Origin of the sequence: Algoriphagus sp. UBA3586 (assembly GCF_002376385.1) — a bacterium.
Lineage (GTDB): Bacteria > Bacteroidota > Bacteroidia > Cytophagales > Cyclobacteriaceae > Algoriphagus > Algoriphagus ornithinivorans.
In genome coordinates this window covers 108,906-166,576 of sequence record NZ_DFMT01000031.1, presented here as the reverse complement: position 1 = coordinate 166,576, position 57,671 = coordinate 108,906, and the positions used below count along the sequence as shown (strand labels likewise).

Below are 57,671 nucleotides of genomic sequence, written 5' to 3'. Positions count from 1 at the left end.
TCTGTCAAGAGCTCTTGCTCAGTACCAGATTTTTGTTGCTCGAAGACCAAAACCGTCTTATCAAAAGATGGGTTTATGGCAGCTAGTTTTTGATGAAGTATATCCACTTGGGCGTTTTGGCAACCCAAACTCAATACCGTAGCACCTGCCACATTGGGATTATTAATATATCCAGCCAACAATGCACAGAGAGATTCAGAATCCTGACGGGTTCCCCCACATCCACCCTGATGAGTCAAAAATTTAATTCCATCTATGTTTTCAAACAGTTTGGGCGCCTGTTTTTCAGAATCGGAACCCGCTTGTAATCTATCCAATTCCGCTAGATTCCCTTTTTTGAAAGAATCAGCCATCGCCCTAACCAATTGCTTGTAAGGATTACTTTTGGCAAAACCCAATTCTTCAGCAAAGGCTTCTCGGATGGTTTCTACATTTCTATTTTCACAAAATACCAGAGGGATTACAAGCCAGTAATTTCTAGTCCCAACCTGACCGTCTGGACGTTGATAGCCCATGAACTGCCTCTTTTCAAAACGGCTGACATCGGGTTTTTCCCATTGATATGTTGATGAGTTGATTTTAAAATCAGCGGCTTGATGTTTGATATTTTCGGTGCTCAAAAGACCTCCTGCCGGAATAGCCTGTGTAGCTTTTCCTACCAATAGCCCATACATGATTACTTCCTGATTTTTTTCAAAAGATTGAATTGCCAATTTATGTTTGGCTGGAATATCCTCTTTGACAGTCAATTCAAAATCTCCCATAAAAACTGATTCCCCAGCTGAAAGATCTTGCAAGGCTACTAAAACATTGTCATTGGGATGGATTTGAAGGGTTTTTGGATTCATGTAGGCCTAATTCTTCTGATAGAAAACCTAATTTAAGCAATGTCAGGTTAGGAGTTTTGGATTTTACCAAAATCGATTCCGTAATTCTTTGAGTATTTGACCTTGGAAAAACTTATACTTGTTAGATAAGAAGCTGATGCTATGCTATACCCAAAAAAACCGAGCTACTTTTTCTTACTTATTTGTTTCTGTCTTTTTACTCTTTCCTGCCAAGGGCCCCAGAGTAAAAAAATCATTAAGATGGGGCATGCTTTGGTGCCATCCCATCCTGTGCATGAAGCGATGCTTTTTTTAGCTCAGCGGCTGGAGGAAAAATCCAATGGTCAAATTATCGTCAAAGTATACCCTAATCAGCAATTGGGTACCGAACGGGAATTGGTCGAGCTTTTGCAAATAGGAAGTCTTGGGATGACCAAAGTTTCTTCAGCTGCTTTAGAAGGATTTGCTCCTACCATGAAAGTTTTGGGGATGCCTTACCTTTTTAGAGATGATGAGCATCTGAATAAAGTGTTGAAAGGAGAAATCGGAAAGCAATTACTACAAGATCCGGAGGAGTTTTGGCTTCGGGGACTTTGCTATTATGATGCAGGGAAAAGAAGTTTTTATACCAAAGAAAAGCCAGTAGAAAGTCCTGAAGACCTGAGCGGGCTAAAGGTTCGAGTAATGGAAAGCGCAGTTGCTTCTAATATGGTGAGAAGTATGGGAGGCTCACCTACTCCTGTAGCTTATGGCGAATTATACACGGCTTTGCAGCAGGGCATCGTGGATGGGGCTGAAAATAATCCGCCTAGTTTGTACACATCCAAGCATTACGAGGTCTGTAAGTACTACAGCATAGATGAGCATACTGCCTTGCCAGATGTAGTCATTGTCAGTACCAAGGTTTGGAATAGTTTGAGTGAGCAAGAGCAGCAATGGCTTCAAGAAGCTGCGGATGAGTCGGCAGAACTCCAATATAAAATATGGGCAGAAGCCACCGAGGAGTCTTTGAATGAATTGAAAAAAGCGGGTGTTCAGATTTCCTATCCGGATAAAGGGCCCTTTAGGGAGGCTGTTTCCTCTATGTACGAAGACTTGAAAGTTCAGTCTCCGGAGATTTACCAGTTGGTTCAGGCAATTCGAGCAATTCAATAAACCCAAAATTGATGTTCATAACTTCTGTAAAAAATAATATAGACCGATTTGTAGCCATTATCTTGGTTATTCTGATGGCCTTGATGGTTATTAATGTTTCATGGCAGGTAGCATCTCGCTATATTTTTCAAAATCCAAGTGCCTTTACGGATGAACTAGCCAGATATATGTTGATTTGGGTGGGGATGCTTGGGGCAGCTTATGTGGCTGGAAAAGATGAGCATTTGGCGATTGATTTGATTCAGGCAAAACTGAGTTTCAAGAATCAACTTAAAGTAAAAATAATCATCCATGTATGCGTCATGATTTTTGCAATAGTAGCAATGGTGATCGGAGGGACCAATTTGGTTTACATTACCTTTATTTTGGATCAGACCTCTGCTGCCTTGGAAATACCCTTGGCCTACGTTTACATCATTATTCCAATTAGCGGTCTTTTGGTAATTTTTTATCAAGCGGAAAGCATCATGAAGTTGTCATCAAATCTTAAAACCGACTAATATGGAAACTTTAAGCATTTTAGTATTGGTGATTTCTTTTCTGGTCTTTTTAGGTTTAGGTGTACCTGTTGCTTGGAGCTTGGGATTATCCAGTTTGCTGACTTTGATGGTGACCGTGGCAACGGTTCCTGCCTGGACTACCATTGCCCAGAGGATGGGTACTGGACTAGATAGTTTTTCCCTTTTAGCTATTCCCTTTTTCATTTTGGCAGGGGAGTTAATGAATCGAGGAGGTATTGCCAATCGACTGATTGAGTTTGCCAAAGCACTGACTGGGCGACTACCGGGAGGATTACTTCATGTGAATGTCATAGCAGCTATGCTGATGGGCGCAATCGCGGGTTCAGCAGTAGCTGCAGCATCTTCTATGGGTGGAATTTTAGGAAAAAGAATGGAAAAGGAGGGATATCCTAAAGAGCTTGGGGCAGCTGTAAACATCACCTCTTCCACAACAGGCTTGATTATACCCCCATCCAATGTTTTGATTGTTTATTCTTTGGCTTCAGGAGGAGTTTCTGTGGCTGCGCTTTTTGTGGCCGGATACTTACCAGGTTTACTGGTAGGACTTTTATTGATGATCACCGCAGCAGTCATGGTGAAAATCAAAAAACTTCCCTCTGGGGAAAGATCCAGTATGGGCTTATTATTCAAGACATTCTGGAGAGCTATTCCAAGTCTATTCTTATTAATTGTAGTAATAGGCGGAATCATAGCTGGAGTATTTACTGCCACCGAAGCATCTGCCATTGCAGTTTTATACGCTCTGGGACTTTCCTTGATATACAGGGAGTTGAAGGTAAATGAGTTGCCTTCTGTTTTGCTAAAGTCAGCCGAAACTACTGCCGTTGTAATGCTATTGATCGCAACTTCTATGGCCATGTCTTGGGTAATGTCTGCGGAAGAAATCCCTCAAAGTATCTCGAATTCGCTCCTTTCTTTAAGCGATAATATCTTCGTGATTTTGATTATGATTAATCTGATCTTACTGTTTGTGGGTGTTTTTATGGACATGACTCCGGCTGTATTGATCTTTACTCCGATATTCTTGCCGGTTGTCACTGCATTGGGAGTAGATCCTGTTCATTTTGGGATTATGATGGTTTTGAATCTTTGCATAGGATTATGCACTCCTCCCGTAGGTTCCATATTATTCATAGGAGTAGGGGTTGCCCAAACGAGCATACAAAAAGTGCTAAAGCCCTTACTGCCTTTCTTTTTTGCAATGATTTTGGCCTTGATTCTGATTATGCTGTTTCCTGAGATTTCCTTGTGGTTACCAAGATTTTTCGGAGTATAAACAAATTATTTTTCGAGTTGCTTCTTGATAAATGCTACAGATTGAGGAATTTGTTCTACCGATCTGCTACTTTCATCTTCAATGACCAAATACTTTGTGCCTTGCTTTTTTGCTTCTTTGATGATGCCTGCAATGTCAATATCTCCAGTGCCTAAAACAACATTGGTTTCCACGTCACCATGTCCGTCCATAGATCCCGGTGTGCCTATTTTTCTATCTTTCAGGTGAAGCATAGGGAATTTCCCTTTATATTTTTTCATGATTTTCACCGGATCTCCACCACCCATTTTTACCCAAAAGACATCCATGTTAAAAGCGAAGTTTTCGGCATTTTTCCACATATAATCCATGACCACTCCATTCCCAGCTTTGGCGAATTCATAGCCATGTGGATGGTATAAAAAAGTAAGTCCATGCTCTTTGAGCTCAGCTCCTACCTGATTAAATAAAGCTGTAGCCAGTTTGATTTCATCCAAAGAAATAGGACCTTCTTCATGAGGAATCCAGTAGCAGGTGACATATTTAGCCCCATAAAGTTTGGCTTGTGCAATGATGGGGTTTAGATCTCTGGCCAGTTGATTGAAATCAGCTCCAACTCCCACTATTTCCAGCTCATTTTCTTCTAAAAGTTTCAAGTATTCAAATTCTGACATCTCATGCCTACCCAAGCCCTCTAAAGCATAGACTCCCCAATCAGCCACCATTTGATGGTATTTTTCAGGGTCTTGTGGAATTTGATTTCTGAGGGAATAGAGCTGTAATGCGATTTCCTGTGCGTTCATTTGAAATGAAAAAAAAGCGAGAATAAAACTTAAAATGAGCCTTTTCATGGTTTGATCATGTTTGGGATATCTAAATTTATTTAATTTTTCGGCGCCAAACTATTGAAAATCTGATTCTCTGAATGTTGATTTTTCATCTTCCCTGCATTTTCCTAACTTGAAGTAAATCAGCACCTATGAATTCCAGAAGAAGATTTATCCAAAATTCCTCCTTGATCACTTTAGCTATGAGCCTTAAACCTGACTTTTCTTTATTTGCAGCACAAGATCAAATTTTAGGTCATGGAAATTTCACCTACAAAGTAGATATGAAATGGGGTAATTTAGACCCCACTAAAGTTCCCGTGGTCAACTGTCATGAAATGGTCATGGACAGAAAAGGCAGGATGATTCTTTTGACTGATGAGCCTAAAAATAATGTGATCATTTATGATCAAACTGGAAAACTGCTGGATACTTGGACTTTGGGTTTGAATGCAGCCCATGGATTGACTTTGGTAGATGAGGGGGATGCCGAATATTTATGGATAGTTGATAATGGAGGCAGAGTTGTAAAAACTACTCTGAGTGGTGTGGTGGTTTCAGAAATCCCTATGCCCGCTAAAGAGGGTATTTATGATGAAAAAATGCGGTGGACTCCAACTGAGACTGCGGTCGCTCCCAATGGAGATTTATACATTGCTGATGGCTATGGTTCCCAATATTTATTACAATATGATAAGTCAGGAAATTTTATTCGAAAATTTGGAGGAGATGGACACGGTGATGCTCAGTTTAAAACTGCTCATGGGATAGCGGTAGATCAGCGTGGAGGCAAGGAACCTTCTCTGATCTGTACCTCAAGAGGGCATAATTCCTTTAAGAAATTCACGATGGACGGGGAGTATTTGGAAACCATCTTTTTACCAGGCGCATATGTATGTCGGCCTGTAATTCATGGCGAAAATCTGTATGCGGGTGTCTGTTGGTCAAGACTTAAATATTTGGAGCAAATGGACAATTCAGGGTTTGTGACTATTCTGGATAAGGAAAACCAAGTTGTTTCTAATCCTGGAGGAACAGCTCCCGAATACCGGGACGGCAAGCTTCAGTTGATGGTTCAATCAGATCCTGTATTTAAGCATTGTCACGATGTGTGTATTGACCAGGATGAAAATATCTATGTATGTCAATGGAATGCAGGAAAGACCTATCCCATTAAGCTTACTAGAGTATAAAAAGCCTATCATCAATTTATACATAAAACCCTAAAGCTATGAAATCTGTCACTGTAGGATGGTTTGAGATTCCAGTAAAAGATATGGATCGCGCCATCAAATTTTATGAGTCTGTATTTGACTGCAAGCTAAACAAGCAAGTCATGGGCGATTTTCAAATGGCCTGGTTTCCTTGGGACGAAACGGGAAAAGGAGCAGGAGGAAGCTTAGTATACCATGAGCAATTTTATGAGACAAGTGGCCATGCAGGGGCTTTGATCTATTTTTCTTCAGCGGATTGCCAAGTTGAACTGGGTAAAGTGGAGGCAGCAGGAGGGAAAGTACAAATCGATAAACGAATGATTTCGGAGGATGTTGGCTATATGGGAGTATTTTTAGATACAGAAGGAAATAGGGTTGCGATTCATTCAAGAGCGTAATTAAACTTTTTCCTTCATTATCAATTTTTAGTATTTTAAATACAGGATATTGTACGGTATTGTGAATTGTTTTTTTATTTTTAGTTTTATTTGCTTTTTAATGCTGTCGACGAGATTTTGATATGAGTGTGTTAGAGTACTTGGATAAATCTGGAAATCTAGAAGAACTCCAAAATAAAATAGCTTTAGTTTTTGCTGCTTTTGCCGGCACACTAATGATTTTTTTGGGCATTTCTGATTATTTTATTGGACTGAGTGCCTTTATAATTGGTCTCAAATTAACCTTAGCGATCCCCTTCTTTATTGGCTATTGGTATATGAAGAAGTTTGGGAAGTACCAGCTAATCCTAAACATGATGATTGGGGCAGGAGTAATGGTGATCATATTCAATTATTTTGAAAATGACGGATTCGACGGCCCTACGCTTTATACCTTTTTTATTTTTATTGTTGCCATAGCAATATTGATAAAAGGAGCTTGGAAGGCCATTTGGTTATTTTTAGTCACGCTCACATTTAGTCTGTTGTTTTATTTGGAGGTTTATGGATTCTATTCTGTTCCTCGGATATATACAAGTTTGGAAAACAGATTTTGGGATCATTGGATCACTTTAATTTGGTGTGGGCTATTCGTATATGCTGGTGTAATGGTATTTATCAAGAATTATCAGAGACAGAATTTTTTCTTAAATCAACTGAGGAAAGAGAATGAAATAAATCTTGAAAAGCTATCGGATGTCAACCAGAAAAAAAATCAATTGATCGCTCTTTTGTCTCATGATTTGAAAAATCCCATTGCAACCCTGAGTTCGACCATGGAAATGGTTGACCGGGGAGAGTTTGATGATGACGATATGAAGCAAATTTTTTCAGAGCTAAAAAATCAAAGCTTTCATCTAAACAAGGTTCTAAATAATACCTTATCATGGGTTATGACTGAATTAGATGATCGTACTTTTGAACTTAAAAAATTGGATCCCAAGGATTTGATGAAAGAAATCAGAGATACTATGCTGATCCAAGCAGAAAGAAAGAATCAGCGTATATCTCTTAAGATAGATGGCGAAACTGAGGAAATTGATTTAGAAGAAAACGAGATTAAAATCATTCTAAAAAATCTTTTAGACAATGCACTGAAATTTTCCCAATCCGATTCTACCATAGAACTTTCCTTGAAAGTGGCTCCAAACATGTTGAGATGGGAGGTTCAAAATGAAGGCCCGGTTATTCCAGAAAACCTTCGTGATGAACTTTTCGAATTCAAGGTAAAAACCTCGTATGGAACCAATCGCGAAAAAGGAACTGGTTTAGGTCTTCCATTGTGTAAAAAAATTGCTGACAAGCTGGAAATGAAGCTAGGATTTGAAGCAGATGGAGCTTCCAGAAATATCTTTTTTCTGGAAAGGAATTTGGTCTAAACTAATACAACCCTCAGGCTTTTCGCACCGTGAGCTCCTATTACGAGTGATTGTTCTATATCCGCTGTTTTCGAAGGTCCTGCTATAAATAAACCAAAGCTATAGCTTTGACTTGAGGTTTTAATGTAGGCCTGATGCATGGTAGATACAATTTCATTTTTGGGAAGCACTATTACCAAATGCTCTGTAATAAATGGAATGGCTCGAAATGGAACTTGTTCATTGGTGATCCAGATTGCGCCATTTTCTCCTACGCCAAATTGACCGTCTATTATTGCAACTTGAAGTTGGTCTAGCTCGTGAGCATCTTCAATCTTAGCATAAGAAGTATTTAGGTTAATGAGTTGAGAGAAATTTAGGATTTTCTGAAAACCGGTTTCAGAAATCCACGACATGAGTTTTTCCTCAGGAATAATCTCCCCTTTATTTGCCTCAATTGATGCTTTAAATTCCTCTTCAGTGTTTAAGGGATTTTTAAATTCAGGAATTGTGGGAAGTTCGGTTTGGTCCAGCCTGAGTTTCTTAATTTTTTCGAGAATTTCTTGTCTACTGCTCATTCTTCCTGTGATTTAAATACCAATTTCTGAAAGACTCCTGAGGAGTTTCTGGTAGCTTTCTTCCTTTTCCCCAAACATTCCAAGGATTGTATATCAAAGAGTCGGGCAAATTTTTAATGAGTTTACGCATCAAAATTCCTGAGATCCTGTAGGCTAGCGGGCTTTTAAAAATCCCACTGGCTAATTTCATGCTTAAGCTTTCCGCATGATTTGGATTGGCCTTGGTGATTTCTTGCCTCCATTCATAAAGTTGTTCGTGGATATTGATTTTTACTGGGCAAACATCCGTACAGCTACCACAAAGAGTTGAGGCAAAAGGAAGAGAGCTGTATTTTTTCAAATCCAATCCTGGAGAAAGTATGGAACCTATTGGACCTGGAACAGTACTTTGATAGCTAAAACCCCCGCTTCTTCTGTAAATGGGGCAGGTGTTCATACAAGCACCGCAACGAATGCATTTGAGGGAGTTTCTGAATTTCTCTCTCCCCAATTGTTCTGTTCTTCCATTGTCCACCAAGATTAAATGAATTTGCTTCCCCTTTTCTGGGCCTCTGAAGTGAGATGTATAATTGGTGATAGCTTGTCCTGTGGCAGAACGAGCCAGTAACCTCAAAAAAACTCCCAAATCATTTCTCCTGGGAATTAATTTTTCAATACCCATGCAGGCAATGTGAACGTCTGCCAAATGGACGCCCATATCTGCATTTCCTTCGTTGGTGCATACGACAAATTCACCTGTTTCTGCTATCCCAAAATTGACTCCGGTGATAGCAACTTTGGCCTTTAGAAATTTCTCTCTTAAATGAGTTCTTGCCGCTTGAGTTAAGTAATAAGGGTCTTCGTTTCCCTTTTCAGTTTGGAGTTTTTGGTGGAAGAGTTCGGAAATATCTCTTTTCTTTAAATGGATGGCCGGCAATACAATATGACTGGGTGGCTGATGGAGAAACTGCACAATCCTTTCCCCTAGATCGGTGTCAATTACCTCAATCCCATTTTTCTCCAGAAAAGGGTTGAGATGGCACTCCTCAGTGAGAATAGATTTGCTCTTTACCACCTGAGCGCAAGACTGCTTTTTTAAAATATCTAAGACGATTTGATTATGCTCTTGGGCATCTTTTGCCCAATGAACTTGAATTCCATTTTTCGTGGCATTGGCTTCAAATTCCAGAAGAAGATGGTCCAAATTCGAAAGCACATGTTCTTTGATAGAAGAAGCTATTGTTCTGAGGTTTTCCCATTCCGGAACTTTTTGACTGGCTAGATCTCTTTTTTCTCGAATCATCCAGAGAGTTTCATCATGCCATTTGGCATGTTCCGCGTTTCTGAGGAAATCGGTTGATGCTTTTGAATGGCTCATGAGATGATTTGATTGATGATTTCAGCTAAATGCATAATAGGAAGGGTGCTTTGTTTTTTATCAGCCAACCCTTTTAAATGCATCAAGCAGGACATGTCAGTTGCCGTGAGAATTTCAGTGCCTGCTTCATAATGGTCAGTCAAGCGGTCTGTACCCATGGAAAGGGAAATTGCTTCTTCTTTTACAGAAAAGGTTCCCCCAAAGCCACAGCATTCATCATTTCTTTGAAGTTGGGACCACTCTAGCCCTTCCACTTTTCCAAAGAGGCTTTTCACTTTATCGAAGGGTGCTGTATTGACCTCACTGGATTTCGAGAGCCTCAAACCTCTTAAAGCATGACAGGATGCATGGTAGCCAACTTTATGTCTGAAGGTACCTTGGAGCTCTACTTTGAGAATATCAAGAAGAAACTCTGTCAGTTCAAAAATTTTTGAATTGAGTGAAGGTTGAAGTTCTGGAGCATTCAATATTTTGGAGTATCTCTCCTTGATATGGTGAACACAGCTTCCGGTGGGAGCAACTACATAGTCGAACTGAAGAAATGAGTTAAGAAATTGCTGACAAGATTCTTTGGTTTCTCTTTCATAGCCCGAATTCGCTAACGGCTGTCCACAACAAGTTTGATCTAAAGGGTAGGAAACGTTACAGTTTAGCTTTTCTAATATTTCCAGCGTTGCTATTCCTACCTGAGGATAAAATTGGTCAACATAGCAAGGAATAAAAAGTCCTACATGTGGTCGAGATTGCTCCATAATGAAAGTTAAACTTCCCAATTTAAAATCACTAATAAGAGAGGATTTTGTTCTATTGTCGGTCCAAATTGACTGTGAGTTGTTCAGTTTTTTTAAGCGAAGTAGGATGGAAATAATTTTGGTTTCAAGCAGTTTTCCTGATGAGTAGAATAAGATTTTGTGTTAGAGATCCCGGAATAGGATAAAATCCGCATAGATGTGTATAAGTGTCAATTTTATGTTGATAAACTACTGATTCCCCTTAATAAATATGGGGATAAATTGTGGGAAAATAATCGAATAAAAAGTAGGAATTCCCCTGATTTTCAGCCAATTTTATTAAACCAAGTAAGAGATAAATAATCGGGGATACGACCCCGGATTCTAGTTTGAAATTTTGAGATCGGGCGCGAAGGGGCAATCACCAACGGGTGAAAGTCTGAGACGGAAAAACCGCAGAAGTGCCAAAAACGATATGTTGAAGTCTACGAAGTCTCTGAACTTTAAGACTAACCATTGCATGAAGGATCGAACGCGCAAGTGATCGGTTGAAAGAGGCAACTCCAGAAATGTAAACTTGGTGAATCAGCAAGCTGAGTTCTTCGGAATGAAGCAGTCGTGCACAAAGGAATAATTGCTTAAATGCAGTTGTTTGCAACGGAAAACCGCAGAAGTGCAAAAACAGATCGGCCCAGGATGAAGAGCCTCAATAGTTCTTCGAAGCTTTTGGCATGAATGGTATTTCCTTCACGGGAGATTCTGAGACAGGTTACTGCAGAAGTGCATTACAGAAGTATTCAAATGGGACAAATCTTTTCGAAGATGATTCAATCTTAGAATTTTGAACCGGGCAACTGGTGATAGTTAGTAACTGTAGCTTGGCATAGTTCAGGAATTACGATTTCTGAGTTATGAAACGGGAGGTAATTGAAAAATTGCTTCCCGTTTTTGTTTTTAATCCTCTTGAGAGTCCTATTTATTTGCTTCCATTTTTTCAAAAATTCTAGTAACATGCTTGAAGGGAGCATTGAGTTTCCATTAATGCAAGCTTTTGGCTTAGGTCTCCCGTTCTATTTATCAAAGGAAATTTGGCTTGCCAATCTAGGAGAGATAATCTTCTTTCTTTTTATTTTATTTAAAGCAATTTCCTACCTTTTATATGCTATTGTCTGGTAGATTTCAGTACTAATTGGTTTTTTCAACCAAATATTATCCAACCCAATTAACATGTCAAACCTAAACCTAAAAGCCAAGCAACAAAACTCCTATGATGCAATCGTAATCGGTTCTGGAGCTAGTGGAGGATGGGCTGCCAAAGAACTCTGTGAGAAAGGACTCAAAACCCTAGTGCTAGAGCGTGGAAGAATGGTTCGCCATATAGAAGATTATCCTACAGCCTCCAAGGCTCCTTGGGAATTTGAGTTTAGAGGAACTGTTCCCATAGAAAAAAGATCTGGAGTAGGTGCTGCCCGCTGGGGAAGGGAAGAGACCATGCATTGGGCTTTGGCTGAGGATGAACAGCCTTATATAGAGGAGAAGCCCTTTCGTTGGTTTAGAGGATATCATGTAGGTGGTAAGTCTCTGCTTTGGGCGAGAGGAACTCAGAGATGGTCCGATTATGATTTGGAAGGGCCGGCTAGAGATGGTTATGCAGTGGATTGGCCTATTAGATATCAAGATTTAGAGCCATGGTATAGCTATGTAGAGAAGTTTGTTGGTTTTGCAGGTAGCCGTGATGGCTTACCGGAATTGCCAGATCAAATTGTACAACCCGGGTTTGAATTGAGTTGCATAGAGAAATATTATGCTGAGCAATTAAAAAGCATGTATGGCAATAGACATCTTATTCAGGGAAGATGTGCCCATTTGACCGACCCTCAAGAAATCCATAAACAACAAGGAAGAAATAAATGCCAGCATCAAAATATGTGTAATCGAGGCTGTGTTTATGGAGGATATTTTTCCGCAAATGCGTCCACCTTACCTTGGGCTGAAAAAACAGGAAACCTGACCGTTCGCCCGGATGCAGTGGTAGAATCAATTCTTTACGATGAGGAGAAAGGCAGAGCTATCGGTGTAAGGATAATTGATAGAAACACGAAGGAGGCTATGGAATTTTATTCCAAGATCATTTTTGTCAATGCTTCCACAATTAACTCCAATGCTATTCTGTTGAATTCTAAATCCAGCCGTTTCCCGAATGGATTAGGGAATGATAATGGGTTGATGGGTAAATTTATGGCCTGTCATAATTATAGAGGGAAGGGTTTTGCAACTTTTGAAGGCTTTCAAGATAAAGCTACAGAAGGTAGACATCCTGGACACGCTTATGTTCCCAGGTTTAGAAATGTCTTCAAGCAGGATACTGACTTTTTAAGAGGCTATGCTATCGGAATGGCTGGTGGCAGAGGTATGACTTCCGATACAGATGTGATCGGTCATCAGTTGCGGGATAATTTATTGAATCAAGAGCATGGACCTTGGACCATGTCAGCTTGGATGCAAGGGGAAATGGTTCCGGTTGAAAGCAATCATATGCGCTTAAGCGATACCGAAACCGATAAGTATGGAATTCCTAAAATTATCATGTCCGTGGAGTGGACCGAAAATGATGATAAAATGACACAGGATTTCTTAGAACAGCAAACAGAGATGTTTGAGCGTATGGGCTTTACCAATATTGCTGTTTCTGACTCCCAAGCGCCTCCAGGATCAGATATCCACGAAATGGGAGGAGTTAGAATGGGGAAAGATCCTAAGACCTCCTTACTGAACAAACATAATCAGTTGCATGCCTGCCCAAATGTCTTTGTGACAGATGGTGCCTGCATGACCAGCACCAGTACTCAGAACCCTACATTGATGTTTATGACTTTAACTGCCAGAGCAGCTAACCATGCTGTGGATGAGTTGAAAAAAATGAATTTGTAATCTGTAGAAAATTCAATTCTTGAATTGAGCATAGAATCATTTCACGATTGAGTATTGGCTGTGAAAGTCTCAAAATAACCCAAAATCTCAACCTAAGTCCTATGAAAAATATTATAAGCTTGTTATTCCTTGCTTTGGCTTGGAATCTAATTCCAACGAAGGCATCTGCTCAAAAGAAAGGTGATCCTATGCTTCAAGTTCCCTTGGGTATAGCTTCTTATACTTTTAGGAACCAATGGAAAAACGGTGTGCCCGAGACTTTGGATATCATTCAGAGTATGGGTTTCAAAGAATATGAAGGCGGAGCTCCTCAAGGAGTCGATCCTGCAGATTTCAAAAAAATGTTGGCCGATAGAGGAATTAGCATTCCTTCTACCGGAACTGGCTTCGAAGCTTTGGAGTCAGATCCTCAAGCTGTCGCGGACAAGGCAAAGGAACTGGGAGCTAAGTATGTGATGTGTGCATGGATTCCCCATAAAAGAGGAGCTTTTTCCAAAGAAGATGCTGATAGAGCTATCAAAGTTTTTAATGAGGGAGGAAAAGTGCTTAAAGAGAATGGGATCACATTTAAATATCATGTGCATGGCTATGAATTTCAGCCTTATGGAAAAGGAACTCTTTTCGATTATTTGGTTGAAAATACTAATCCAGCATATGTCTCTCTTCAAATGGATGTGATGTGGACGCATTTCGGTGGAGGAGATCCTGTTGCTCTTTTGAAAAAATACGGAGACCGATGGGTTTCTCTGCACTTAAAAGACTTTCGAAAAGGAGCTCCGAAAGATATGACCGGCTTAACTGGCCATGAAAATGATGTCCCTTTAGGTACTGGTGAGTTGGATATCCCCGGTATTTTAAGAGAATCCAATAAGATTGGGATCAAGCACATGTTCATCGAGGACGAGAGCGAAAAAGAACTTCAAAACCTGCCAAAAAGTATTCAGTATTTGAGAGGACTCAGGTATTGATTTGGTGCAGAGGGCAGGTGGAACTAGTTTGGCCCACCTGCGTATCCCCTGACTTTGAGTGTAATTAACCGAATTAAGCAATTAAAGCTTTGTTCGTTTTTACGCTACTTAAACCAAAAGGTTAGGGAATTTCTATGAATTGATTTTATAAGTATGATAAATGGAAAAACGGTATTTTAATTGTATGGATGGTAAAGGATTTTGGGCTTTTGTCTTCCTTAATTTTTTGATTTCATGCACTAAACCTGAGGAAAAGCCACTCAATATTATTTTAATCCATGTAGATGATTTAGGCTGGGCAGATATTCAGCCATTTGGTTCTGACTTTTATGAAACACCCAATTTAAATCGACTTGCTCAGGAGGGGACTCTATTTACCAATTCCTATGCAGCAGCTGCGATTTGTTCACCCACCAGAGCAGCACTTTTGACAGGAAAATATCCAGCAAGATTAGGGATTACAGATTGGATTCGGGCAAAATTCCAAGGCTATTCTACATCCGGTGAACTTGGAGAATATGAAGAGTTTGAAGCAAGGCCTTTGAAAACCCCCAAGATTCAGGGATATCTCCCACTAGAGGAGGAGACTATAGCTGAACGGATGAAAAAACTAGGATATCAAACATTACACTTGGGAAAGTGGCATCTTGGAGAAGAGGGTTTCCATCCCGAAGATCAGGGATTTGATGTGAATATAGGAGGTAATGATTTAGGGCAGCCACCAAGTTATTTTGATCCTTATCAAGCTGCGCAGCCGAGAGAGTTTTATGAAATGAAAAATCTACCTCCTCGAGAAAAAGGGGAGTTTTTGACGGACCGGGAAAGCGATGAATTGGTCCAATTTATTGAAAATAAGGAAGGCCCTTTCTTTGTGCATTGGGCTCCTTATGCAGTTCATACACCCATCATGGGGCCTCCCGAATTGGTGTCTAAGTATGAAGAAAAAGAAAAGGGAGTTCAAAATAATCCAGAGTATGCAGCCTTGATCGAAAATCTCGATTTCAATATCGGGAAGTTGATGGAGTACTTAAACGAGAAAGGACTGAGAGAAAATACGCTATTGATTTTTACCTCGGACAATGGAGGTTTGATAGGAAATCCGGATAAGCCAATTACCGTAAATCTGGGCCTTAGGTCTCAAAAAGGCTTTCCTTACGAAGGAGGCATACGAGTTCCGACCATAGTCAGTCTTCCGGGAATTATCCCTCAGGGAAAGGAAATTGAAGCCCCGATCATAACGATGGACTGGATTCCAACTATTTTGGATTTTCTTAATCAAAATAAAATTGATTCAGAATTGGAAGGAAAGAGTTTAAAGAGTCTTCTTATTGGTGAGGAAGACCTAGAAGAAAGAGATTTGTTTTGGCATTTTCCTCATTATCGGGAGACTACTGTCATTCCTTATTCCATAATTCGCTCCGGAGATTGGAAACTGATCCATTATTATGAGCCCGGGATGGATGAGTTATATAATTTGACTAATGATCGAGAGGAAAAAAATAATCTTTTCAATGAAGAGTCGGAAATAGCAAAAGAACTTCAGGCAAAGCTTGATCAATGGTTAATTGATACGAAGGCAAGAATGCCTATTGAAAAGAAAAATGAATCAGAAGAAATTTAATCTGTTCTCGCTAAGGAGGACAAAAGGGGCAATAAGAATTTTGCCCCTTATTTTTTGAATGTGAATGTGAAGGTAGACCCTACATTTATCTCTGATTTGACTTTAATCTCACCTCCCAAATATTCTACAGCTTTTTTGACAATAGCCAATCCTATTCCGGTTCCTTCAAATTTATCTTTTGTGTGTAGTCTTTCGAAAATGATAAATATCTTTTCATAATACTCAGGAGATATTCCTATGCCATTATCTGAAACCGAAAACTGCCAATGGGTTTTTAATTCCTTACAATCAATGTGAATCGCGGGAGTTCTTTCAGGATGAGCATATTTAATTGAATTTGATATCAAATTCATCAAAATCTGAAAAAGAGGGGTTTTGAAAGTTTGGATTGTAGGAAGCTGATCGTATGTGATTTTTGCCGCTTTAGTCTGGATGATTTTTTTGAGGTAAAGCTGAATTTCTTTGACAAGTTTTTCTATAGAAAGATTCACCTTTGATTCGTCAGGGCTGCCTACCCTTGAATGTTCCAACAAATCCAAAATAATCCGCTGCATTTGCTTTGCTCCTTCTGTAGCAAATGAAATGTATTTTAAGGCCTTTTCGTCTAATTTATCCCCGTATCTTTTTTCCAGTAAGCCCATGAAACTAGAGATCATTCTCAGGGGTTCTTGCAAATCATGAGATGCAATAAAGGCAAAACGCTGAAGTTCCTGATTAGAGAATGCTAACTCCCGTATATGAAGCTCCAGTTTTTCATTCAAACTTTTGAGGGATCGCTCGTATTCTTTTTGATGGGAAATGTCTTGAATAGAGCCTACTATTCTGGTGATATAGCCTTGTTTATTTCTCAGGAAAATCGCCTTGCTGACCACATAGGTGTAAATATTATTTTTCTTTTTAAACCTGAATTCATCCAGCCAATTGGTTTTAGACAAGTCAGGAGTCAAGTAATCTTGGATTTTTTTTGTAACTCTTTCCTGGTCGTCGGGATGAATTAAACCCATAAATTTTTCAAGAGACATCTCAGATGGCTCATACCCAAATAATTTGAAAAAGCCATCACCACAGTGTAAGCTTTCTTCTCTGAAATCATAGTCCCAGATAGCTTCGTTCGTAGCTTTCGTTACCAGTTCATACCGCTCAATATTTTCCTCTATCAGCCTCTTAGACTCTATCAATTCTCGGATATCTTGCCCAATCCCTAGAATGCATGGTTTGCCTTGGTATTGAATTAAAGATGCAGAAAAATGAACTGGGATATTTCGGCCATCCTTGGCCTGTATTTCCATTAGAACTTCATTTCTATCTTCTTCCGCTACCTTTTTAATCTCATCTAAAATTCGCTTCTGATCTTCTTTTTTAAAAAAATCATCCGGCTTCATTTCTCTAATCTCTTGCTCAGAATAACCGGAGATTGATTCGATATTATGGTTCCATAAAATGATTTTCCCTTTTAAGTCAAACAGAAAAAATATTCCGGGTAATTTGTGAAGGAAAGATTGGTTTAGAGCTATCTCTTCCTGCAGGGCTGCCGTGATATTTTTTTCTCTAGTAATATCTACCATCAATCCCTGAAGCTTCACAGCTTTTCCATTTTCGGAAATCACCTTCACTCTGTCATTCAACCAAATTAATTCACCATCTTTTTTAATGAATCTGTAGTCGAATGCATGGTCTTTCAACCTTTGAGTTTCTAAGTGACATAGGTTTATTGCACTGTCCCTGTCTTCAAGAAAAATGTGATTTTGCCAGAATTTGGGGTCAGCAAGCCACTCCTCCTGAGTAAATCCTGTGATTTTTTCAACCTGTGGACTAACAAATAAAAATTCAAATGTTTGTGCATCTGCCTCCCAAAAAATTCCATCCAAATTCTCATAGAGAGACTGATTCGTTTCTACTACTGTCTCCAATTCTTTCTTGGTAGACAAAATTTCAGTTATATCCCTAAAAGCACCTGATAGAATTGTTTCGCCTGTGGTATTATTTTTTAGCCATTTTGCTTTGGAAATTACCCAAATATGAGTTCCATCGTTTTTTATAAGCCTTTTTTTAATTTTATAATCTTTGGACTTGTTGAGCACCTCATTCATATGGTCAACTGCTCTCTCTCTATCTTCTGGGTGAATTACCGAAAGTCCTTTCTCAAAAGTTACCTCAAACTCGTTTGGTTCGTAACCAAGCATTTTAAAAACACCTTGTGACCAAGACAATTTGTTTTGTTGAAGATTTAATTCCCATGTTCCAGAATGGGTCAATTCTTCCAACAATTGTTTTTGGAATTCAAGATCTTTATTGTCCTCTATAAATGAATTAGGCATAGGTCTAAGAGTAAGGCAGAAAAACAGTCTTTAATATCTTTCTTTTGAAAACAAGAATCAATTTAAAGGATATTCGTTCTAAGGAAAGAATAAGATTTGCGATATAACTTCAATTCAATCAATTTGTTATCCTCTTTTATCAGCTCAAGAAATTTAAAAATTTTTCTAAACTTGATACAAATGGATGTTTGGAAAATGGTAAATGAAAAGATGAATCTGTGAATAAATAATTAATGCTATTCTATTCAAAATACAGTTAGTCCCTCAAAAAAGCAAATTCTTTAGGTCATTATTAACTGAATGAGGTTGAGTAGAATAAATCAAAAAGTTTTAGCAAACTAACTTAAATCCATATCCTCTGATATTCAAAATTTGAATTTCGGGATCATCCTGTAATTTTTTCCGGAGCTTGGTGATAAATACGTCCATGCTGCGGGCATTAAAAAAATCGTCAGATCCCCATATTTGATTCAAAATCAGTGTTCTGTCGGTAATGTCATTGGCATTTTCCAACAGCATTTGCAAAAGTTGACTTTCTCTGGCCGTTAATGGGCATTCTGAATCTTTAATTCGGAGAATCTGTTTGGTTGGGTGAAATTCATATTGACCAATCGGTAACCAATCATTCTGATTTTGTCGGGTTCGCAGTCTGTCAAGATGAGCCTTGATTCGAACAATTAATTCCTCCATACTAAAGGGTTTGCGTACATAGTCATTGGCTCCTAAGCCAAAGCCTTTGACCACATCTTCAGTCTGACTTTTAGAGGTCAAAAAAATAATCGGGGTATAGGGATCAATTTTTCGAATTTCTTCCGCTAAAGAAAACCCATCCTTTTTAGGCATCATCACATCTAATATCAAAATATCCGGTTTTGAGGATTGATAACTTTCCCAAGCCTTTTGTCCATCCTCGCAGAGTCTAACCTTGAAGTCACGACTCTCCAGACTTTCCTGTATAATCATGCCTAAAGCCAGCTCATCTTCTGCTAATAGTACTTGGATTTTACTCATGGCCAATAGGTAATAAATGTGGTGGAATTTTTTCCCGTTAATAGTTCTATTTTTCCTTCATGCTTCTCCAGGATCTTCCGAACATAATATAGTCCTATCCCGAAACCTTTCACATCATGAACATCTCCTTTCGGTATCCTGTAAAATTGTTCAAAAATCCGGTTTTTTTGGTCTGCTGCGATATTTCCTCCATTGTCGTGAATTCGAATTTTATGCATGCCATTTTGATCAATGCCTAATAGAATCTCATTCCCTCCATATTTCACAGCGTTATCCAAAAGGTTGGAGATCACATTTTCAAAGTGAAAAGCATCTGCCCAAATAGGTTTAAGTTGTGCGGGCAAAATCAAGTCAATTTTCTTTTCAGGAGCTATTGTCTGAAATTTTTGGATCAATTGCCTCAATAAAGGCTCAGGGTCGATTGCCTCTTTTTTTACAATCAACTGATCAGTATCTAAGGTGGCTGTTTCTAATAATTTTTCGACCATCTGATTGAGCTTGTGCATTTGCGATTTAGATATTCCCAAATAGCGCTTGTTCTTTTCAGGGTCATTGGCTGGGTTAAATTGTTCAATCCCTTCAATGGCAGAAAGGGTAGTGGCAATAGGGGTTTTGAATTCGTGAGTGATATTACTAATCAGATCTTGCTTGATTTCTGCTATTTCTTTCTGGTTTTTGATGGTTTGGTATAAATAATAAAAAGCAAAGCCAATGATTCCCAGAAAGAGTAAGGAAGTCAATACTTCGAGCATTCCCCTTTTTAGAACAGTCAGTGCAGTATTTTCAAAGTACATCTCCAAACTTTGTCCCGGAGGAAGAAATGTGGATCTTGAAACCGTCTTGAAAGGCATGTTCGGAGTGTTAGAGACAAGCAGGCTGTCTTCTTTTTCATTTCCAGTCAAATGAATTAATCGATAATTGATATCAATTCCTTTTCTGTCCAACTCTTCAAATAAATAGGCATTGATTTTTTCAAAATCTAAGCTATCTCTAGTAATGGAAATGATGATTTTACTAGTCAGAAATTCCAGGCGGTTGATACTGTCTGCATTACTTTTTCCCATGAAAATCCTGAGCTCGTTCTTTTTATCCATGCCCATACTTCGGCCAGAGTCTAGTAAAACAATATTATTCAAGCTGTCTTTTTGGTCGGAAGACTTCCATAGGAATGAGTCCAATCCTCCTTTCTCAACATTCTCAAGAGCCTGAAAAAGTTCTTTACTCTGGCCGACTCGGTCTAAAAAGCTCCCCAAAGTGTCCAGCTTCTTGATTCTCAAATGTTGAATCTGTTGCTTGACGTTTCCAGAATCTGTCCTGCTTTTACCCTCAGATCTCATATCTGTTAAGGTAATGACATCTGTTTTCGCCAATTCGGCATAGTAGTTCTCCACTGCATTGTCCAAACTTTGCTGGATTTCAGACACTAGCTGCTCTTGAATCAGCAGAAACTGGTTGTAGTTTCTCCAAACCTGAATGCCAATGCTGACCAGTAAGGTGAAGACTATTAAAAAACCTATGCGCTTGAATTGTAACTTTTTCATCTGAAAGGAATTTGTTGTTCAAATGCCAGATGGAATCTCGCATTTTGAATACCAATCCATTGTGGAAATGTAGTTTTACTCGATTTCACTGTGCTAAAATAGAAGCATTATTAAAGTTAAAAAATGACTGTTAACACTCGTTAACAGTGCTTAACTCAATGTTTTTAAGAGTATTTCTTGATTTGTGAACAAAACAAAAAGAACTATGAAAACCAAATCATTACTATTCACGGCATTCTTTTCTTTCTTTTTACTGGGAAACTTAGCACTGGCCCAAGGCCTAACAGGAAGGGCTTTTTACAAATCCAGTTCCCAGATAAAATTATCCATGGATTCCACTAAAATGAACCCTGAGCAAATAGCAGAAATCCAAGCTCAATTGAAGAAACAAATGGAAAGAGACTATGTATTGTCTTTCACTCCAACCGAATCAAACTGGAAGCAAGTAGAAAGTTTGGGAGGCGGACCAGCTACTGCATCTTCTGGCGGAATGCAAATTATGATTAATACTGGAAGTCAGGATCGTGTACTTTATAAAAACCTGGCAGAGCAAACTTACATTCAAGAGCAGGAAATGATGGGGAAAGATTTATTGATCAAAGATAATCTTGAACCAGTAGAATGGGAGTTGACTGGAGAATCAAAAAAAATAGGAAATTACCAAGCTCAAAAAGCTATTTACGCTCGAATCATTGACTCACAGAGATTTTCCACTGGAATGACTGAAATGGAATCTGTGAAAGACACGATTCAGGTAGTTGCTTGGTTTACTCCGGAAATCCCCGTTCCACATGGTCCCGAAAATTATTTTGGTCTGCCAGGACTTATTTTGGAATTACAGAGTGAGGGGAGAACGCTTATTTGTGAAAAAATTGAATTGAATCCCTCCAAAGAACCAGTAGAAATTCAGATTCCCAAAAGAGGAAAAGAAGTCAATAGGGAAGAGTTTAGAGCTATGCAAGAGGAAAGTATGAAGCAAATGATGAATCGATATCAGGGTAAACCTGGAGATGGTAATCGGTTTACGATACGGATTGGGAATTGATTTGAGAAGCAAGATTCTAGATGCGAGACACTAGAGGCTAGAAATAAGATGTGACACTTTAGAGTACCTTCTAACTAAACTCATCCAGCTTTCTGATTTTATACATCATACTTAACCAAAATGCTTTTTTCTAAAAGATTACTCCTTTTAGCCTTTTTCATTGGATTGGCCCTCTCAGCATATGGTCAAAGCAAACCCCTTATTGGGCAAGTACTGGACTCGCTGAATCGACCCATACCTTATGCGAATGTTGTGGCTATTAATCAGAGCACTCAAAAAATCGGCGGCTTTGGAATTACCAATGCTGAGGGAAGGTTCAAAATTACGCTTGCCGAAGGTCCTAGCTATCTCTTGAGAGTCTCTTTTGTAGGTTACGTTCAATTTGAATCAACCATCAGTGAATGGGATTCGGAAAAACCACTCAATGTGACACTTCAGCAGGCAGATACAGAATTGGGTGTAGTGGAGGTGGTGTCTGAGCTTCCAGTGACTATGAAGGGAGATACCTTGACCTATAAAACAGATGCTTTCACCACAGGTTCAGAACGAAAGTTAGAGCATGTACTGGAAAAACTTCCGGGTTTCCAAGTGGATGAAAACGGGGAGGTAAAGGTGCAAGGCAAAAAGGTAGACAAGGTCTTGGTGGATGGGAAGACTTTTTTTGATGGTGACACCAAATTGGCAACTAAGAATTTATCAGCCAATGCAGTCGACCGAGTTCAGGTGCTGAAAAATTTCAATGAAGTATCACCTATCAGAGGCTTGGATACCAATGAAACTTTGGCTTTGAATATCCAATTGAAGGAGGGAAAGAAAAATCTTGTTTTCGGAGACTTGACCGGAGGAGCAGGACCGGAGGAAAGATATCTAGGACATGTAAATGCCTTTTATTACGCTCCGAAATTAAATGTGAATTTGATAGGAGGAAGTAATAATGTAGGGGAACAGTCTTTCACATTGCAGGATTATTTTAGGTTTAGTGGAGGACTTTCTGGTTTGAGTTCCAGATCTGGTTCAAGAGTTCAGCTAAATTCAGAAGATTTGGGGATTCCTTTAGCAAATAGAACCAATGCTTTTGACCTACAAAGTACGCTAGGAGCATTGAATCTAAACTACTCCCCAAGCAAAAAATGGAGGCATTCGGGATTTTTGATAGCATCGACTTCAGCCAATCAACTGGGAAGCAATTCACTAAGAACCTACCTGAATTCTGGCGAGGATACCCAAGAGCAATTGAACTCTGAAAGCTTTGTTGAAAACAAATCCGGATTGGCGAAGTATGCATTGACCTACACTCCGAAAGAGGAAACTTATCTGAAGTACAGTTTATTCGGAAAACTCTCCGAAATAAGCAACTCAAATGACTTGAATTCAAATTTTGGAGAAATCAATCAAAGAATTGACTCGCGTAATACCCGAACACCCTATGCTTTGCAGCAAAAGTTAGAGTGGTATCATGCTCCTAGTGAACGTCATGTGTTTTCAACTGAACTCAATTGGGAAAGTAAGTTTTCTGATCCACTTTTTGATTTGAACACCAATCTCAAACCTCTGCAGGGCTTATATCCAATTGCAGATGCAGAAACTTACAGGTTGCTTCAGTCTCAGGAAATCACCACAAATACTTGGGAGGCTGCTTTCAATTACTATTATATCCTGAATCCAACCAATCATTTGAACTGGACTTTAGGCTATCAGAATTTCTCTCAAAATCTGATTGGCCAATTGGAGCAGGTTGGCTCCGAGCAGACTTTTTCTGATTTTGAAAATGAAAATGAGTTTGGACTTCAGGACCGGTATGTAGGGATGACTTGGAAAACTAAATGGAATAAATGGGTTATAAGTCCCACGCTTAATCTACACCAGTATGCTTGGAGAGACTTGCAGTTAGATAATGAACAAAATTTCAACAAGCTATTACTGCTTCCTTCAATGTATGCCAAATGGAATATTCGCTCCAATAAATCCTTAACCTACAGATATCTGACTGAGGCGAATTTTATGGATATCCAGAAATTAGCTAGAGGCTTTGTGCTTCAGGATTATAATGCACTTTTTCAGGGAAACCGAATTTTGGAAAATGGCCTATTTACAACTCATAATCTGAATTATTCCCACTATGATTTTTTCAGTGGGCTGAGTGTTTTCGGCAACCTGAATTATATCCGGAAAAGGGATGATATCATTACCAATACCGACTTTGCAGGAATAAATAGATTACTGAGTTTAGTCAATGCGACTCCTGTCAATGAAAGTTTGAATGGAGATATCAGGGTTGATAAATCTTTGAACAAACTCAAATTTGAGGTAGGTGGAAAATGGAATTCTTTCAGCACGAATTTATTGTTGAATGATTCCCCTGTCAGGAACCAGCAGTTTTCTCAGACTTATGATACACGATTGACCAGTACTTTTTTCAAGGTTTTGGAGGTTGATTTGGCTTATTCTTTTACCTCTAACATTTACAATTCCGGACCAATAGAGAACACATTTATCACCCATAGTCCTAAAGTGGAAATAGACCTTGATATTTATAAGGGCTTGAAATTGAATGCGGATTATACTTATAACACGTATTTGAACAAGGTTTCGCAAACTCAGAGCGATTTTGATTTTCTCAATGCTTTTCTAAGTTATCAAGGTCCTAAAAGTCCTTGGGAATTGAAGCTCTCAGTTTGGAATATTTTGGACACCCGATCAATTAGAAGAGATAGCTTTTCAGAAAATCTGATCAGTACCTTTTCGTATCTGGTTCAACCTAGGTATGCGCTTATTACTGTGAAGTTTGATATTTAAATAGCTATTGCCCAATAGAAGCTAATCCGGCTGCTGCAATGATGCCATCTTGGGCCGAAGTCACTCCTGATATTCCAATGGCACCTATGCAAAAGCCATCTTTAAAAATCGGTAATCCTCCTTCAATGCCTACTGCATTGGGTAAGGTAGCTATTCTGCTTCCGCCCTCTGCCTTCATCAAGTCTTCAAAAACCTTGGTTGGACGCTTGAAATACACGGCGCTTTTGGCTTTTGCTTGAGCGACTTCAATACTTCCAACCTGGACCCCATCCATACGCCTCAGAGAAATCAAGTTGCCTCCATCATCTAATATGACTATCACAACATTCCAGCCTTCAGATTGGGCTTTTGCCTGAGCAGCTTCTGTGATTTTTAGAGCATCTTCCAGATTAAGGAAGGGTTTGGTCTGATTTTGTGAAAATGAAAGAATAGGAAGTAATAAGGCGAAAGTAAAGAGTAAGTTTTTCATGATGCAGGGATTATTGTTCGCATCAATTTAATCAAAAAATTGGCAGGGATTCTAATTCCTCTAGAAGCGCATGCTGATTCAGGTTCAACGAAAAAAGGCCCGAGAAATCTCAGGCCTTAAACTTTATTTCAATTGTGGTAATCAGATACTAGCTACTAGTTTTACTTTTAGGTTGACATCGTCATAAATCAACTTATCAGCCAGGTTTTCAAAGTAATTTCCTGATCTGAATTTGATATCAAATTTTGTTCTGTCAAAAGTGATATCACCTTCAGCCGTTAGTTTATTTCCTGAGGTTGACACTTTAGCTGGGAAACTAATGGGTTGTGAGATCCCCTTGATGGTCAAGTTTCCGGAAATCACGTAATCTCTTCCATTACTACTTTTTGCATCAGTGATTTTAAAAGAGGCAGTATTGAACTTCTCCACTGAGAAAAAATCATCTGATTTTAGGTGATTGGTCAGATTACCTTTGGATTTTGGATCGGTAAGGTCTTCTACAGTTAAGTTGACCATGTCCATTTCAAAGGATCCTCCTGTGATTTTCCCGTTGGAATAGTCTAAGGTTGCATCCGCTATCGGAACATAGCCCCAATGTTCTCCGGTTACTTTGGCGGCTTTCCACATGACTGAACTCTCAGATTTGTTGACAGTGGCAGGGGCAGTATTTTTTTCTGTTGTGAAAAATACTGCTAAGCTTAAAATGATGGCAATGATACTTTTCATGAATTATGGTTTTTAGGATTTGATTCTTGTTAGACTCTTTTTTCTCTTGTTGGTTTAATGAATTCAGAAAATTGTCTGATTTTTTATTTTTTTGGACTTGCAGCCTTATTTGATGAACTGGATTTCATTAATTCCCATCAAAATTTCTTCTCCTTTCACCTCAGGGTTTTTGAAGACGAAATAAAGCTTTTGTTTACCTGACGTTGGTTTAATGCTCACCTGGGCACGATTAGCATTTTCCCTTCTCCAAACGATAGGATCAACTCCTTCCGGTGGACGGAATCCCATTTCTTTGACTCCAACTTTATTGGAAGTACCCAGAAGCTCTCCGTTTGCTGAGCCGAGTCTGACTTCTACTATTCCGCCAGCTGCTCCATTTCTGGTACTCACACTGACATGAAGATCGATTTGGGTGATACCTGTGAGATCAATATTATCCAAGGCAAAAGAAGAATTATCCCCAGCCATCAAGAAGCTTACTCTTGGCGTAGTCAATAGTTGAACGCCCTTTCTTTCTACCGATAATTGAGGGTCAAGGTAAGGGTTTCGCAAAGCCACATAGTCAACCGAAGATAACGGAGGTGCTTTGGAAGATCCTTTATCTGTATAGGCTGCTCTCAGTAAGAATCCTCCTTGTCCATTATCGCCCTCAGGGATCATGGGTTGTACTTTTCCATTTAAAGGAAGGGAAGCCACCGTAGCTTGCGCATCATCCATACTTAGGATGAAATCCACCATTCTCTTGGCATCTGCCTCACTCAATTGCGGATGTGCGCTCATGGCATGTTCTCCCCATACTCCAGCTCCACCATTGATAATTTTACCTACCAAATAATTTGTGTTATCAGGAGAATTAGGATACTTGGCAGCCACTGCTTCATAGCTAGGACCTATGGAAGTCTCCTTGTATTGATGACAGGATTTACAATCGCTTCCTTCAATGAGGTTTTTTCCAATAGTCAATGAAGCCAAAGTTTCAGCACCACTTTGTTTAGAAGCTATTTCAATTGGATCAAAGCCTTCTGGTACATAATCAAAAGTAATGGCCACTTCGGCTTCTTTAATTTCTCCTGATTGAGTATCTCCATCTTCCAAGTCTTTTACACTTACTTGGTAGTCTAATTCTTTTTCTCCAAACCAGAAGGATTGGTTGATGCCATTCATGGAAATTTTCACTTCCGGAATATCATTTCCTGCTACAACCTCCAGTTTTTGACTGTTTTGGGCTCCTTTAGTGTCTGTTACCACTAATTCGATTTCATAAACTCCAGCTTGATCGAAAGTAAATGAAGGGTTAGGTCTGTTAAAACTTTCCAGAACTTTGCCCTCAGAACTGATAGTCCATTGGTAAGCCAACTGATTTAAGTCGTAATCATCATAATCATTGGTTCCTTCTGAGCTGAAATTAACAGTCAGAGGAACAGCGCCAGCGAGACGGTCTGCAGAAGCAGTGACGTTTGGTTTTCTATTCCCTGCATTGTATTCAATTTTTATAAGACGGGAATTCGCATTTCCTCTAAACCAGGCACTACCATATTCCAAGACATACAATGCACCATCCGGACCAAAGTCCATATCGATTGCAGAGCTGAAATTTTCATTCGGTAAAAAGCGCTCCATGCTTTGGTAATCGCCATTTTCATCCATGGTCACAGCCATGATCCAGCCTCTCATAAAGTCCACGATCAACCACTTTCCTTCATAATAGGCAGGGAATACAAATGGAGCATTACTTGCAAAATCAGCCTTTCTAAATACTGGCCCCCCTGTGGCAGATCTACCTGAGCTCCCTAGCATAGGGAATTCTTCTGAAACGCCATATGGGTAGTAAATCATGGCAGGAATTACAGGAGTTGGTAATTCTCTCAATCCAGTATTATTCACTGATTCATTGACAGGTTTATTCACGTCATAGGGAGCACCATAAGTACCGGCTTCATGATCGTGGCGGTTGTAGGGGAAGTTATTTCCAATAAAATAGGGCCAACCAAAAAATCCAGGACCTTTGGCCTGATTGAACTCATCATATCCTTTGGGGCCCCAAATGGAATCCACTGATGCATCCGGGCCGACTTCACCCCAATAGAGGTATCCTGTTTTACTATCCAAAGTAGGTCTCCATGGGTTTCTATGTCCCATGGTATAGATTTCAGGTCTGGTTTTTTCTGTTCCCTGAGGAAATAAGTTTCCTTCTGGAATAGTGTAGCTTCCATCGTCCTCAGGATGAATTCTCAAAATCTTTCCTCTAAGATCATTGGTGTTTCCAGGTGCACGCTGATCATCGGAGCTCTCCATACCAGGGCGCTCATCCAAATTGGAAGATCCTTCTCTAGGGTTGACTGTATTGTTTCCTACGGTAAGAAACAGATTTCCTTCTTCATCAAAAACCATCCCTCCACCGGTATGACAGCATTCTTCTCTTTGGGTTGGGACTTCGAGAACAATCTTTTTACTGGATTCTACCAGTTCATTTCCTTTCAGCTCCCATCTTGCCAATACGTGTTTGGGTTCATCTGGATCTGCATAGTACATGTAAATCCAATTGTTTTGAGCATAGTCAGGATGTGCGATTACGCCCATTAATCCTTCTTCAGCTTCCCTTACGCGTCCTTCTTTGTTGGTGTATTTTGTATTTACCGGTATAGTCGCTACCAGAGTTACTTCCTTGGTGTTCTCATCAAAAATTTTGACCCCTCCTTTTCTTTCTACAAAAAGGACTCGATTACCGGGTAGGAATGTTATTTCCATAGGCTCATCCATGCCTTCTGTCAAAACAACCTTGGAAAAACGATTGTCATCCGGCTTGATGCTGGGATCTTCTTTGGGTCCACAGGAGAAAATAAGTGAAATCAATAAGAGTGATAAGCTCAGGTTTTTGATGTGATTGAAATTCATAAGGTTTTGAATTCAGGTTGAGAGTTGTTGGGCAATTTAAGTGTAAGTATCTCTATTATCTCATTTTGAAAAAATAGAAATTGTGCATTCGGTATATTACTGTGATGAGAATCAGTATTTTGAAATATTTATTGGAAGTTAGTAATGCTTTCCAAATTTTAATTTGAAAGATTCATGGAGAATTATGTGGATAGCTTTTCAAATTGCATTAGATTTTTCAGTTTTAGGCAAAATTGATATACCATGAAAAAAATACTATTTCTTCTTTTTCTTTGCCCACTAATTCTAAAAGCTCAGAATCATTCTGAAAACATTCAAAAAATCTTCAACTATGAATTGACTGAAGGAGAGACTTATGAAAATTTAAGGTACCTCTGTAAAGAAATAGGGAATAGAATTTCAGGTTCACCTCAAGCTGCTGCAGCCGTAGAGTATACCAAGCAATTGATGGAGTCGTATGGGTTTGATACCGTTTACTTGCAGCCCGTGATGGTTCCTCATTGGGTGAGGGGCGGAAAAGAGCAAGCGAAAGTTTTGAACTCCTCCAAATTAGGAGCTGTAGATTTGAATGTGTTGGCTTTGGGAAATAGCAGGGGAACAGGGCCCAATGGTCTGGTAGGGGAAGTAGTGGAGGTTTACGGAATAGAAGGACTTCGAAAATTGGGAGAGCAGGTAAAAGGGAAAATTGTGTTTTTCAATCAGCCCATGGATCCCACTTTAATCAATACTTTTCAGGCTTATGGTGGAGCAAATGGACAAAGAGGCTCGGGTGCAGCTGAGGCGGCAAAATATGGAGCTGTAGCAGTTTTGGTAAGATCTTTGACCAATCGAGTGGATGATTTTCCGCACACTGGAAATCAACGATATAATCCAGATTATCCAGAAATCCCAGCTCTGGCTATTAGTACTAAAGACGCTGAGCTATTGAGTAGTTTACTGAAGGGCCAGAAAGATTTGAAAGTCTACCTTCAGAATAATTCAATGATGAAAGAAGAAGTTCTTTCCTACAATGTCATTGGGGAAATCAGGGGTTCTGAAAAGCCTGAAGAAATCATTGCTGTAGGAGGCCATTTGGATTCTTGGGATGTTGGAGAAGGAGCTCATGATGATGGTGCTGGATGCATGCAAGCCATAGAAGTTTTGAGGATTTACAAAGAAATGGGATGGAAGCCAAAGAGGACTCTCAGGGCTGTAATGTGGATGAATGAGGAAAACGGTTTGAGAGGTGGTCAGGAGTACGCTAAAGTAGCCAAAGCCAAAGGTGAAAAGCATATAGCTGCCATTGAATCTGATGCGGGAGGGTTTATTCCTTTAGGTTTCTCATCCAGCGGAACAGAGGTTCAGCGATCCAAGTTGGCTTCATGGAGGGACTTATTTACTCCTTACAATATCTGGAAGTTTGATGTGCCAGGTGGAGGAGCGGATATAGGTCCTTTGAGAGATCAAGGCCCCATTTTAATCGGTCTGCATCCTGATTCTCAAAGGTATTTCAATTACCATCATACTGCCGCTGATGTATTTGAGGTAGTGGATCAGCGTGAATTGGAGCTTGGTGCTGCCGCGATGACAGCTTTAGTTTATTTAATAGAGCAGGAAGGGATGTAATGTCTTCTTTTTAGAATTCAAGAGTGACCAATCTTCAAATTGATCACTCTTTTTTTGGTCCGAAAACCTGTTTTGAATGAGCAGAATTTTCAACAGATTTTTTCATAAAAGGAACACTAACGAATTCATCTTTTGCCCAGATAGAAAACAAGTTTTTATAAAATGAGCTTTCTGGATCTCCAGACTGTCCTGGGGTATTAATTCCTAGGGTTCTTTCCCAGTTTTCAGTATCTACCAAAATTCTGAAAGATGCTCCTGAAGTATTGTTATCTCCATAGGCATTGGCACCAGGTGTATAGCTGTAGCCTCCACGGGGAAGAGGGCCGACATTTAATTTGGATTGCCATTCCTGATTTACCACTCTTCCTAAAGGATGATGAATCAGGGCGTGTTTGTAGTCCTTTTGGCCATATTGCCAGTTGGAAGGATTGGCTCCTAGTTTTTTCTCCAATGCGTCGATCGCTTCCTCGAATGAGTTGGTGAGCCACTGATCCCTCTGGGATTTGGCTTGAGTTGAAAATAGTATTTCAGGACTCTCAACCCATTGAATTACGCGAGTCATTGGAATACTACCTATTAAGTCACGAACTTCATCCGGGGCAGCGAGCTCCAATGCTTTTTTTCTCAAGATTCTTTCCCACATTACATAAATTCCCGCCTCTATTGATTCTGGATTTAAATTAAAGTCCCAGCTAAGCAATGCTTTGCGCAAGGAATCGACTTTTTCATTTTCAAAATAAAGATCTGTTAGATAAGGCAGCAATTGTCTCGCAGGAAGGGAGAGATAATCATTTTGCAGAGCTCCTATTTCTACCAAAGTGAATTTTTTGTCTTGGGACAAAACTTCCTTGATTCTTTCTCCTCTAAAATTGTCAGCCCATTCAAAGCCCAAAGCTTCTGGAAAGGGGTAATTTTCAGGGGCCACATTCTGGTTTGCTGTGGCGATGAAACCTGACTCTGGATTATAGTCATGAGGACGGTCAGCAATAGGTAAATAGCCATCCCATTCATATCTGCCATCTCCCATCGTAGCCACTAAACCGGAGAACCCTCTACGGACAGGTGCTATTCCTGTAGCTTGCCAACCTATATTTCCTTCCTTATCGGCCCAAACCATATTCTCTGCAGGAATATTATTGTATGTACAGGCGTCTCTAAACTCATCCCAATTTTGAGATTGATCCATTTTTAGGCTTGCTAAATAGGGAGCCGAACCGGGTTCCAACCATGCGCATTGAACTGCTACCGCTTTAATCAAATCCTCATCGATAAAAGTGACCGGGCCATGAATCGTGTAATTATGGTTAACTAGTTGAGGAGATTGACCTTTCACCAAAATCGTGTCCTGAATTTGAGACATGGTTAACCATTCTCCCTTAAATCTATACTGAAGCGGATTTTCAGGGTTGATATCATATACCCGGAGATCTTCGTTGTCTGTGGAAAAAATTGTCAAACCCCAAGCTCCATGTTCATTATGGCCTATCGAAACCCCGGGAATCACAGGTTCACCACCACCTACTACATTCCATCCGGGAGCGCTCAGGTGAACCCAATATCTCAAAGATGGGGCTGCCTGTAAGCGGTGAGGGTCATTTGCCATGTAGGGGAAGCCACTTGCTGTTTTTTTACCACTTAAAACCCAATTATTGGAACCTTGAGCAAAGGCATCTGCTTCCAAAGTGGTTTTGAGTTCCTCCTGAAGAGCAGCTAAAGCTTCTTTTACTTCCTTTTGCTCTCCTCGATATTCGGGAGAAATATCCTCTGGCAGAAATTCCACACGGGTTCTGAATGCCCTATAAGGCGCTAGAATATCCTTAAACAACAATTCTTCGGGTATTCCGGGGTCAATTTCCAGATTAGGTTCATTGGGATGAAAGTAATAGAGTTTCTTTGCTTCATCTGAACCAATCAAACTTACCACCCGACTGATGTTGAGTTCATCGCTGACATTTTCCAACAATCCCTGATGTCTGGAAATCACAACTTCCCAAGTCCAAGGCTGGGGTTGAATTCCCAGCATTTGAAATTCTATTGGGAGAAGTTCAGGATTGGAGTTGGCTTCATCAATATAAGCGTTGATTCCTGCGACGAAGGCATCGACAATCTCCACTCCGCGGGGATGGTAATGCCGGAGTTCTGTTTCTTTATCTCCTCTGAATTTAAAAAGGCGAACTCCTCTATCGCGCTCCAACTCTCTTTCTCCCAAAATTTCAGCAAGAGTACCTGTGGCCTGCCTTCTCCATATTTCAAATTGAAACAATCGGTCTTTGGCCGCTAAATAGCCTTGCATGAAGAATAGATCTGCTTCATTTTGAGCAAAGATGTGATTGATCCCATTTTTATCCCGGATGACTTCAACCTTGTCCTGAAGCTGAGTGAGGGAAACTTTCTCCTCGGAACTACAGGAGAAAATAAAAATTACGAGTGTAAATAGAGATAGTGCTTTCATGAAATATGGGGCTTTTTGTAATTTTTCAATTTCTAGGCAGATAGGCAATACCATTGACATAAAAAATAAAACCCCGACCAGAAGGTCGGGGTCCCAATTCAAACCAATTACTAAAAAATAATCCTGATGTAATCTGAAGCCTGTTTAGCCGACTTCGATTGCTTTTTTGGGTTTATTTTCAACTGATTTTACTTTGGGTAGGACTATTTTCAAAATCCCCTTTTCGTACTTGGCATCGATTTGTTCATCTTTGACATTTTCCGGAAGGGCAAAGGCCCTATGGATGCTGGAGTAGGAGAATTCTCTCTTACGATAGTTCTCTTTTTCTTCCTCCATTTTCATCTCTTTTTCGGCTGATATGTTAAGAATTCCCTCTTCGACTTCGATTTTGAAGTCCTTTTTATCAAATCCAGGTGCTGACAACTCTAGCTTAAATTCCTTTTCACTTTCGATGACGTTAGCAGATGGAACCTCCACAGATTTATCTGTAAACCAAAACTTATTGTTCATATGGAAGGGGTCTTCAGCCCCGAAGAAGTCTTGAACCATTTTTGGCCAAAAACCTCTGTCTTTAGTTAGTGCGCCCATGGTTTCTGTTGTTTACTGGTGGATCATTTATTTAACACTTAAATCTCCAATAATTTCTTCAAAACACTCATGACGAGTGTCAGTGAACAAACTGATAAATATCAATGATTAGGAAGGTTATTGGAGACCAAAATCCTTATTCAAATAGGAAAGAATCACGTTCCCTAACTTTTTCCCGGAACCCACATAAGTATAGGCTTCTGGAAGTTGTTCGAGACTGACTACTCGATCAATCAAAGGCTTGAATTTGTCTTCAAGTAAAAGCTCTTCAATTTGAATTAAGCTTTTATTCACGTTGAGGGGGATGGGGAATTTGACTTTTTTGCTGGAAAAAAATGAGGTTGACAAAGATAAAAATGGGTTCTCCCAATTGTGTCCCAATTCAGAAGAAAGGTAAGTGCCATTTTTTTTAAGTAAGGGCTTACAAATTTTAAAACGGCTTTTTCCTACGGCATCGAGTACGGCATCGAATTGTTGCTTGATTCCTGTAAAGTCATCTAGTAATCCATCAATCACTTGATCGGCTCCTAATTGAGCCACTTTTTCGACATTTCCTAGGCTTACTGCAGTTACATGGATATTTCGGGACTTTAAAATTTGAATGGCAGCTGATCCTATTGCACCGGTCCCACCAATTACCAAAACCTGATCACCTTCTTTCAAATTAATTTTATTGAGAAAGTTATATGCATAGTGCACACCTTCAATAGAGGCACCTGCTTGAATTTGATCTATGTTTTTGGATACTTTTCGTAGGTTTTCGAAGGAAGAAGTACAAAAGTATTCTCCATGACTTCCACAGCCATTGTCTATAAAACCCCAAACTCTATCTCCAACAGCGTATTCTTTTACTTCGGACCCTATCTGCGTGATTTCACCCACAAAGTCAGTCCCTGGGGTAGCTCGCTTGGGTTTAGGATAGCCGACAAAAAGCCTCATGATCCAGGGCCAACCCGTTAAAACCGCCATATCTGTTCGGTTTACTGTACAAGTCATCACCTTCACTTGGATTTCCTTTGGTTGAGGTTCGGGTTCGGGGAGTTCTGCGATTTTCAACTCGGAAGGCGAACAGTATTCATATCTGACAGCTGCTTTCATTAGTTTAATGGAATCCTGGTAAAAATTACTTCTTGACCGTTCAGTTTGGTGATGGTGACTTGGTCAAAATTGAGCCCATAATACCATCTGATGAACTGACAATTATCTTCAAAATCCATGGACGAAATTCCATTGACCAATGCTACCTCTTCCCCGATTTCTACCAAGGCATCTTCTGGACTTAGCCCAATAGACTTTCCGGAAATAAGAAATTTTCCTTTTTCAAAACTGAAACTAAGATGATTAGGGTCTCGAAATGAAGGAGTTTCATTTTTTAATTTTAGGTAATAAGTAGATTCTGAATTGTTGATGACGGTTTGGGAAGTTAATGTTGAGAAAAATGAAACACCTATTTTTTCTGTAGTTGGATATTCAAAATTCAGGGGAATTTGGGTATACACATGATTACCTATCTTTAAACTATCTATGATTATGGTAAATGCAGGTGCAATTTGTTGGCTGATCGCACCAATACTCATGCTGATACTAGGATTATCTTTAGCCTCGATGTTCTTTTGTTTCAAAAAGTCCTGAACAATACTTTTTTTGTTGTCAAGATCCACAGTGCCTGCGAAACCAAAGTCAACGAGGATGTTTTGATATTCAAGACTATCAAAACTGAAATCAAGGTAGGGCCTGTTATTCCTATAAATTACATCAAAGCTTTGCCAGCTCTCATCGACCGGAAAGGGCGACTTGGATGCATAAATCATCTTGTTTTCGAAATCTATTTGCCAGTTTAATTGTCTAATCAAGTTCGAACCCAAAAGGTAGTAGTCGTGGCAAACCAAATAAGGCATATCAACTAAAAGACTACTCACATTTCGAATTTCAAGAGGGCCCAGTTCTACTATTTCAGTGATGGCCGTTCTAACCTTTTTTTTGTTTTTATTCGCATCCTGCATGGTGAGTTTTTTTCCTTTTTTGGAAATAGCCCCCTTCTCCTGAATGTTACTTCCGGCTAGACCCTGTGCAGCTCCAGTGTCAAATGCAAAATTTACCTCTCTGCCATTCATTTTTCCTTTAAAGACTAAAAGTCTGGCATCCATGTGAAATGGTGCTGAAAAAATGCTGTCATTGAAGGAATTCGCGAGAGATATCTCAAAAAAGGCGAAAAAAAAGAGGGTCAAAAAAACAATACTTCTTCTTTTCATGCTTTTCTAGATATGTTGATCAATCAAGATTCCGTTTCCATCCGGATCAAAAAATAAAATACTACCTGGGCCTTCACCATTGGGGTCAGCCTCTTGTGCTAAGGTGATTCCTTGGGATTTTAGCTCAGATTGAATTTTTCGAACATCATCATAGCCGGGGACAAGTTTTGCATCCTGGTCCCAACCTGGGTTGAAAGTGAGGATGTTTTTCTCAAACATTTCATGTAAAAGCCCAATTAGCGTTTGTTCATTTTTCATGATGAGATAGTTCATCTCCTCTGATCCCCCGAAAACTGAAAAACCGAGTTTTTCATAAAAGGCTTTTGAGGCTTGAAGATCTTTGACTGAAAGACTGATAGAAAAAGCTCCGAGTTTCATAGGATTGGCATTTTGAATTGGATGAATTTGTAAAAGACTAGCTTTAATATAGTTTGTTTTAAGTTAAAAATCAGGATAAAATTTCATGAATTCATCTTCACTTAATTTTAATGGAATAGAATACTGGATTTTCAAAACTTAATTCTATTGAGCTGTTTTCATTAGTTATAATTGTCAGGATTATTTAGTTTTGTAGCATTATTCCAATTTTATTTTAACATTGTCATGATCAGAAAATTATGTTTTTTGAGTTTGTTGTCTCTTCTTTTGTTGTCTTGCGTCCCTGACGAAACTCCCTCCATTATTTTAGAAGATTTCTCGGTATCTATAGCTCCCGGTGCTCTTCAGCCCAACATGAAGCCTTATGCTTTGATCAATTCAACCGACGGAGAGGTAGTTGATTTCAAAAGTTTTGAAAGTAATTCCAAATTGACTTTCTCTCTTGACAATAGCCAACGATATCATGTTACTTTATTTAAAATTATTGATTTCAATGGTTTTGAAATCATCAATAGTGAAACGTACACCGATGTAAAGCCTGATAATGATTTGATATTTGGTTTAAAGCCTAAGGCAATCATTGGACCTGATTATAGCTCCCAGGTGTTGGTGAAAGTTAATTTTCCTGAAGCTGGAGGTTGGGCAAATATTAGCCATAGCTCAGGTTGGACTTCCTCAATTTTCAATACGCTTATTAATAACTCTGATAATTTTTTGGAGATAAAAGTTCCAAAATTCAATTCTGAGCAAAACTATTTGATAATTGCTGAAAATGCTTTGGGAGTTAGAAAGCAAATGATGCTCGATCTTCGAAATGCCAGTTCCAGTTTAGAGGTAAATTTTTCAGATTTGAATGAGATTGAAGAGATTTCATACCTCGCATCGACTGGATTAAATAGTGATGATGAAATTAAAGGATTCACTGTTCATCAGGCTATTCCTTACGAAAATCAAATCTACAGAAAGGGTTTTTTGTATTCTGCGGCCAATGCAAACCCAATGAATCAATTACAGGAAATGAACTTGTATTTTCCATCAAGTGAAGAACTGTACCAAGTCCATCTTGTCGCACGAAGTAAAATCAATCCATCTATCCTTAAATATTTTTCTGGGCAGCTAAAGGCTGGTGATCGCATACCCCTTCCCATTGAAAATCAAATTGAGGTAACCAATCATTCTATTGGAGATTTCAGTTTTGTCAAAGGGTCTAAGGTTACTGATTGGGTTATAAAGTATAATATTCCCGTACATTCAAATACTCCTCCTTATCAGTCCTCAAAGGCTTTTATATATGGTGAGTCATCAGGTTTTAAACTGAAATACCCTCAAGAGTTACTTGATAAATATTCGTTTTTAGACCAGCTTTTTACCTGGAAACCAGAAAGTCTAGAAGTTTTTGAAAGAGGATATTCTTACGGTCAACTAATACAAAATAGGTTAGTGAGTATACCTGAATTAAAGCAAGAGAAGACAAGTTCTATGTTGAAAGTATTTTGATTTATTTGAAATAAACAGTCTTTCCTGTTTCAGCGCTTTCTTTTGCGGCTTGCAAAATATCCATGACGATCATGTTATTCTCCAAAGAGTACAGATCAAAAGGAGGAAGTTGAATTTCATCCCTGATTACGGCTTTCAATAGTAAAAATGGATCTGGGTAGGGAGCTGGTAATTCCGGTAGCTGTAATGTGCGTTCATCAAATCCATCATAGCCTTCTGCCAGTCTGATTCGAAGTTGATGTCGATTATCTGCGAAAATAGCCCCAGTTTCCCCGTAAATTTCCATGTCTTTTCTTCCTATTGGCCAATTCCAAGAAGCTTGAATGATCACTTGAGCTGTTGAATAATTTACGATGATTGTGGCATCATCTTCCACTTTGGGGTTATTTTCAGGTTGCAGTTGCTGAGTGATTGCAGTAACTGAAATAGGGCTTTCACCATTCATTAACCAAGTCATTAAATTGGCACCATAGCACCCAAAATCCATCAAGGCGCCTCCACCATTTAATTTTGGATCTGTTAGCCATTCCAGAAACTCCGGCCCAACGCCAATTTTTTTCGGGCCTCGATGGCCATCTCTTACGATTACCTTTTTGACATTGCCTATTTCACCCGATTCCAATAGTCTTTTAGCTTCATGATTGCTGGGATACCAACTCGTTTCATAATTGGTCAATAAATGAATGCCATATTGACTAGCCATTTCCTTCATTTCCAAAGCATGCTCTTTACTGACAGCAAGAGGCTTTTCAACCATCACATGAATTCCTTTCGGTGCAGCCGCTTTTACAATGGCTAAATGGGAAAAAGTATCCCCAAAAGCAGCCACTGCTTCAGGATGGCTTTTCTCCAGCATTTCATTCAAGTCATCATACACCAAGCTCATCGAGAAGCCATATTGCTTGGAGTACTTCTCCGCCAGCTCCCGGTTTGACTCGCTTATCCCAACTATTTCATAATCCCCTCGATTCATAGAGGAAAGTACCCAGCCCACATGTCCATGGTTCAGACCTGCAACGGCAAGCCGAAGTTTAGAGGTCTCTTGGCCCAAAGAGTCAAAACCTCTCAGAAAAAATAAAAGAAGCAAAGAAGTTCTTAAAATCGCCTTCATAATCAAATAGGTGCTATTCATTGGACTGGGTTTTTGGTATGTTTGATTTGCTTGATATTGCTTAAATTACTGGTCAAAAATCCAAAATATGCGAAAAACTTTATTCTTCCTCTCAATTTTAGCAGCCCTTGTGAGCTGTTCTGAAAATCAACCTTACCAATTTACTGTTTCTGACATTGAAACACATATAGACACACTTTCTTCTGACTACTTTTTGGGTCGTATGCCTTTCACAGAAGGAGAGGAAAAGACCGTGGCTTACCTGGTCAATGAATTTCAGAAATTAGGTTTGGAGCCCGGAAATGGAGATTCCTACATTCAAGAAGTACCCATGGTATCTATTTTGACCCAGCCATCAGAAACCATGGAAATTCAATCTGCCAAAGAAAAAATTTCCTTAAATGGCTTGCAGGACTATGTTTTTTGGACTCAAAGGACAGACTCAGCGGTCAGTTTTCAGGATGCAGAAATGGTATTCGCTGGATTTGGGATAGTAGCTCCTGAGTACGGTTGGGATGATTATAAAAATATTGATGTGAAAGATAAGATCGTTGTCGTGTTGGTCAATGATCCAGGTTTCGGAACAGAAGATGCATCCTTTTTCAAAGGGAATACCATGACTTATTATGGAAGGTGGACTTATAAATATGAAGAAGCCATTCGTCAGGGAGCTTTGGGATGTTTGATTGTTCATAATACTATCCCAGCCGGTTATGGATTCAATGTGATTCAAAACTCCTGGAATTCATCCAAGCTTTATTTGGATGATCGAGGAAAGGAAGGTTATAAGTTGGCCTTTGAAGGTTGGGTTACTTTGCCTACCGCCAACAGGCTTTTTGAAATGGCAGGTTTGAACGAAAGAGAATTGCTGGCAAAAGCGAGAAAACCGGACTTTCAGGCAATTCCATTAAATCTCAAGGCAAGTTCTTCTATGAAGGTGGAGGCAACCAACAATACTTCCCAGAACGTGGTCGCTAAATTGACTGGTGAACAAAATCCGGATGAATACATTGTTTACACTGCCCATTGGGATCACTTGGGAGTGGGCAAACCTGATGCAAGCGGAGACAGTATTTATAATGGGGCTTTGGACAATGCATCTGGTACGGCAGCACTTTTAGCCTTGGCAAAAGCATTCAAAGAATCCAAGACTCCTAATCGATCGGTGATTTTCTTGGCGGTAACCGCAGAGGAGCAGGGACTTTGGGGTTCTGCTTATTATGCTCAAAATCCGATTTATCCTCTGGAAAAAACTGTGGCCAATATCAATATGGATGGAATTAATCCCTATGGCAAAATGAAAGATGTTTCAGTGATAGGAGTTGGGCAGTCCGAAATGGAGGAATTATTAGATGTTGAATTAGAAAAATTAGGACGTTATTCTGCGCCGGAACCTAATCCGGTTGCTGGTTATTATTTCCGCTCAGATCATTTCAATTTTGCTAAAGTTGGAGTCCCTGCTTTGTATTTTCATACAGGTATCGACCATGTAGAAAAAGGGAAAGAGTATGGAAAAGAGCTTCAGGATCAATATACAGCTGAATATTATCACAAGCCTTCAGATGAATATGATTCCAGTCGATGGAATTTGGATGGTGCCGTTGACGATGTACAACTTCTATACAACATCGGACAAAATCTGGCTAATTCTAATCAATGGCCATCTTGGAAACCCGGCTCCGAGTTTAAGTCTATTAGGGAAGGATATATGAAGAAGTAAAAAAACATAAAAACCCCAAGCAAATTGTTTGGGGTTACTTTTATGACTTTGCCAATAAAAGCTGAAACTCCAAGGGGCTGCAAGTCTGAAACTCATCCTCGGCAAGATCTTCGAAAATTTCCTCGTCGAATTCCATTTCCGTCTTTTCTACTTTACCATCAGGATGTAAAATCAACTCTGTTCCGGTAAAATCGGAGGGATTAACCATCACCAAAACTTGATAATCATCAAAAATCCTCTTGAAATATTGTGCGATTGCCTTTGCCATTTTTTCTTGCAAAGAAAGTTAATGCATCCTAACTCTGGTAGTAGTACTTTTAATTATTATTTCAGCAGGTGGACTCTGTGTTTCTCTAATTCGTGAAAAAAGGAAATGCGCTTGTGTTAAAAAGTCACTTTCCTGATATGTCATTGAGTGGCTTACAGCATGATTTTCCACGACAAATAAAGGACCATATGGGCCTATAATCTCATAGCCATTTGGATTGCGAATTCTTTTAATTTTTACCTCTCTACCATCCGAAAACTCAAATCTTGCATTTCCAAAAAAATAGCTACCTCTGCCCCTCGCTATTTCTTTCCCAGTTTCTTGGTCAACAATTCTCGCGAAAGGTAATACGGGTCTGTTTTTATGGAAAAAAAGTCGATATGTTTTATCTCCATTTTCTAAATCTGCAAAACGAAAACCTGGATCTATTTTCATTTTAACTTCATTTTCACCCTCATATGCTACTTCCAGCAAGGGAACTTTCCATTTGGAATCAGTTTGAGAAAAAGCCTGGGAAGTGAAAAGAAACAAAAAAATCAAAGTGCTAAATATAGTTCTCATAAGGGTAAGGGGTTGATTATCTGTAAGTACGGAATGCGATTTTTAAAGTTTAGTATGAAATTCCAATAAGGACTTGTCTGGCAATGGAGATGGATTGGATTATTTTTTCTGAAAAAAATCAATCAAGACTTTTTCTTTTGAGATCCATCCCTAAATTTGCCGAACGATATGAATACAATAGCAAACAAATACTGGTGGTGGCATTTTGAATCTTTCCCGGGGAAAGCACAGAAAGCCCTTGCCTAAAATTGAATGCAAGAAGATATAATTGGCTTACTGGACTTCCCGGTAAGCCTTTTTTTATGCCAAAATTTAACCACGAATGAACCACGTAAAATTTCCGATTTTAACTACTTACCGCAAAAGGCTGGCGGACACCATCACCCCGGTAAGTATTTATTTACAAATCAGGGATAGATTTGCCAATCCGATTTTATTGGAAAGCTCTGATTATCATGGGCAGGAAAACAGCTATTCCTATATCTGTTTTAACCCATTGGCCACTTTTTCATTCAATGCCGGAAAAGTACAGGAAAAGCTACCTAATGGAGATGAAAATCATTACGAGGTAAGCTCCCAAAAGCCTTTGATGGATTCCCTAAGAGCATTTGGAAATAGATTCGACCCTTCTCCAGATAAATTTAAGTTTAGTACCAACGGACTTTTTGGCTACATACAATACGATACAGTGGGCTGGTTTGAAGATATTAAACTCGAGAAGACCCAAGAATCAGAAACTCCGATGATGCACTATGCAATGTATCAAAACATTATCGTAGTGGATCATTATAAAAACGAGTTGCACTTATTTGAGCATAGAGTTCCGGGGGCTGAAAACCCAGAATATTTGGAGGAAATCGAGCAGCTTCTGAACAATAAGAATATTCCTGCCTACACCTTCAAAAAAATAGGTGAAGAAGTATCAAATTATACAGATGAGGAGTTTTTGAAAGTTTTGAATCAGGGAAGGGAGCATTGCTTCCGTGGGGATGTATTTCAGATTGTAGTTTCTAGAAGATTCACTACTGAATTTAAAGGGGATGAATTTAATGTCTACCGGGCACTCCGTTCCGTCAATCCATCGCCTTATCTTTTCTATTTTGATTATGGTTCCTTCAAGGTTTTTGGCAGCTCTCCGGAGGCCCAGATCGTCGTCAAAAATAAGAAAGCAACCATTTTTCCTATCGCAGGTACTTTCAGAAGGACTGGGAATGATCAGGAGGATGCTGCTTTGGCGAGAAAACTATATGACGATCCAAAGGAAAATTCTGAACATGTCATGTTGGTGGATTTGGCTAGAAATGATCTTTCCAGATCTTCGGATGTGGTCAATGTAGATGTTTTCAAAGAGATTCAATATTACTCTCATGTGATTCATTTGGTGTCCAAAGTTACGGGAGAGTTGCCTGATGGAGCCAATCCTCTTCAGCTGGTAGCGGATACTTTTCCTGCAGGAACCTTGAGCGGAGCGCCTAAATATAGAGCCATGCAATTGATAGATCAGCTTGAGAATGTGAGTCGACAGTTTTACGGTGGAGCTATCGGTTACCTAGGATTCAATGGAGACTTCAATCATGCGATTTTAATCCGCTCTTTTGTCTCCGAAAACAATCAATTACGATTTCAGGCAGGTGCAGGAGTAGTAGCCAAGTCTTCCATTCCATCAGAATTGCAGGAAGTGGCGAATAAGTTGGAAGCATTGAGAGTAGCACTTAGAGCAGCAGAACAGATATGAAAATCCTGGTACTCGATAATTACGATTCCTTTACGTATAACCTGGTTTATCTGGTTAGAAAGCTGGGTTATGGAGCGCAGATGGATATTTTCAGAAATGATAAAATCGGTCTGGATGAGGTGGATCAATATGATAAAATTTTGCTCTCTCCGGGTCCTGGTGTTCCATCTGAAGCCGGGATTATGCCGGAGCTATTGAAAAAATATGCTTCCAGTAAGTCTATTTTGGGAGTGTGCCTGGGACATCAGGCGATAGGTGAGGCCTTTGGAGGCAGTCTGATTAATTTGTCCGAGGTGCTCCATGGAGTTTCTTCTCAGGTAAAAACTCAGAAGGACTTGCTTTTCGAAGGAATCTCCGATACTTTTAGTATTGGTAGATATCATTCCTGGGTAATAGATGAATCCACCCTTTCTCAAGACCTGGAGGTGATTGCCCGTACATCCGATCAACAGATCATGGCCGTGCGACACAAACAGTTTGCCGTTCGTGGAGTTCAGTTTCATCCTGAAAGTATTCTGACTGAACATGGCACTCAAATCATTAAAAACTGGCTGGAATCTTGATAATCAAGGTTTTGATCCCCAAATAATATTGCTATGAAATGCCCATGAGAATAGCTCCTCACGCAAGGGAATGATTAATCAGGGCATTCCATCTGACCATAAAAAATTAAATTATAAACAGATGAAAGAGATACTCAATCTCCTTATTGAACATAAAACATTAACCCAGGCTCAGGCCCGAGAGGTATTGAAAAATCTGGCTTCAGGTGCTTACAATTCCTCTCAGGTAGCCTCTTTCATGACCGTGTACTTGATGCGCTCCATTACTGTGGAGGAGTTGAAAGGCTTTAGGGAAGCCATGCTCGAGCTTTGTATTCCGGTTGAAATCTCTGAATACGATGCCATGGACCTCTGCGGAACAGGTGGGGATGGGAAGGATACATTTAATATTTCCACCTTGTCCTCATTTATAGTAGCCGGAGCCGGTCAAAATGTTGCCAAACATGGAAATACCGGTGTTTCTTCCATCTGTGGTTCCTCTAATCTACTAGCTTATTTCGGCTATGATTTCACCAATGATATCAGCGAAATCAGAAGATCGCTGGATGAAGCCGGAATTTGCTTTTTGCATGCCCCGCTTTTTCACCCGGCCATGAAAAATGTTGCCCCGATCAGAAAGGAATTGGGTGTCAAAACGTTCTTCAATATGCTGGGACCAATGGTTAATCCTAGTTTTCCGAAAAAGCAATTGGTGGGAGTTTTTAGTCTTGAGCTGGCTAGGTTGTATGCATACCTCTATCAGGAAAGCGAAGCCCAATTTTCCATCTTACATGCATTGGATGGGTATGATGAGATTTCTTTGACTGGGGATTTTAAAATGATATCCAATTCGGGAGAAAAACTCTTTAAGCCAGAGCAAATAGGTTTATCCAGATTGAAGGCTGAGTCTATCAAAGGTGGAGAGACGGTAGAAGAATCCGCTAAAATCTTTGAAAATATCTTGAAGGGTAAAGGAACCAAAGCCCAAAACGAAGTGGTTATTGCCAATTCAGCTGCGGCTTTAGTAACCGCTGATTCTAATTTATTCTTCCCAGAAGCCATTGCACAGGCAGAGCAGGTCTTGCTGAGTGGTAAAGCCTTGGAGGTTTTCAAAAGTCTGGTCAATCCTAAAACCTCAATTTCATTCGCTTAATAATTGAATATGAATATTTTAGAAAAAATTATCGTAGATAAATATAAAGAAGTAGCCGAGCGAAAAAGCTTGGTTCCTGTCAAGCTTCTGGAAAAGAGTACCTTTTTCGAGGGAAAAGTAGTTTCCATGAAAAAGTATGTCACCCATCCGGAAAAGTCTGGGATTATATCAGAGTTTAAAAGAAAATCACCTTCCAAAGGAATGATCAACGGAGCTGCTTCTGTGGAAACCGTCAGTATCGGTTATATGCAGGCGGGAGCTTCTGCTTTGTCCATTTTAACAGACAAGGATTATTTCGGAGGCAGCAATGAGGATTTGAAAATTGCGAGGAAGTTCAATTTTTGCCCTATTCTGAGAAAGGATTTCGTGGTAGACGAATATCAGATCATTGAAGCAAAATCCATCGGAGCTGATTGTATCTTATTGATTGCGGCTGCTTTGGAACCTGAGAAATTAAAGTCCCTAGCCTACTTTGCTAAGAGTTTAGGCTTGGAAGTACTGCTGGAAGTACATGATGGAGATGAGTTGGCTCAAAGTATCAATGATGGAGTAGATTTGATTGGGGTGAACAATAGAAATCTAAAGACTTTTGAAGTCAGTATTGATACCTCACTCGAGTTGGTTGATAAGATTCCTTCTTCATTTATCAAGATTTCAGAAAGCGGAATTTCGGATCCTAATACGTTGATAAAATTGAAGAAAGCAGGTTTTGATGGATTTTTGATTGGAGAAAATTTCATGAAATCCAGCAGACCGGAGCAGGCTGCTTATAATTTCATCAAGGATTACCAGAAATTGGCTTCGGCTACAGAATTTCAGAAAGCTTAATGGAGATCAAGGTTTGTGGGATGCGGGAAAGTGAAAACATCCGGGGTTTGATAGCAGAAGTCAGACCGGATTGGATGGGGTTGATATTCTATCCCAAATCACCCAGGTATGTAGAGGATAGTCTCGCACCTCAAATCTCTGAAATGAATGTTCCCAAAGTAGGGGTATTTGTTAATGAAAGCATCCCTGAAATTTTGGAGAAAATAGTGAAATTTGACTTGGCTGCCATCCAGCTTCATGGATCGGAAATGCCCGAATTTGTGGAAGAAATCAACTCCAAGACTGATGTTGAGATTTGGAAAGTGGTTTCGGTTGGGGAAGAGCTGGATTGGGAAGATTTAAAACCTTACGCTCCTCTAGTGGACAAGTTTCTATTTGATACAGCTACCAAAGCACATGGGGGTTCAGGGAGAAAATTTGATTGGAAGTATTTGGAAACTTATCCCTTCAACAAAAGCTTCTTACTGAGTGGAGGAATAGATCAAGACAGTGCTAAGGAGATCTGGGATTTGGCAGAAAAAGTTCCGCAATTAAAAGGGGTGGACCTCAATTCCAAATTCGAAATTAGTCCTGCCTTGAAGGAAATAGAAAAACTGAAAGAATTTAAACAAAATCTGCTTTCTGAAAAGAGAGCATAACCTAGAGAAGATATGATCAGAGTGGACGAAAAGGGCTTTTATGGCAAGTTTGGAGGAGCATATATTCCTGAAATGTTGCATCCCAACATCGAAGAACTTCGCGATAATTATGAGGCCATTGTAGCTTCAGAGGATTTTCAAAAGGAGTTTCAGATGCTGTTAAAGGATTTTGTGGGCCGTCCTACCCCTTTATACTTTGGATCTCGTCTTTCTGAGAAATACGGGGCAAAAATTTACCTGAAGAGAGAAGACTTGTGCCATACAGGGGCACATAAGGTCAACAATACCATAGGGCAGATTATTCTGGCCAAAAAGCTGGGCAAGAAAAGGATAATTGCCGAAACAGGAGCAGGTCAGCACGGAGTGGCAACTGCTACTGTTTGTGCTTTGATGGGAATGGATTGTACTGTCTACATGGGTGAGCTGGATATCCAAAGACAGCGCCCGAATGTGGAGCGTATGAAAATCTTGGGAGCTAAGGTGGTTCCGGCAACTTCAGGTTCTAAGACATTGAAGGATGCCACCAACGAAGCTATGAGACAGTGGATTAATAATCCTGTAGATACTCATTACATCATAGGCTCTGTTGTAGGACCGCATCCTTATCCGGAAATGGTTGCGCGCTTTCAGTCCGTGATTTCTGAGGAAATCAAGTGGCAATTGAAAGAAAAAGAAGGAAGAGAAAATCCTGATGCAGTTATAGCATGCGTTGGAGGTGGATCCAATGCTGCAGGTGCTTTTTATCATTACTACAATACTCCGGAAGTTCGCCTGATTGCAGCTGAAGCCGCTGGATTGGGTGTGAGTTCCGGTAAATCCGCCGCCACCACAGCCTTAGGTACCCCGGGGATTTTACATGGATCCAAAACTTTATTGATGCAGACGGAAGATGGGCAGGTAGTAGAGCCACATAGTATTTCTGCTGGCTTGGATTATCCTGGAATAGGTCCCGTTCACGCTCATTTATTTGATATCGGACGAGGAGAATTTGTGGCTGTGGAAGATGAGGATGCCATGAAAGCAGGGATAGAGCTGAGTCGATTGGAGGGAATTATTCCTGCGATCGAAACAGCCCATGCACTTCATGCTCTGAATATGATAGAATTCCGCAAGGATGATGTCATTGTGATCAATCTTTCAGGAAGAGGCGACAAAGATCTGGATACGTATATCAAGTGGGGGAATTATTGATTTACGAGGTTAAGAAATTCTCAAGCCTCATTTTAAAGGCATTGGATTTTTCCAAAATGCCAGTAAAAAGATAGGCGCCGTAAATCGTAACTCTCAAATCATCCTTTTCAAAAGATTCAATTTAAAATAGCACTTTAGCTAATGAACCGAATACACAGTTTATTCAAAAACAAACAGGAGCGGGTACTCTCCATTTATTTTACAGCCGGATTTCCAAAACTGGAAGATACCTTGTCCATCATGGAAGCTATACAGGCAGGGGGAGCAGATATTATTGAAATCGGTGTTCCTTACTCTGACCCAATCGCGGATGGCCCTACCATCCAGGATAGTAACCAAATTGCCTTGGAAAACGGTATGAGTTTGAAAAAGCTTTTTCAGCAATTGGAAGGCTTCCGTTCTAAAATTGAATTGCCGGTGGTATTGATGGGATATCTTAACCCGATCATTCAGTATGGCATGGAGGCATTTTGCAAAAAGTGCCAGGAAGTGGGAATCGATGGATTGATTCTTCCCGATCTGCCGATGCAGCAATATTTGGATGAATTCAAATCTGTATTTGAGCAATACGGATTGGTAAATACCTTTTTGATTTCTCCCCAAACTTCTGAAAAGCGAATCCTTGAAATCGATCAGAATACAGATGGCTTTATCTATATGGTATCATCTCATTCGATTACAGGAGCCAAGAGTGGGATCAGTGAGGAGCAAATTTCTTACTTCAAACGTGTTCAGGAGATGGGACTTAAAAACCCTCGTCTGATTGGTTTTGGTATTTCAGATGCAGAAACCTTCTCCACCGCATCAAAGTACAGTCACGGAGCAATCATCGGTTCTGCTTTTATCAAAACTGTCAAAGACTCAAAAAATTTAAATCAAGATATCCAAGCTTACCTTCAATCTGTTCTGAATTGAAAAATTGCCTAATTCTAAAATCACCTTTCAATTAAACATGATAGCTCCGAAGTCTCGTAAATCGAACTTCGTAAATCAAAAATCGATATGATTATTCAATTACAACCCGATATTTCATCCAAGCAAAAAGAGACTTTAATAGAAAAAGTCAATGGAATCGGATATAAGACTACAGAAGTAAAAACACAATTGGGAGATTACCTGATTGGAATTGGTAAAAATGAATTTGATATCCGCAAAATCGGCCAGCTCGATGGCATCAAGGATATCCATATTGTATCAGATGAATATAAGCTGGTCTCAAAAAAGTGGAAAGCCAAGCCAACATCAGTGGATTTGGGAGATGGAGTGTTTATTAAGGATGGGGAAATGGCCATCATAACCGGACCTTGTTCCATAGAGTCAGAAGAGCAAATTCGAAAGGTAGTTGCCCATTGTGTAGAGAATGGTATTCGAATGATGCGTGGAGGTGTGTTTAAACCAAGAACTTCTCCCTATGCATTTAGAGGGATGGGAATTGATGGATTGAAGTTATGGCATGATATCGCTTCCGAGGCCGGAATCAAGATAGTGACCGAGGTCATGCAGACTTCTCAAATCGAGGAAATGTACCCATATGTGGATATTTATCAAGTGGGTGCCCGAAACTCTCAAAACTTCAATTTGCTTGATGAGTTGGGGAAAGTAGATAAAGCTGTGATGATCAAGCGTGGGATTTCCGGGACCATCGAGGAGCTTTTGCAATCTGCTGAGTATGTGTTTTCCGGTGGAAATGAAAAATTGATTTTGTGTGAAAGAGGGATCAGAACTTATGAAAAGGCATCCAGAAATACCTTGGATTTGAACGCGATTCCTATTTTGAAAGCCAAGTCCCATCTTCCAGTGATTGTAGACCCTTCTCATGGAATTGGAATTCGTTCCTATGTGCCGCAAATGGCCTTAGCAGGTGTAATGTCTGGAGCGGATGGTATCATCTATGAATCCCATGAGATTCCTGAAAAGGCCTATTCCGATGGACAGCAAACCTTGGATTTTGCGCAAAGTGCACGATTGGCTGCGTGGATTCGGGAAAGCTTCGCTATGCGGAAAACATTTGACCTCCTATAAAATAATTTGCTTGGAATCTATCAAATTGTGTAAATTCGAGGCATAATTTAAAATCGTGAATCCAACACCAAGAACCTACGTACATCATTCTCATTATCCTCTCCAATGAAGGAATAGGAATGTTATGGTTTTTTGGTAACATATAAATAAGCCTATTCCAATTCTGGGGTAGGCTTTTTTGTTTAAAAGCTCATGTGAGCTAAGCTGCTTTTCCGAAAGAATCTTGAAACATGATCAGTTATGAATCCTGCTTCAGGAGATGCAGGATGGCAGAATACCAGGTATCAGGATAACTGAAGTTAGCAGGTTGGGAAAACTTAAAATCAAGGAATAGAGTTAGAAAATATATAAACCCGAATATAAAATGACTGATAAACCAAAAGACTGGGTATTTAGCGACCCGAGATTACAGGATCTCAAACAGGATTATGAGGCATACACCGAGGAAGACTTTAAAGTCTGGAAAATCTTATACGAAAGACAGATGCCAAATCTGCCTAAAGCAGCTTCACAAGCTTATTTGGATGGGGTAAAAATTGTCAATTTCACAGCGGATAAGATCGCAAACTTTGAAGACCTGAATCAAATCTTGAAAGATACCACCGGTTGGGCAGTACAAGTAGTTCCCGGATTGATTGACGATGATTTATTCTTTGGTTTGTTGAATAACAGAAGATTTCCTTCTTCCACTTGGCTTAGAAAAATGGAGCAGCTAGATTATCTGGAAGAACCTGATATGTTCCATGATGCTTTTGCTCATATGCCTATGTTAACGAATCAGCATTATGTGGATTTCTTGGAAAAACTTTCAGGAATTGCATTGAAGCACATCGATAATCCTTGGGCGATTCAGTTGTTGAGTAGGATTTATTGGTTTACAATTGAGTTTGGCTTGATTAGAGAAAATGGGGAGCTTAAAATTTATGGTGCAGGGATATTGAGCTCCAAAGGAGAGACGAAATTTTCCTTGTCCGATGAACCTGCTCATTACCCATATGATGTCAAGCGAATTATGAATCAGGAATACTGGAAAGACAAATTCCAGGATAAATATTTTGTCATCGAAAGCTTTGAGCAACTCTATAATTCCATTCCTGAGATTGAATCGGTTTTGGAGGAGATGCTGACTAAAGAAGCGAGAAGCTAGAGACGAGAGGCTAGAAACGAGAAAAAGAAATTTTGTCTGATAGCCGATCTGATTACAGAAATAAAATACTTGGCTTTAAATAAAACAGAAATCAAAATGTTGGAAGATTAGAGATTGATGGATTACTTCCGTCTCCGGTCTTCCTTCTTACTTATGAAAATAGCCGTAATTAAATACAACTCCGGCAATGTACAGTCGGTCTTGTATGCATTGGAGCGATTGGGAGCAAATGCTGAGCTCACAGACGATCCTGAAAAAATCTTAAAGGCCGATAAAGTTATATTTCCGGGGCAGGGTGAGGCCAGTACAGCGATGACTTATTTAAAGGCCAGAAAGCTGGATCAACTAATTCGGGAAATCAAGCAACCATTTTTGGGTGTTTGTTTGGGTTTACAGTTGCTTTGCGAGCATTCAGAGGAAAATAATACTGATTGTCTTGGCATTTTTCCGGTGAAGGTCAAGCGTTTTATCCCTGAAAATTCTCAGGAATTTAAAGTTCCACATGTGGGTTGGAATGAGTTGGAGAATTTGGCTGATAATCCTTTGCTGAAAAATTTGCCAGATACCCAGTTTTTGTACTACGTACATAGCTACTATGCAGAATTGAGTGAAGCAACGATTGCTACAACTCATTATATCCATGATTTCACGGCGATTCTCCATCGGGATAATTATTGGGCCATTCAAGCCCACCCAGAGAAAAGCAGCACCGTTGGGGAGAAGCTACTTTCTAACTTCTTAAGTATTTAAACTAAATTATGATTTACGATTTTTGATTTACGACGTCTTTCTTTATATCAGCTGTATTTTACAAATGGATTCCTGCTTGATATAAGGATTGAGATTCCTTTTCACCTCGTAAATCGTATTTCGTAAATCGTCAACACGCTCAAATCTTTCATTCTCCTATGTACATCATCCCCGCAATAGACCTTATAGATGGCAAGTGCGTTCGCCTCAGTCAGGGCGATTATAGCAGCAAAAAAGAATACCACGATGATCCTGTTGAAATGGCCAAGCGTTTCGAAGATGCAGGAATCCAAAGACTTCACTTAGTGGATTTGGATGGAGCGAAAGCCAAACGCATTGTCAATGATCAGGTGTTGTTGGATATCACCCAAAAAACCAGTCTCAAAGTGGATTTTGGAGGTGGAGTTCAAAGTGAGGAGGAAATTGAAAAAGCCTTTTATCTGGGCGCTTCTCAAGTGACTGGAGGTTCGGTAGCTGTGAAGAAGCCTGAGATGTTCAAATCCTGGCTCATCACTTATGGGCCGGAAAAACTCATTTTAGGAGCAGATGCAAAGGACCGAAAAATCGCCATTCACGGTTGGGAAGAAACTACTGAGCAGGATTTGATCCCTTTCATTCAGTCTTATTTTCAATTGGGAGTTCGCTATGTGATCTGTACTGACGTAGCAAAAGATGGCTTACTTCAAGGCCCTTCTACGGATTTGTATAGAGAGATTTTGGAAGAAATGCCAGACTTGAAACTGATAGCCAGTGGAGGAGTTTCATCGGTCAAGGATTTAGAAGAACTGGAAAAAATCGGAGCCTATGGGGCAATTGTTGGAAAAGCCTATTATGAGGGAAAGGTGAGTTTGGAGGAAATGGCAGCCTTTTAATGTATGATTTACGATTTTGGATTTACGACTTCAATTGGACTTTAATCCTTTAATCAGTAATCTCAACCTTGAGTTTCTAGGTTTGAGGTTCCTTAAAATCTCGTAAAACGTCATTCGTAAATCGTAAATAAAAAAAATATCGAACACCGAACTTCGAATGAAGAATAATGAAGTTTTGAATACTATAAAATGTTAACAAAGAGAATTATCCCCTGCCTTGATATCAAAGACGGACGAACTGTCAAAGGGGTGAATTTTGTCCAATTGCGAGATGCAGGGGATCCGGTGGAGTTGGCGAAAGTCTATTCTGAGGAGGGAGCTGATGAACTGGTGTTTTTGGATATTACAGCTACGGTCGATAAGCGAAAAACTTTGGCCGAGTTGGTAACCAAAGTTGCCATGGCGATCAATATTCCTTTTACCGTCGGTGGAGGGATTTCTACAGTGGAAGATGTGAAAGTCTTGCTGAATGCAGGTGCAGATAAGATTTCCATCAATTCTGCTGCGGTCAAAAATCCCAAAGTAATTGATGAAATGGCACGGGAATTTGGTTCACAATGTATTGTGGTGGCAATCGATACCCGTGATGTAGATGGAACAGATTATGTGCACACGCATGGGGGAAGAAAGCCAACCCTTTTGCAAACGCAGAAATGGGCAAAGGAAGTAGCTGATAGAGGAGCAGGTGAAATTTTGCTTACTTCCATGGATCATGACGGAACAAAGGCAGGTTTTGCGAATGAGATAACTGCTGAGATTTCATCTGCACTTTCTATTCCTGTGATCGCATCCGGAGGTGCGGGCACCATGCCGCATTTCAAAGATGTGTTTACCTTTGGAAAAGCAGATGCAGCTTTGGCAGCCAGTATTTTCCACTTTAAGGAAATCCCTGTTCCAAGCTTGAAGGAATATTTGATTGGAGAGGGAATTTCAATTAGAAAATAACCTTTGAGGTCTTTAAGTCCTCGAAGGTTTTAATTTATTATAGAAGAAATACAATCGAAATATCGTAGAAATATACCCTGACAAGTCAGGGTGAAATAAATATGGAGTCAAATTAATGGTTATTTCAGGCCGATTTATCGGGCAATATTCCGACTTTATTTCCACTGTATTTCTGTAAAAAAAGAAAAAACATGAATATCGACTTTTCAAAAATGAACGGCCTAGTACCAGCCATAGTCCAAGATGCTATTTCCGGTAAAGTCTTGATGCAGGGCTTTATGAATGAGGAAGCGCTGGCAAAAACACAAGAGACTGGAAAGGTGACTTTTTTCAGCCGCAGTAAAAATAGATTGTGGACGAAAGGTGAGACTTCAGGAAATTTTATGGAGTTGGTTTCAATGGCTGTCGATTGTGACGGAGATGCTATTTTGGTCAAAGCCAATCCTCAAGGCCCTGTTTGTCATACCGGCTCGGATACATGTTGGAATGAGGAAAATTCTTCCAAAACCGGTTTCATCGATCAATTAAGAGCCATTATCAAGGATCGAAAAAATAATCCTTCTGATCAATCCTACACGGCTTCTCTTTTTGCCAAAGGCATCAATAAAGTGGCTCAAAAAGTAGGGGAGGAAGCGGTGGAAATCGTGATTGAAGCCAAGGATGACAACAAGGAGCTATTTCTAGGGGAAGCAGCGGATTTGCTATTTCACTATCTCGTTCTTTTGGAGGCCAAAGGCTATGAATTGGATGAAGTGATGGAGGTGTTGATAGAGCGGCACAAAAAGTAAAGTAACTTACTGGGTAGATTTATTCGTTAAAATAATCTAAGTCAGTATATTAGAATATGAATTCTTTCAAAAGGATAACGATAGATCCCGAAATTTGTCATGGAAAGCCGACGATTCGTGGAATGCGTTGGCCAGTAGAGGTCTTGCTGGATTTGCTGGCTTCTGGGATGTCTATAGAAGAAATATTAGAAGATCACCCAGAATTAGAAAGAGAAGATATTTTAGAAGCTTTAAAATTTGCAAGAGCTTCTTTATCAGGGGTAGCAGAGTTTTAAGATGAGATTTTTATGTGATGTTCACATACCATTCAAGCTGGTTCATTTTTTTAAAAAACATGGTTTTGATGCCATTCATGTGAACGATATTCTAAATGGATATTACTCCAAAGATTCTGAAATTTCTGAATACTGTGATCAACATGGATATATTTTAGTTTCTAAAGATTCAGATTTTAGGCATAGCTATTTTCTCAATTTTAATCCAAAGAAACTTCTTTGGTTTAAATTAGGTAATATTTCTAATGATCAATTGATACAGGTAGTTGAAAACCTATTTGAAGTTCTTGGCCAACTGGATGAAAGAGATAGTTTTTTGATGGAATTAAAAGGAGAATCAAACTATTTAATCTATTAGGTTATTTCCTCACCTGCCCATTTCCTCTGACGATCCACTTGTAACTTGTCAATTCTTTAAGGGCCATAGGGCCCCGTGCATGAAGTTTCTGAGTAGAAATTCCGATCTCAGCACCAAGCCCAAACTGCGCCCCATCTGTAAAAGCCGTGGAGGCATTAGCATAGACAGCTGCGGCATCCACTTCCAATAAAAACCGCTCGATGTGTTCCTGATTTTCAGATATAATTGCTTCTGAATGTTTGGAAGAATAGATCTGTATATGTTGTAAAGCCTGCTCCAGATCATTGACGGTCATTATGGCTAGCTGTAAACTCAAAAATTCTGTTCCAAAATGTTCCGGCTCGGCTAGTTGAATCAAATTAGATTGGTTCAGCGCATGAAAAGCCTGCTCATCTGCATAGATTTTCACCCCATTTTCCAATAAAGGCTGAATCAAGTCATTCAGATTATTCAAGTGACTTTGATGAATAATCAAACAATCCAAGGAATTGCAAACGCTGGGTCTTCGGGTTTTGGCATTGTGGATGATGGCCTTAGCCTTCTCCAAATCAGCTGATTCATCCACGTAGGTATGAACAATTCCGGCACCTGTTTCAATTACCGGAACTTTGGCATGCTCTCGCACAAAATTGATTAGACCTTGGGAGCCTCTCGGAATCAAAACATCCACGTAGCCAACAGCTTCTAGAAGTGCCTTGGTCGCTTGCCGATCAGCTGGTAAGAGTTGAAATGCCTGAGTTGAAATCTCATGCTTTTCCAAAACCTCATGAATCAGAGAAACTATGGCTCGATTGGAGAAATCTGCATCCGAACCTCCTTTGAGCACCAGTCCGTTCCCGGATTTTAGGGCAATGGAAAATACATCAAAAGTCACATTGGGCCGGGCTTCATAGATAATTCCAACTACTCCCAGAGGCACACTGACTTTCTCAAGGTAGAGTCCATTTGGAAGCATTTTTTCCTCCAATTTGAGATGAAGAGGAGTGGGTAACTGGCTGACTTGAAGAATTTCAGAGGCGATACTTTCTATCCGGGATTGATTGAGCAGCAAACGGTCGTACATCGGATTTTGAGGATCCATGCGTTCCAAATCCCTCTGATTTTCAGCCAAAATAAAATCAGTTTTCCTAATAGCCAATGCCGCTAAATCCTTCAAAATTGACTGGATTTTTTCATCAGAAAGCCTGATCAATCCTAACGAAGCCTTTTTGACAGATTCAAAAATATTGGAGTACTCAGTCATGATCGAATAAATAGAGGTAATTATAATGAATCAGCGCTTTGTGGTTTTTTTGGCCAAGCTTTTCAGAAGCCGATTTGGATGAATATTCTGCTCTTCCTAAGCCTACTTTATCCCCCTTTTCATCCCGAATCAGCAAGATATCACCTTTGGAAAACTCACCTTCTAACTTGGTGATTCCAATAGGCAAAAGGCTTCGTATGACATCGGAAGTCAAAGATGCTTTGGCACCGGAATTAATGAAGACTTCCCCTTTGTAATAATGCGCGCCATGGGCCAGCCATTTCTTGGGGGCTTGTTTTTTCTTTTTGGGTTCAAACCAAGTACATAGTAATTTTTTATTCGCAAAAGCCTGCAACACTCCATTTTTCTTCCCGTTAGCAATGATGACCTGAATGCCCAAATCTGCTGATTTTTTGGCCATTGCATATTTGGTTAGCATACCACCCCGACCAAAGGAAGATTTGGTAGCGGAGATATAGCTAGAAACTTCCGGCGAATCAGAAGCTATTTTTTCGATCAGCTCTGAGTCGGGTTCAGCGGGATTTCCGGTAAAGATCCCATCCACATTAGTCAGCAGCATAAGGGTATCCGCATTGATCATCGCTGCGGTCAGACTGGCTAACTCATCATTGTCGGTGAACATTAATTCCGTAATTGTCACGGTATCATTCTCGTTGATTACCGGAAGGATTCCCTGCTGCAACAAAGCTTCAATGCAGTTCTTCATATTGAGAAAATGCTTTCGGTCTCGAAAATCCTCCTTGGTGACCAAAATCTGAGCGATTTGAATTCCTTTCTTTTCGAAATAGCCTTGATATTGATGTATGAGCCGGATTTGTCCGGTAGCTGCCCAGATCTGTTTTTTGAAAACAGGATTGAGCTTTTCCGGTATGGCCACAGCTTGTCTTCCGAATGCCACTGCTCCAGAACTCACCAAAACCACTTTTTTACCTTGCTCGATCAGGAAACTAATCTGAGAGACTAAATGCTTCATCCGCTCCAAATCAGGCATGCCATCGGACTGGGTAAGTACGTTGGAACCTATTTTGATGATGATTACCTTGGATTCGAGCATATTTTAGAGAATATGCATGAAATTAAGTGTTTTGTTGCAGAAACGCTAAGGCAAGAGCTGTCTGTTTGAGAAATGAAAAATTAGGCTTTGTAAAAAATCTGTTTGTTTAAGGATGAGGAGACTATAAAAAAGCCATGCTCATGGTTCCTACCAGCATCAATATTTTTGCCCAGGTACTGAGTTGGGTGAAGTGGCCTTTGCGGTCCGCGAGGTAAATTTTTCTCATAAACCATACAAAGGCAATCCCTAGACCTCCAAAGTAATAGAATAACTCAGGCTTATTAATTTCAAAAGTGATAATCAGAATGGCTGAGACAAAACAAAGAGCAACAATGAAAATCACTTGCTTGGTCTTTCGGAATCCAATGACAATGGGAAGAGTACGACAACCATGTTTTCTATCTCCATTTCTATCTTCAATGTCTTTGAGGATTTCCCGAATGAGGTTTAAAAAGAAAGCAAAAATGGCGTAAGTCAGTACCAATAGTTCGTTTTTCTGGTAATAAAAGGCAACCAGATAAACTGAAAGTCCTGTCAGAAAAGCAACCGTTAAATTTCCAATAAAGGGTTCTCTTTTGAGTCTGTTGCTGTATAGCCATAATAAAAAGGCCGCCACAAAATTAACAATGGCAATTCTGGGAGCCACTAGGGCGCCCAATCCTATTCCTGTGAAATTGAAAATGGTATGGAGAAAAATCACCACTCTTCGCTTGATTCCCTTGCCGACGATTACTTCATTCGGTCGGTTGACATAATCGATTTTTACATCGTAATAATCATTGATCATATAGCCGGCAGCCGTAATCAACAGTGTTGCCAAAATCAATAAATACAGCCGATAATCCTGAAGAACCGGTAAACCTTGGGGAGTTTTTTCTATCAGGAAGTATGCTGCCATCAACTGGGCAAAAGCTACCATGAGCAGATTAATAGGTCTGCTGATCCGGAAGAGTCCCCGGATAGATATCGTTCTGTCTGTCATGGTTGAATTCATTCCCCCAAAAATACAGGAAAAGGAATCTAAACAGCGATTTGTGGCTGTAACAAATCAAGAAAATCGATTCCGTAAATTTTCAATGAAGGTTTTTCTTTATTC

General features: G+C 39.7%; 51 protein-coding genes (1 of these 51 only partly in view). 29 read left to right on the top strand and 22 right to left on the bottom strand.

Annotated elements, in window-relative coordinates; all coding sequences use genetic code 11:
- A protein-coding gene (locus tag B2906_RS10970; protein WP_219957957.1) for a UxaA family hydrolase crosses the window boundary here: on the bottom strand, positions 1-848 show its 5' portion. The gene continues 799 nt to the left of window position 1, outside the view; 848 of the gene's 1,647 nt are visible here — the first part of the coding sequence; it begins with the start codon at positions 846-848; the stop codon falls past the left edge of the window.
- Positions 849-989: 141 nt separating this feature from the next.
- Between B2906_RS10970 and B2906_RS10965 the strand changes: the two genes are divergently transcribed.
- From B2906_RS10965 to B2906_RS10955, 3 genes are read left to right on the top strand one after another with little or no spacing between them, the layout of a single operon-like run.
- The gene (locus tag B2906_RS10965) at positions 990-1,982 is read left to right on the top strand and encodes a TRAP transporter substrate-binding protein (protein ID WP_286939669.1); all 993 of its coding nucleotides are present in this window, start codon (positions 990-992) and stop codon (positions 1,980-1,982) included.
- Between the two features lie 11 nt (positions 1,983-1,993).
- A complete protein-coding gene (locus B2906_RS10960) occupies positions 1,994-2,482 on the top strand; it encodes a TRAP transporter small permease (RefSeq protein ID WP_286939667.1) in 489 nt (162 codons plus the stop codon).
- Between the two features lies 1 nt (position 2,483).
- On the top strand, positions 2,484-3,779 hold the full coding sequence (locus tag B2906_RS10955) for a TRAP transporter large permease (protein ID WP_286939666.1): 1,296 nt from the start codon (positions 2,484-2,486) through the stop codon (positions 3,777-3,779).
- 5 nt (positions 3,780-3,784) lie between these two features.
- On the opposite strand, the gene B2906_RS10950 is transcribed toward B2906_RS10955, so the two are convergent.
- Positions 3,785-4,609 (bottom strand): sugar phosphate isomerase/epimerase family protein, encoded by an 825-nt coding sequence (locus tag B2906_RS10950; RefSeq protein WP_219957960.1) that lies wholly within the window; start codon positions 4,607-4,609, stop codon positions 3,785-3,787.
- Between the two features lie 128 nt (positions 4,610-4,737).
- On the opposite strand from B2906_RS10950, the gene B2906_RS10945 reads away from it, so the two are divergent.
- The 3 genes from B2906_RS10945 to B2906_RS10935 all read left to right on the top strand — a co-directional run bounded on the left by B2906_RS10945 (position 4,738) and on the right by B2906_RS10935 (position 7,615).
- Positions 4,738-5,778, top strand: a complete 1,041-nt coding sequence (locus B2906_RS10945; protein ID WP_286939664.1) for a 6-bladed beta-propeller — start codon at positions 4,738-4,740, stop codon at positions 5,776-5,778.
- Between the two features lie 38 nt (positions 5,779-5,816).
- Entirely contained in the window at positions 5,817-6,197 is a 381-nt protein-coding gene (locus tag B2906_RS10940; protein WP_091654857.1) for a VOC family protein, read from the top strand.
- Between the two features lie 122 nt (positions 6,198-6,319).
- A complete protein-coding gene (locus tag B2906_RS10935; protein ID WP_219957962.1) occupies positions 6,320-7,615 on the top strand; it encodes a sensor histidine kinase in 1,296 nt (431 codons plus the stop codon).
- Here the strand turns inward: B2906_RS10935 and B2906_RS10930 are convergent.
- From B2906_RS10930 to B2906_RS10920, 3 genes are read right to left on the bottom strand one after another with little or no spacing between them, the layout of a single operon-like run.
- On the bottom strand, positions 7,612-8,172 hold the full coding sequence (locus B2906_RS10930) for a LutC/YkgG family protein (protein WP_219957963.1): 561 nt from the start codon (positions 8,170-8,172) through the stop codon (positions 7,612-7,614). The two genes, B2906_RS10935 and B2906_RS10930, sit on opposite strands and share 4 nt — an antisense overlap.
- Positions 8,162-9,529 (bottom strand): lactate utilization protein B, encoded by a 1,368-nt coding sequence (locus B2906_RS10925; RefSeq protein WP_219957964.1) that lies wholly within the window; start codon positions 9,527-9,529, stop codon positions 8,162-8,164. The genes B2906_RS10930 and B2906_RS10925 overlap by 11 nt, the downstream gene beginning before the upstream one ends.
- Positions 9,526-10,281, bottom strand: coding sequence for a (Fe-S)-binding protein (locus tag B2906_RS10920; RefSeq protein ID WP_219957965.1), 756 nt, complete (start codon positions 10,279-10,281; stop codon positions 9,526-9,528). Before B2906_RS10920 ends, B2906_RS10925 begins: the two co-directional genes overlap by 4 nt.
- Before the next feature lie 1,206 nt (positions 10,282-11,487).
- Here B2906_RS10920 and B2906_RS10915 point away from each other — a divergent pair.
- The 3 genes from B2906_RS10915 (at position 11,488) to B2906_RS10905 (ending at position 15,780) form a co-directional block, all read left to right on the top strand.
- Positions 11,488-13,191: a GMC oxidoreductase gene (locus tag B2906_RS10915; RefSeq protein ID WP_219957966.1), complete on the top strand. Its 1,704-nt coding sequence runs from the start codon at positions 11,488-11,490 to the stop codon at positions 13,189-13,191.
- A 101-nt stretch (positions 13,192-13,292) separates the two neighbouring features.
- Positions 13,293-14,159: a sugar phosphate isomerase/epimerase family protein gene (locus tag B2906_RS10910; protein ID WP_219957967.1), complete on the top strand. Its 867-nt coding sequence runs from the start codon at positions 13,293-13,295 to the stop codon at positions 14,157-14,159.
- Positions 14,160-14,343: 184 nt separating this feature from the next.
- The gene (locus tag B2906_RS10905; protein WP_286939661.1) at positions 14,344-15,780 is read left to right on the top strand and encodes a sulfatase; all 1,437 of its coding nucleotides are present in this window, start codon (positions 14,344-14,346) and stop codon (positions 15,778-15,780) included.
- 47 nt (positions 15,781-15,827) lie between these two features.
- Here B2906_RS10905 and B2906_RS10900 read toward each other — a convergent pair whose 3' ends face one another.
- The 3 genes from B2906_RS10900 to B2906_RS10890 all read right to left on the bottom strand — a co-directional run bounded on the left by B2906_RS10900 (position 15,828) and on the right by B2906_RS10890 (position 20,650).
- The gene (locus B2906_RS10900) at positions 15,828-18,098 is read right to left on the bottom strand and encodes a PAS domain-containing sensor histidine kinase (RefSeq protein ID WP_286939659.1); all 2,271 of its coding nucleotides are present in this window, start codon (positions 18,096-18,098) and stop codon (positions 15,828-15,830) included.
- Positions 18,099-18,428: 330 nt separating this feature from the next.
- Complete coding sequence (locus B2906_RS10895) at positions 18,429-19,109, bottom strand: response regulator transcription factor (protein ID WP_091654848.1); 681 nt, start codon at positions 19,107-19,109, stop codon at positions 18,429-18,431.
- Positions 19,106-20,650, bottom strand: a complete 1,545-nt coding sequence (locus B2906_RS10890; RefSeq protein WP_219957970.1) for a sensor histidine kinase — start codon at positions 20,648-20,650, stop codon at positions 19,106-19,108. The genes B2906_RS10895 and B2906_RS10890 overlap by 4 nt, the downstream gene beginning before the upstream one ends.
- A gap of 205 nt (positions 20,651-20,855) precedes the next feature.
- On the opposite strand from B2906_RS10890, the gene B2906_RS10885 reads away from it, so the two are divergent.
- A complete protein-coding gene (locus tag B2906_RS10885; protein WP_219957971.1) occupies positions 20,856-21,695 on the top strand; it encodes a GLPGLI family protein in 840 nt (279 codons plus the stop codon).
- 120 nt (positions 21,696-21,815) lie between these two features.
- Complete coding sequence (locus B2906_RS10880; RefSeq protein WP_286939658.1) at positions 21,816-24,491, top strand: carboxypeptidase-like regulatory domain-containing protein; 2,676 nt, start codon at positions 21,816-21,818, stop codon at positions 24,489-24,491.
- A gap of 4 nt (positions 24,492-24,495) precedes the next feature.
- On the opposite strand, the gene B2906_RS10875 is transcribed toward B2906_RS10880, so the two are convergent.
- From B2906_RS10875 to B2906_RS10865, 3 genes are all read right to left on the bottom strand, one after another.
- Positions 24,496-24,960, bottom strand: a complete 465-nt coding sequence (locus B2906_RS10875; RefSeq protein ID WP_219957973.1) for a GlcG/HbpS family heme-binding protein — start codon at positions 24,958-24,960, stop codon at positions 24,496-24,498.
- Positions 24,961-25,101: 141 nt separating this feature from the next.
- Positions 25,102-25,686: a YceI family protein gene (locus B2906_RS10870; protein ID WP_219957974.1), complete on the bottom strand. Its 585-nt coding sequence runs from the start codon at positions 25,684-25,686 to the stop codon at positions 25,102-25,104.
- A 105-nt stretch (positions 25,687-25,791) separates the two neighbouring features.
- Positions 25,792-28,581, bottom strand: a complete 2,790-nt coding sequence (locus tag B2906_RS10865; protein ID WP_286939649.1) for a PQQ-dependent sugar dehydrogenase — start codon at positions 28,579-28,581, stop codon at positions 25,792-25,794.
- Positions 28,582-28,824: 243 nt separating this feature from the next.
- Here B2906_RS10865 and B2906_RS10860 point away from each other — a divergent pair, with 243 nt between their 5' ends.
- The gene (locus B2906_RS10860) at positions 28,825-30,186 is read left to right on the top strand and encodes a M20/M25/M40 family metallo-hydrolase (protein ID WP_219957976.1); all 1,362 of its coding nucleotides are present in this window, start codon (positions 28,825-28,827) and stop codon (positions 30,184-30,186) included.
- 43 nt (positions 30,187-30,229) lie between these two features.
- On the opposite strand, the gene B2906_RS10855 is transcribed toward B2906_RS10860, so the two are convergent.
- The 5 genes from B2906_RS10855 to B2906_RS10835 all read right to left on the bottom strand — a co-directional run bounded on the left by B2906_RS10855 (position 30,230) and on the right by B2906_RS10835 (position 35,856).
- A complete protein-coding gene (locus B2906_RS10855) occupies positions 30,230-32,638 on the bottom strand; it encodes a penicillin acylase family protein (protein WP_219957977.1) in 2,409 nt (802 codons plus the stop codon).
- 144 nt (positions 32,639-32,782) lie between these two features.
- Positions 32,783-33,226 carry an Hsp20/alpha crystallin family protein gene (locus B2906_RS10850; protein ID WP_245756425.1) on the bottom strand — a complete coding sequence of 148 codons (444 nt, stop codon included), beginning with the start codon at positions 33,224-33,226 and terminating at the stop codon, positions 32,783-32,785.
- A gap of 117 nt (positions 33,227-33,343) precedes the next feature.
- Positions 33,344-34,324, bottom strand: coding sequence for an NAD(P)-dependent alcohol dehydrogenase (locus B2906_RS10845; RefSeq protein WP_219957978.1), 981 nt, complete (start codon positions 34,322-34,324; stop codon positions 33,344-33,346).
- The gene (locus B2906_RS10840) at positions 34,324-35,478 is read right to left on the bottom strand and encodes a retroviral-like aspartic protease family protein (protein WP_219957979.1); all 1,155 of its coding nucleotides are present in this window, start codon (positions 35,476-35,478) and stop codon (positions 34,324-34,326) included. Before B2906_RS10840 ends, B2906_RS10845 begins: the two co-directional genes overlap by 1 nt.
- 6 nt (positions 35,479-35,484) lie before the next feature.
- Positions 35,485-35,856: a VOC family protein gene (locus B2906_RS10835; protein WP_286939643.1), complete on the bottom strand. Its 372-nt coding sequence runs from the start codon at positions 35,854-35,856 to the stop codon at positions 35,485-35,487.
- A gap of 225 nt (positions 35,857-36,081) precedes the next feature.
- Here B2906_RS10835 and B2906_RS10830 point away from each other — a divergent pair, with 225 nt between their 5' ends.
- The gene (locus B2906_RS10830) at positions 36,082-37,353 is read left to right on the top strand and encodes a hypothetical protein (protein WP_286939640.1); all 1,272 of its coding nucleotides are present in this window, start codon (positions 36,082-36,084) and stop codon (positions 37,351-37,353) included.
- A 1-nt stretch (position 37,354) separates the two neighbouring features.
- Here B2906_RS10830 and B2906_RS10825 read toward each other — a convergent pair whose 3' ends face one another.
- Positions 37,355-38,485: a Gfo/Idh/MocA family protein gene (locus B2906_RS10825; RefSeq protein WP_286939635.1), complete on the bottom strand. Its 1,131-nt coding sequence runs from the start codon at positions 38,483-38,485 to the stop codon at positions 37,355-37,357.
- Positions 38,486-38,552: 67 nt separating this feature from the next.
- Between B2906_RS10825 and B2906_RS10820 the strand changes: the two genes are divergently transcribed.
- On the top strand, positions 38,553-40,184 hold the full coding sequence (locus B2906_RS10820) for a M28 family metallopeptidase (RefSeq protein ID WP_286939633.1): 1,632 nt from the start codon (positions 38,553-38,555) through the stop codon (positions 40,182-40,184).
- A 40-nt stretch (positions 40,185-40,224) separates the two neighbouring features.
- Here the strand turns inward: B2906_RS10820 and B2906_RS10815 are convergent, their stop codons facing one another.
- Together B2906_RS10815 and B2906_RS10810 are read right to left on the bottom strand one after the other, a co-directional pair.
- Positions 40,225-40,452 carry a hypothetical protein gene (locus B2906_RS10815; RefSeq protein ID WP_144606406.1) on the bottom strand — a complete coding sequence of 76 codons (228 nt, stop codon included), beginning with the start codon at positions 40,450-40,452 and terminating at the stop codon, positions 40,225-40,227.
- 18 nt (positions 40,453-40,470) lie between these two features.
- Positions 40,471-41,013, bottom strand: a complete 543-nt coding sequence (locus B2906_RS10810) for a hypothetical protein (RefSeq protein WP_286939630.1) — start codon at positions 41,011-41,013, stop codon at positions 40,471-40,473.
- Positions 41,014-41,335: 322 nt separating this feature from the next.
- Between B2906_RS10810 and B2906_RS10805 the strand changes: the two genes are divergently transcribed.
- The 15 genes from B2906_RS10805 to B2906_RS10735 all read left to right on the top strand — a co-directional run bounded on the left by B2906_RS10805 (position 41,336) and on the right by B2906_RS10735 (position 54,257).
- Complete coding sequence (locus B2906_RS10805; RefSeq protein WP_144606408.1) at positions 41,336-42,748, top strand: anthranilate synthase component I family protein; 1,413 nt, start codon at positions 41,336-41,338, stop codon at positions 42,746-42,748.
- Positions 42,745-43,311, top strand: coding sequence for an anthranilate synthase component II (locus B2906_RS10800; protein WP_286939621.1), 567 nt, complete (start codon positions 42,745-42,747; stop codon positions 43,309-43,311). Before B2906_RS10805 ends, B2906_RS10800 begins: the two co-directional genes overlap by 4 nt.
- Before the next feature lie 121 nt (positions 43,312-43,432).
- On the top strand, positions 43,433-44,443 hold the full coding sequence (gene trpD, locus B2906_RS10795; protein WP_286939619.1) for an anthranilate phosphoribosyltransferase: 1,011 nt from the start codon (positions 43,433-43,435) through the stop codon (positions 44,441-44,443).
- A gap of 9 nt (positions 44,444-44,452) precedes the next feature.
- A complete protein-coding gene (trpC, locus tag B2906_RS10790) occupies positions 44,453-45,271 on the top strand; it encodes an indole-3-glycerol phosphate synthase TrpC (RefSeq protein ID WP_286939618.1) in 819 nt (272 codons plus the stop codon).
- Positions 45,271-45,909 (top strand): phosphoribosylanthranilate isomerase, encoded by a 639-nt coding sequence (locus B2906_RS10785; RefSeq protein ID WP_286939617.1) that lies wholly within the window; start codon positions 45,271-45,273, stop codon positions 45,907-45,909. Before trpC ends, B2906_RS10785 begins: the two co-directional genes overlap by 1 nt.
- Positions 45,910-45,921: 12 nt before the next feature.
- On the top strand, positions 45,922-47,100 hold the full coding sequence (gene trpB / locus B2906_RS10780; protein WP_144606418.1) for a tryptophan synthase subunit beta: 1,179 nt from the start codon (positions 45,922-45,924) through the stop codon (positions 47,098-47,100).
- Between the two features lie 141 nt (positions 47,101-47,241).
- The gene (trpA, locus tag B2906_RS10775) at positions 47,242-48,015 is read left to right on the top strand and encodes a tryptophan synthase subunit alpha (RefSeq protein WP_144606420.1); all 774 of its coding nucleotides are present in this window, start codon (positions 47,242-47,244) and stop codon (positions 48,013-48,015) included.
- Positions 48,016-48,102: 87 nt separating this feature from the next.
- Entirely contained in the window at positions 48,103-49,122 is a 1,020-nt protein-coding gene (gene aroF / locus B2906_RS10770; protein WP_286939604.1) for a 3-deoxy-7-phosphoheptulonate synthase, read from the top strand.
- Positions 49,123-49,486: 364 nt separating this feature from the next.
- On the top strand, positions 49,487-50,269 hold the full coding sequence (locus B2906_RS10765) for a phenylalanine 4-monooxygenase (protein WP_286939602.1): 783 nt from the start codon (positions 49,487-49,489) through the stop codon (positions 50,267-50,269).
- 153 nt (positions 50,270-50,422) lie between these two features.
- Positions 50,423-51,019 carry an imidazole glycerol phosphate synthase subunit HisH gene (gene hisH, locus B2906_RS10760; RefSeq protein ID WP_286939600.1) on the top strand — a complete coding sequence of 199 codons (597 nt, stop codon included), beginning with the start codon at positions 50,423-50,425 and terminating at the stop codon, positions 51,017-51,019.
- 158 nt (positions 51,020-51,177) lie between these two features.
- The gene (hisA, locus tag B2906_RS10755) at positions 51,178-51,891 is read left to right on the top strand and encodes a 1-(5-phosphoribosyl)-5-[(5-phosphoribosylamino)methylideneamino]imidazole-4-carboxamide isomerase (protein ID WP_144606429.1); all 714 of its coding nucleotides are present in this window, start codon (positions 51,178-51,180) and stop codon (positions 51,889-51,891) included.
- A 189-nt stretch (positions 51,892-52,080) separates the two neighbouring features.
- Positions 52,081-52,836 (top strand): imidazole glycerol phosphate synthase subunit HisF, encoded by a 756-nt coding sequence (gene hisF, locus B2906_RS10750; protein WP_286939591.1) that lies wholly within the window; start codon positions 52,081-52,083, stop codon positions 52,834-52,836.
- A gap of 191 nt (positions 52,837-53,027) precedes the next feature.
- The gene (gene hisIE / locus B2906_RS10745; RefSeq protein WP_286939584.1) at positions 53,028-53,624 is read left to right on the top strand and encodes a bifunctional phosphoribosyl-AMP cyclohydrolase/phosphoribosyl-ATP diphosphatase HisIE; all 597 of its coding nucleotides are present in this window, start codon (positions 53,028-53,030) and stop codon (positions 53,622-53,624) included.
- A 56-nt stretch (positions 53,625-53,680) separates the two neighbouring features.
- Positions 53,681-53,899, top strand: coding sequence for a DUF433 domain-containing protein (locus tag B2906_RS10740; protein ID WP_286939574.1), 219 nt, complete (start codon positions 53,681-53,683; stop codon positions 53,897-53,899).
- A gap of 1 nt (position 53,900) precedes the next feature.
- Entirely contained in the window at positions 53,901-54,257 is a 357-nt protein-coding gene (locus tag B2906_RS10735; protein WP_286939570.1) for a DUF5615 family PIN-like protein, read from the top strand.
- 1 nt (position 54,258) lies between these two features.
- Here B2906_RS10735 and B2906_RS10730 read toward each other — a convergent pair whose 3' ends face one another.
- The 3 genes from B2906_RS10730 to B2906_RS10720 form a co-directional block, all read right to left on the bottom strand.
- Positions 54,259-55,500 (bottom strand): glutamate-5-semialdehyde dehydrogenase, encoded by a 1,242-nt coding sequence (locus tag B2906_RS10730; protein ID WP_286939568.1) that lies wholly within the window; start codon positions 55,498-55,500, stop codon positions 54,259-54,261.
- The gene (gene proB, locus B2906_RS10725; protein WP_286939565.1) at positions 55,493-56,575 is read right to left on the bottom strand and encodes a glutamate 5-kinase; all 1,083 of its coding nucleotides are present in this window, start codon (positions 56,573-56,575) and stop codon (positions 55,493-55,495) included. Before proB ends, B2906_RS10730 begins: the two co-directional genes overlap by 8 nt.
- A gap of 121 nt (positions 56,576-56,696) precedes the next feature.
- Positions 56,697-57,557 (bottom strand): geranylgeranylglycerol-phosphate geranylgeranyltransferase, encoded by an 861-nt coding sequence (locus B2906_RS10720; RefSeq protein ID WP_286939555.1) that lies wholly within the window; start codon positions 57,555-57,557, stop codon positions 56,697-56,699.
- Positions 57,558-57,671: the final 114 nt, after the last annotated feature.

Bases quoted from the DNA above. Each gene is read 5' to 3' on its own strand.
- B2906_RS10965 (WP_286939669.1), top strand. From the start codon at position 990: ATGCTATACCCAAAAAAACCGAGCTACTTTTTCTTACTTATTTGTTTC.
- B2906_RS10960 (WP_286939667.1), top strand. From the start codon at position 1,994: ATGTTCATAACTTCTGTAAAAAATAATATAGACCGATTTGTAGCCATT.
- B2906_RS10955 (WP_286939666.1), top strand. From the start codon at position 2,484: ATGGAAACTTTAAGCATTTTAGTATTGGTGATTTCTTTTCTGGTCTTT.
- B2906_RS10950 (WP_219957960.1), bottom strand. From the start codon at position 4,609: ATGAAAAGGCTCATTTTAAGTTTTATTCTCGCTTTTTTTTCATTTCAA.
- B2906_RS10945 (WP_286939664.1), top strand. From the start codon at position 4,738: ATGAATTCCAGAAGAAGATTTATCCAAAATTCCTCCTTGATCACTTTA.
- B2906_RS10940 (WP_091654857.1), top strand. From the start codon at position 5,817: ATGAAATCTGTCACTGTAGGATGGTTTGAGATTCCAGTAAAAGATATG.
- B2906_RS10935 (WP_219957962.1), top strand. From the start codon at position 6,320: ATGAGTGTGTTAGAGTACTTGGATAAATCTGGAAATCTAGAAGAACTC.
- B2906_RS10930 (WP_219957963.1), bottom strand. From the start codon at position 8,172: ATGAGCAGTAGACAAGAAATTCTCGAAAAAATTAAGAAACTCAGGCTG.
- B2906_RS10925 (WP_219957964.1), bottom strand. From the start codon at position 9,529: ATGAGCCATTCAAAAGCATCAACCGATTTCCTCAGAAACGCGGAACAT.
- B2906_RS10920 (WP_219957965.1), bottom strand. From the start codon at position 10,281: ATGGAGCAATCTCGACCACATGTAGGACTTTTTATTCCTTGCTATGTT.
- B2906_RS10915 (WP_219957966.1), top strand. From the start codon at position 11,488: ATGTCAAACCTAAACCTAAAAGCCAAGCAACAAAACTCCTATGATGCA.
- B2906_RS10910 (WP_219957967.1), top strand. From the start codon at position 13,293: ATGAAAAATATTATAAGCTTGTTATTCCTTGCTTTGGCTTGGAATCTA.
- B2906_RS10905 (WP_286939661.1), top strand. From the start codon at position 14,344: ATGGATGGTAAAGGATTTTGGGCTTTTGTCTTCCTTAATTTTTTGATT.
- B2906_RS10900 (WP_286939659.1), bottom strand. From the start codon at position 18,098: ATGCCTAATTCATTTATAGAGGACAATAAAGATCTTGAATTCCAAAAA.
- B2906_RS10895 (WP_091654848.1), bottom strand. From the start codon at position 19,109: ATGAGTAAAATCCAAGTACTATTAGCAGAAGATGAGCTGGCTTTAGGC.
- B2906_RS10890 (WP_219957970.1), bottom strand. From the start codon at position 20,650: ATGAAAAAGTTACAATTCAAGCGCATAGGTTTTTTAATAGTCTTCACC.
- B2906_RS10885 (WP_219957971.1), top strand. From the start codon at position 20,856: ATGAAAACCAAATCATTACTATTCACGGCATTCTTTTCTTTCTTTTTA.
- B2906_RS10880 (WP_286939658.1), top strand. From the start codon at position 21,816: ATGCTTTTTTCTAAAAGATTACTCCTTTTAGCCTTTTTCATTGGATTG.
- B2906_RS10875 (WP_219957973.1), bottom strand. From the start codon at position 24,960: ATGAAAAACTTACTCTTTACTTTCGCCTTATTACTTCCTATTCTTTCA.
- B2906_RS10870 (WP_219957974.1), bottom strand. From the start codon at position 25,686: ATGAAAAGTATCATTGCCATCATTTTAAGCTTAGCAGTATTTTTCACA.
- B2906_RS10865 (WP_286939649.1), bottom strand. From the start codon at position 28,581: ATGAATTTCAATCACATCAAAAACCTGAGCTTATCACTCTTATTGATT.
- B2906_RS10860 (WP_219957976.1), top strand. From the start codon at position 28,825: ATGAAAAAAATACTATTTCTTCTTTTTCTTTGCCCACTAATTCTAAAA.
- B2906_RS10855 (WP_219957977.1), bottom strand. From the start codon at position 32,638: ATGAAAGCACTATCTCTATTTACACTCGTAATTTTTATTTTCTCCTGT.
- B2906_RS10850 (WP_245756425.1), bottom strand. From the start codon at position 33,226: ATGGGCGCACTAACTAAAGACAGAGGTTTTTGGCCAAAAATGGTTCAA.
- B2906_RS10845 (WP_219957978.1), bottom strand. From the start codon at position 34,324: ATGAAAGCAGCTGTCAGATATGAATACTGTTCGCCTTCCGAGTTGAAA.
- B2906_RS10840 (WP_219957979.1), bottom strand. From the start codon at position 35,478: ATGAAAAGAAGAAGTATTGTTTTTTTGACCCTCTTTTTTTTCGCCTTT.
- B2906_RS10835 (WP_286939643.1), bottom strand. From the start codon at position 35,856: ATGAAACTCGGAGCTTTTTCTATCAGTCTTTCAGTCAAAGATCTTCAA.
- B2906_RS10830 (WP_286939640.1), top strand. From the start codon at position 36,082: ATGATCAGAAAATTATGTTTTTTGAGTTTGTTGTCTCTTCTTTTGTTG.
- B2906_RS10825 (WP_286939635.1), bottom strand. From the start codon at position 38,485: ATGAATAGCACCTATTTGATTATGAAGGCGATTTTAAGAACTTCTTTG.
- B2906_RS10820 (WP_286939633.1), top strand. From the start codon at position 38,553: ATGCGAAAAACTTTATTCTTCCTCTCAATTTTAGCAGCCCTTGTGAGC.
- B2906_RS10815 (WP_144606406.1), bottom strand. From the start codon at position 40,452: ATGGCAAAGGCAATCGCACAATATTTCAAGAGGATTTTTGATGATTAT.
- B2906_RS10810 (WP_286939630.1), bottom strand. From the start codon at position 41,013: ATGAGAACTATATTTAGCACTTTGATTTTTTTGTTTCTTTTCACTTCC.
- B2906_RS10805 (WP_144606408.1), top strand. From the start codon at position 41,336: ATGAACCACGTAAAATTTCCGATTTTAACTACTTACCGCAAAAGGCTG.
- B2906_RS10800 (WP_286939621.1), top strand. From the start codon at position 42,745: ATGAAAATCCTGGTACTCGATAATTACGATTCCTTTACGTATAACCTG.
- trpD (WP_286939619.1), top strand. From the start codon at position 43,433: ATGAAAGAGATACTCAATCTCCTTATTGAACATAAAACATTAACCCAG.
- trpC (WP_286939618.1), top strand. From the start codon at position 44,453: ATGAATATTTTAGAAAAAATTATCGTAGATAAATATAAAGAAGTAGCC.
- B2906_RS10785 (WP_286939617.1), top strand. From the start codon at position 45,271: ATGGAGATCAAGGTTTGTGGGATGCGGGAAAGTGAAAACATCCGGGGT.
- trpB (WP_144606418.1), top strand. From the start codon at position 45,922: ATGATCAGAGTGGACGAAAAGGGCTTTTATGGCAAGTTTGGAGGAGCA.
- trpA (WP_144606420.1), top strand. From the start codon at position 47,242: ATGAACCGAATACACAGTTTATTCAAAAACAAACAGGAGCGGGTACTC.
- aroF (WP_286939604.1), top strand. From the start codon at position 48,103: ATGATTATTCAATTACAACCCGATATTTCATCCAAGCAAAAAGAGACT.
- B2906_RS10765 (WP_286939602.1), top strand. From the start codon at position 49,487: ATGACTGATAAACCAAAAGACTGGGTATTTAGCGACCCGAGATTACAG.
- hisH (WP_286939600.1), top strand. From the start codon at position 50,423: ATGAAAATAGCCGTAATTAAATACAACTCCGGCAATGTACAGTCGGTC.
- hisA (WP_144606429.1), top strand. From the start codon at position 51,178: ATGTACATCATCCCCGCAATAGACCTTATAGATGGCAAGTGCGTTCGC.
- hisF (WP_286939591.1), top strand. From the start codon at position 52,081: ATGTTAACAAAGAGAATTATCCCCTGCCTTGATATCAAAGACGGACGA.
- hisIE (WP_286939584.1), top strand. From the start codon at position 53,028: ATGAATATCGACTTTTCAAAAATGAACGGCCTAGTACCAGCCATAGTC.
- B2906_RS10740 (WP_286939574.1), top strand. From the start codon at position 53,681: ATGAATTCTTTCAAAAGGATAACGATAGATCCCGAAATTTGTCATGGA.
- B2906_RS10735 (WP_286939570.1), top strand. From the start codon at position 53,901: ATGAGATTTTTATGTGATGTTCACATACCATTCAAGCTGGTTCATTTT.
- B2906_RS10730 (WP_286939568.1), bottom strand. From the start codon at position 55,500: ATGACTGAGTACTCCAATATTTTTGAATCTGTCAAAAAGGCTTCGTTA.
- proB (WP_286939565.1), bottom strand. From the start codon at position 56,575: ATGCTCGAATCCAAGGTAATCATCATCAAAATAGGTTCCAACGTACTT.
- B2906_RS10720 (WP_286939555.1), bottom strand. From the start codon at position 57,557: ATGACAGACAGAACGATATCTATCCGGGGACTCTTCCGGATCAGCAGA.